This is a genomic window from Novipirellula artificiosorum, from assembly GCF_007860135.1.
Lineage (GTDB): Bacteria > Planctomycetota > Planctomycetia > Pirellulales > Pirellulaceae > Novipirellula_A > Novipirellula_A artificiosorum.
On record NZ_SJPV01000024.1, the window covers coordinates 1 to 55069 of the forward strand.

The 55069-nt window shown below is 54.5% G+C and carries 45 protein-coding genes and 1 pseudogene; 32 read left to right on the forward strand and 14 right to left on the reverse strand.

All coding sequences use genetic code 11. From position 1 onward, the window contains the following. Window positions 1–175 precede the first annotated feature (175 nt). From Poly41_RS31725 to Poly41_RS31735, 3 genes are all read left to right on the forward strand, one after another. Window positions 176–934: a sulfatase-like hydrolase/transferase gene (locus tag Poly41_RS31725; RefSeq protein ID WP_146531395.1), complete on the forward strand. Its 759-nt coding sequence runs from the start codon at window positions 176–178 to the stop codon at window positions 932–934. Further along, a complete protein-coding gene (locus Poly41_RS31730) occupies window positions 888–1268 on the forward strand; it encodes a hypothetical protein (protein ID WP_146531396.1) in 381 nt (126 codons plus the stop codon). The genes Poly41_RS31725 and Poly41_RS31730 overlap by 47 nt, the downstream gene beginning before the upstream one ends. A gap of 215 nt (window positions 1269–1483) precedes the next feature. After that, entirely contained in the window at window positions 1484–3133 is a 1650-nt protein-coding gene (locus Poly41_RS31735; protein WP_146531397.1) for a GH39 family glycosyl hydrolase, read from the forward strand. Window positions 3134–3248: 115 nt separating this feature from the next. Here the strand turns inward: Poly41_RS31735 and Poly41_RS31740 are convergent, their stop codons facing one another. From Poly41_RS31740 to Poly41_RS31750, 3 genes and pseudogenes are all read right to left on the reverse strand, one after another. Further along, on the reverse strand, window positions 3249–3488 hold the full coding sequence (locus Poly41_RS31740) for a hypothetical protein (protein WP_146531398.1): 240 nt from the start codon (window positions 3486–3488) through the stop codon (window positions 3249–3251). A 23-nt stretch (window positions 3489–3511) separates the two neighbouring features. Next, window positions 3512–4471, reverse strand: a pseudogene (locus Poly41_RS31745) (ISAzo13 family transposase); the annotation flags it as partial. After that, window positions 4429–4725 carry a hypothetical protein gene (locus Poly41_RS31750; RefSeq protein WP_197231910.1) on the reverse strand — a complete coding sequence of 99 codons (297 nt, stop codon included), beginning with the start codon at window positions 4723–4725 and terminating at the stop codon, window positions 4429–4431. The pseudogene Poly41_RS31745 and the gene Poly41_RS31750, both read right to left, overlap by 43 nt. A gap of 219 nt (window positions 4726–4944) precedes the next feature. Between Poly41_RS31750 and Poly41_RS31755 the strand changes: the two genes are divergently transcribed. The 5 genes from Poly41_RS31755 (at window position 4945) to Poly41_RS31775 (ending at window position 12001) form a co-directional block, all read left to right on the forward strand. Continuing rightward, the gene (locus Poly41_RS31755) at window positions 4945–7764 is read left to right on the forward strand and encodes a protein kinase domain-containing protein (RefSeq protein ID WP_146531400.1); all 2820 of its coding nucleotides are present in this window, start codon (window positions 4945–4947) and stop codon (window positions 7762–7764) included. Window positions 7765–8144: 380 nt separating this feature from the next. Continuing rightward, a complete protein-coding gene (gene tnpA, locus Poly41_RS31760) occupies window positions 8145–8510 on the forward strand; it encodes an IS66 family insertion sequence element accessory protein TnpA (protein WP_146531401.1) in 366 nt (121 codons plus the stop codon). After that, entirely contained in the window at window positions 8507–8857 is a 351-nt protein-coding gene (gene tnpB / locus Poly41_RS31765) for an IS66 family insertion sequence element accessory protein TnpB (protein ID WP_146531402.1), read from the forward strand. The genes tnpA and tnpB overlap by 4 nt, the downstream gene beginning before the upstream one ends. Window positions 8858–8977: 120 nt before the next feature. Beyond that, the gene (locus tag Poly41_RS31770) at window positions 8978–10780 is read left to right on the forward strand and encodes an IS66 family transposase (protein WP_197231912.1); all 1803 of its coding nucleotides are present in this window, start codon (window positions 8978–8980) and stop codon (window positions 10778–10780) included. 597 nt (window positions 10781–11377) lie between these two features. Next, a complete protein-coding gene (locus Poly41_RS31775; RefSeq protein WP_146531404.1) occupies window positions 11378–12001 on the forward strand; it encodes a BamA/TamA family outer membrane protein in 624 nt (207 codons plus the stop codon). Between the two features lie 338 nt (window positions 12002–12339). Here Poly41_RS31775 and Poly41_RS31780 read toward each other — a convergent pair whose 3' ends face one another. Further along, entirely contained in the window at window positions 12340–13503 is a 1164-nt protein-coding gene (locus Poly41_RS31780; RefSeq protein WP_197231913.1) for a YbaY family lipoprotein, read from the reverse strand. Between the two features lie 108 nt (window positions 13504–13611). Beyond that, the gene (locus tag Poly41_RS31785; RefSeq protein ID WP_197231914.1) at window positions 13612–14637 is read right to left on the reverse strand and encodes a substrate-binding domain-containing protein; all 1026 of its coding nucleotides are present in this window, start codon (window positions 14635–14637) and stop codon (window positions 13612–13614) included. A gap of 242 nt (window positions 14638–14879) precedes the next feature. On the opposite strand from Poly41_RS31785, the gene Poly41_RS35880 reads away from it, so the two are divergent. The 3 genes from Poly41_RS35880 (at window position 14880) to Poly41_RS31795 (ending at window position 16118) form a co-directional block, all read left to right on the forward strand. After that, window positions 14880–15044, forward strand: a complete 165-nt coding sequence (locus Poly41_RS35880) for a putative quorum-sensing-regulated virulence factor (RefSeq protein ID WP_390621514.1) — start codon at window positions 14880–14882, stop codon at window positions 15042–15044. Further along, window positions 15035–15211, forward strand: coding sequence for a hypothetical protein (locus Poly41_RS34595; protein WP_197231915.1), 177 nt, complete (start codon window positions 15035–15037; stop codon window positions 15209–15211). The genes Poly41_RS35880 and Poly41_RS34595 overlap by 10 nt, the downstream gene beginning before the upstream one ends. A 169-nt stretch (window positions 15212–15380) precedes the next feature. Continuing rightward, complete coding sequence (locus Poly41_RS31795; RefSeq protein ID WP_146531408.1) at window positions 15381–16118, forward strand: choice-of-anchor R domain-containing protein; 738 nt, start codon at window positions 15381–15383, stop codon at window positions 16116–16118. Between the two features lie 373 nt (window positions 16119–16491). On the opposite strand, the gene Poly41_RS34600 is transcribed toward Poly41_RS31795, so the two are convergent. The 5 genes from Poly41_RS34600 to Poly41_RS31810 form a co-directional block, all read right to left on the reverse strand. Continuing rightward, a complete protein-coding gene (locus Poly41_RS34600) occupies window positions 16492–16632 on the reverse strand; it encodes a hypothetical protein (protein WP_197231916.1) in 141 nt (46 codons plus the stop codon). 245 nt (window positions 16633–16877) lie between these two features. After that, window positions 16878–17930, reverse strand: coding sequence for a YbaY family lipoprotein (locus Poly41_RS31800; protein WP_197231917.1), 1053 nt, complete (start codon window positions 17928–17930; stop codon window positions 16878–16880). A gap of 101 nt (window positions 17931–18031) precedes the next feature. Further along, on the reverse strand, window positions 18032–19018 hold the full coding sequence (locus tag Poly41_RS34605) for a PstS family phosphate ABC transporter substrate-binding protein (protein WP_197231918.1): 987 nt from the start codon (window positions 19016–19018) through the stop codon (window positions 18032–18034). Between the two features lie 42 nt (window positions 19019–19060). Further along, on the reverse strand, window positions 19061–20335 hold the full coding sequence (locus Poly41_RS31805) for a redoxin domain-containing protein (protein ID WP_146531410.1): 1275 nt from the start codon (window positions 20333–20335) through the stop codon (window positions 19061–19063). Between the two features lie 65 nt (window positions 20336–20400). Next, on the reverse strand, window positions 20401–21969 hold the full coding sequence (locus Poly41_RS31810; RefSeq protein WP_146531411.1) for a DUF4214 domain-containing protein: 1569 nt from the start codon (window positions 21967–21969) through the stop codon (window positions 20401–20403). A gap of 418 nt (window positions 21970–22387) precedes the next feature. On the opposite strand from Poly41_RS31810, the gene Poly41_RS31815 reads away from it, so the two are divergent. The 8 genes from Poly41_RS31815 (at window position 22388) to Poly41_RS31855 (ending at window position 29886) form a co-directional block, all read left to right on the forward strand. Then, a complete protein-coding gene (locus tag Poly41_RS31815) occupies window positions 22388–22888 on the forward strand; it encodes a hypothetical protein (protein ID WP_146531412.1) in 501 nt (166 codons plus the stop codon). Between the two features lie 1024 nt (window positions 22889–23912). Continuing rightward, the gene (locus Poly41_RS31825) at window positions 23913–24767 is read left to right on the forward strand and encodes a bestrophin-like domain (protein ID WP_146531414.1); all 855 of its coding nucleotides are present in this window, start codon (window positions 23913–23915) and stop codon (window positions 24765–24767) included. Next, a complete protein-coding gene (locus Poly41_RS31830; RefSeq protein WP_146531415.1) occupies window positions 24754–25443 on the forward strand; it encodes an AIM24 family protein in 690 nt (229 codons plus the stop codon). The genes Poly41_RS31825 and Poly41_RS31830 overlap by 14 nt, the downstream gene beginning before the upstream one ends. 122 nt (window positions 25444–25565) lie before the next feature. Then, window positions 25566–25778: a lipopolysaccharide assembly protein LapA domain-containing protein gene (locus Poly41_RS31835; RefSeq protein ID WP_146531416.1), complete on the forward strand. Its 213-nt coding sequence runs from the start codon at window positions 25566–25568 to the stop codon at window positions 25776–25778. A 499-nt stretch (window positions 25779–26277) separates the two neighbouring features. Beyond that, complete coding sequence (locus tag Poly41_RS31840) at window positions 26278–26757, forward strand: hypothetical protein (protein ID WP_146531417.1); 480 nt, start codon at window positions 26278–26280, stop codon at window positions 26755–26757. Window positions 26758–26810: 53 nt separating this feature from the next. Next, a complete protein-coding gene (locus tag Poly41_RS31845; RefSeq protein WP_146531418.1) occupies window positions 26811–27065 on the forward strand; it encodes a GlsB/YeaQ/YmgE family stress response membrane protein in 255 nt (84 codons plus the stop codon). A 184-nt stretch (window positions 27066–27249) separates the two neighbouring features. Then, complete coding sequence (locus Poly41_RS31850; RefSeq protein WP_231616119.1) at window positions 27250–29004, forward strand: alpha-amylase family glycosyl hydrolase; 1755 nt, start codon at window positions 27250–27252, stop codon at window positions 29002–29004. A 273-nt stretch (window positions 29005–29277) separates the two neighbouring features. After that, a complete protein-coding gene (locus Poly41_RS31855; RefSeq protein ID WP_146531420.1) occupies window positions 29278–29886 on the forward strand; it encodes a DUF937 domain-containing protein in 609 nt (202 codons plus the stop codon). Window positions 29887–29933: 47 nt separating this feature from the next. Here Poly41_RS31855 and Poly41_RS35885 read toward each other — a convergent pair whose 3' ends face one another. Further along, window positions 29934–30140, reverse strand: coding sequence for an ISAzo13-like element transposase-related protein (locus tag Poly41_RS35885; RefSeq protein ID WP_146531421.1), 207 nt, complete (start codon window positions 30138–30140; stop codon window positions 29934–29936). A gap of 8 nt (window positions 30141–30148) precedes the next feature. Between Poly41_RS35885 and Poly41_RS31865 the strand changes: the two genes are divergently transcribed. From Poly41_RS31865 to Poly41_RS31875, 3 genes are read left to right on the forward strand one after another with little or no spacing between them, the layout of a single operon-like run. Beyond that, entirely contained in the window at window positions 30149–30367 is a 219-nt protein-coding gene (locus tag Poly41_RS31865) for a hypothetical protein (RefSeq protein WP_146531422.1), read from the forward strand. Window positions 30368–30411: 44 nt separating this feature from the next. Then, complete coding sequence (locus Poly41_RS31870) at window positions 30412–31812, forward strand: sulfatase family protein (RefSeq protein ID WP_146531423.1); 1401 nt, start codon at window positions 30412–30414, stop codon at window positions 31810–31812. Beyond that, window positions 31770–32609 carry a polysaccharide lyase gene (locus Poly41_RS31875; protein ID WP_146531424.1) on the forward strand — a complete coding sequence of 280 codons (840 nt, stop codon included), beginning with the start codon at window positions 31770–31772 and terminating at the stop codon, window positions 32607–32609. Before Poly41_RS31870 ends, Poly41_RS31875 begins: the two co-directional genes overlap by 43 nt. Here Poly41_RS31875 and Poly41_RS31880 read toward each other — a convergent pair. Beyond that, window positions 32606–33763 (reverse strand): AraC family transcriptional regulator, encoded by a 1158-nt coding sequence (locus Poly41_RS31880; protein ID WP_146531425.1) that lies wholly within the window; start codon window positions 33761–33763, stop codon window positions 32606–32608. The two genes, Poly41_RS31875 and Poly41_RS31880, sit on opposite strands and share 4 nt — an antisense overlap. A 184-nt stretch (window positions 33764–33947) precedes the next feature. Here Poly41_RS31880 and xylA point away from each other — a divergent pair, with 184 nt between their 5' ends. The 10 genes from xylA (at window position 33948) to Poly41_RS31930 (ending at window position 54171) form a co-directional block, all read left to right on the forward strand. Further along, window positions 33948–35264, forward strand: a complete 1317-nt coding sequence (xylA, locus tag Poly41_RS31885; protein ID WP_146531426.1) for a xylose isomerase — start codon at window positions 33948–33950, stop codon at window positions 35262–35264. Window positions 35265–35398: 134 nt separating this feature from the next. Further along, complete coding sequence (locus Poly41_RS31890; protein WP_231616117.1) at window positions 35399–36784, forward strand: Gfo/Idh/MocA family protein; 1386 nt, start codon at window positions 35399–35401, stop codon at window positions 36782–36784. A gap of 176 nt (window positions 36785–36960) precedes the next feature. After that, a complete protein-coding gene (locus Poly41_RS31895; protein WP_146531427.1) occupies window positions 36961–40866 on the forward strand; it encodes a sulfatase-like hydrolase/transferase in 3906 nt (1301 codons plus the stop codon). A 4-nt stretch (window positions 40867–40870) separates the two neighbouring features. Then, a complete protein-coding gene (locus Poly41_RS31900; protein WP_146531428.1) occupies window positions 40871–44428 on the forward strand; it encodes a family 43 glycosylhydrolase in 3558 nt (1185 codons plus the stop codon). Window positions 44429–44502: 74 nt separating this feature from the next. Continuing rightward, window positions 44503–45855, forward strand: coding sequence for a sulfatase-like hydrolase/transferase (locus tag Poly41_RS31905; protein WP_146531436.1), 1353 nt, complete (start codon window positions 44503–44505; stop codon window positions 45853–45855). 24 nt (window positions 45856–45879) lie between these two features. Next, the gene (locus Poly41_RS31910; protein ID WP_146531429.1) at window positions 45880–47316 is read left to right on the forward strand and encodes an arylsulfatase B; all 1437 of its coding nucleotides are present in this window, start codon (window positions 45880–45882) and stop codon (window positions 47314–47316) included. 88 nt (window positions 47317–47404) lie between these two features. Further along, window positions 47405–48937: an arylsulfatase gene (locus Poly41_RS31915; RefSeq protein WP_146531430.1), complete on the forward strand. Its 1533-nt coding sequence runs from the start codon at window positions 47405–47407 to the stop codon at window positions 48935–48937. Window positions 48938–48961: 24 nt separating this feature from the next. Beyond that, window positions 48962–50365, forward strand: a complete 1404-nt coding sequence (locus Poly41_RS31920; RefSeq protein WP_146531431.1) for a sulfatase — start codon at window positions 48962–48964, stop codon at window positions 50363–50365. Beyond that, window positions 50358–52676, forward strand: a complete 2319-nt coding sequence (locus tag Poly41_RS34610; protein ID WP_197231920.1) for a nucleoside hydrolase-like domain-containing protein — start codon at window positions 50358–50360, stop codon at window positions 52674–52676. Before Poly41_RS31920 ends, Poly41_RS34610 begins: the two co-directional genes overlap by 8 nt. Before the next feature lie 49 nt (window positions 52677–52725). Next, window positions 52726–54171: a sulfatase gene (locus tag Poly41_RS31930; protein ID WP_197231921.1), complete on the forward strand. Its 1446-nt coding sequence runs from the start codon at window positions 52726–52728 to the stop codon at window positions 54169–54171. A gap of 105 nt (window positions 54172–54276) precedes the next feature. Here the strand turns inward: Poly41_RS31930 and Poly41_RS34615 are convergent, their stop codons facing one another. Continuing rightward, window positions 54277–54441: a hypothetical protein gene (locus Poly41_RS34615; protein ID WP_197231922.1), complete on the reverse strand. Its 165-nt coding sequence runs from the start codon at window positions 54439–54441 to the stop codon at window positions 54277–54279. Between the two features lie 77 nt (window positions 54442–54518). Further along, on the reverse strand, window positions 54519–55069 hold a 551-nt coding region (locus Poly41_RS31935; RefSeq protein ID WP_231616118.1), incomplete at its 5' end, for a hypothetical protein.

Here is a 55069-nt window from a genome sequence, read left to right on the forward strand (position 1 = left end):
GCCTTATCGAGTTGATTTTGAAATGTAAATGCCATCCGTGACACCCTGAAAAGCAGGAGAAACTGGTAACCTTTCGCACAGCCTACCAAGTACATCCAATTCCGTCACTTGATGTTCACGCGATGCTAAGCCGACCTCTCTCCCGCCCATGCAGCAGAAATGAGGAAGGACTGAAATGAAACGACGACTTTGTTTACTGCTGCTTCTCTCCGCATCGCCGGCCAAGGCCGATGATCGTCCCAACTTCGTGATCATCATGGTGGATGATATGGGCTATGCCGGCGTCCGTTGTTTTGGAAACCCGTATTTCGAGACGCCTGAAATTGATCGTCTCGCCGCCGAGGGAATGCGGCTGACCGATTTCCACTCCTCGGGCACCGTCTGCTCGCCGACTCGGGCCGGATTGCTGACCGGTCGTTATCAACAGCGAGCCGGGATCGAGGCCGTGATTCATCCGGTTCGCGAGCATCCCGAACACCGCAAAGGGTTGCAGAAGACGGAAGTCACCTTTGCCGAGCTGTTGCAGTCGGCAGACTATGCCACGGCCTTGATCGGAAAATGGCACCAGGGCTACGTGCACAATTCGGAAGATTATCATCCTCAGAATCACGGATTTGATGAGTTCCTCGGCTACCACAGTGGCAACATTGATTTTGTCAGCCACGTGGGCGACCACAACGAACACGATTGGTGGCACGGACGAAAAGAGACCAAGGAGGAAGGATACGTCACGGACCTGATCAACCGGTATGCGCTCGAGTTCATCGAGCGAAACAAGGAAGGACCGTTCTGTCTGTACATTCCGCATCTGGCGATCCACAACCCGGTGCAAGTGCGAGGCGACCCGGTGCGCCGCTCGGAAGAAGACGTTGGAAAAGGCCGATGGAATGATCCGGTTGATCGCAACTGGCGACGATCCGGGCATCCTCATTGATTGGCGAGACCGCCAGCTTCCCGCTGGTCCCTATCGCCTCGTCATGCGTGTTCGCGGCGGTGGCCCTGCCGACGGCGAGTTGATGTACACGGTCAGTCCAGGGGACAACCCACAACGCGGCAAGAAAATTTCATTCGCAATCGAGGGTGACCCGAAAGCATGGCAAGACATCGACCTCCCCATACCAGAACGTAAACGGATGTACCAACTTCGAATCGATCCCCGACAGAAACCAGGTGAATTAATGATCGCCGAAATGAAATTGATCGGAGCAGATGATTCCGTGATCACTTCTTGGCCCATCAGCTTGACCGGTGGAAATCGGAAAAACTGACTCTCTGTTGAATCGAAACACTCCTCTGTTCCCTTCTTTTTCCTTTGAGCTCGACGAACGCATCATGGCGAGCTTCATTTCGATCGAGCATGACTTGATCGTTCGCACAAAAAAACACTGTATCGTTTCTCGGAAAAATAGATTTGATGAGAAACTGGAAAGAATCATGATATTGTCGCACCAATCACCATCGCCGAAAAGGTAACCACAAACTTATGATGAAAGCCACTATTCGTACTCTCGCGATTTCAGCCCTTGTGTTTTCGTTTGGGTCAAGCACGTGCGCGGCAGTTGATGTTTCCGTTGACTTCACCGAACCAGAAGACGCTCGCGAAACCTTGTTCGACATGTGGACGGTTGCCAACCGAATCAGTCCGAAAAACGGAGCCAACGTTCGCACGGGCATGACGGTCAATACCGTACGAATGCTAGGGGGAATTGTCGAATGGGGCAAGAACCGGGAAAAAGCAGAGCGACCAAATCTCGCGTTCGACATCTGTACCTACGACGAAGAAAACCAGCAGTACATTTACCATTTCGACCGATTGGTAAATCGCATCAATCAAATCAGAAAGGGCGGCACCGAGATCTACCAAATCGTGCTCGACCAACCCCCTTGGGCTTTTCAGCGTGGATACACCTTCATCCCGGACGGAGAAAGGGATGGTATTCATTTTCGTGAAAACGAACGTGTGTCGCACTACGGAAATTCGCTGCCGCCTTGCGACAAGAAGGCTTATGCGACTTTCATCAAGGCCTTGATGCAGCACCTGGTCGACGTTTACGGAGAAGACCTTGTCAAGACGTGGCGTTTTCGCGTCGGATCGGAGATCGAGACCCCGGAGCATTGGTACGGCACCGAAGCAGATTTCATCGAACACTTTGCCAATACGGTGACGGCCATCCGGTCTGTCCTGCCCGATGCGATCGTCGGCCTCCACACACGCGCGCCGGATTTCGTCTACAAGAAGAACAATCTGGGGAACTACAAGCGAGAACAGATCAAGTCGTTCGCTCACGGCATCATCGAATACTGCCACGACAACAAAATCCGCTATGACTTTTGGGGCATTTCCGACTATCCGAACATTACCAAAGAAGAGGAACGCGATCCCAAGGCGAAGTACGCGAAACTTTTCGAACCTCTCGTAACGCACCCAAAGTGGTTGCCCGGCACGATCGTCGATGTGGAGGAGTTCAGCGTGATCACGAGCATGAGTCCCCTTATTAGCTCCGACACGGCTCAAGCGGATACGCTTAAGGTTGCATTGACGGACCATTTCTATACCCACGGGGTGCAACAAGTCTTTCAGTGGGGACAACGAGTCGGGAGCGACGAACCATGGCCAACCAAGGTTTTCGAAGGAATGGTTGGGAAGACTCGCTACCAGGCGAAAATCACCAGCGATGCCGCAGATATCGGAGCGATCATCGTCAAGAGCACCTCGGATGAATCCATCGATGCCGTGCTCTACCACTACAACCCGTCGGATCTCGAAGCCAAGGACACCAACAAGATCAAGCTGAGGCTGATGACCGAATTCCCCGCCGGGACTCGCGTCTCTTTCCGTAAGACGCTCGCGGTCAGGGAGCAAAACAAGTTCAACACATTCATGGACCAACCATCCAGCTCGTCTTGGCTCAAGATGAGTTCCAGTAAGTACGGAAATGCCACCGACTCCCTTAATGCAGCCGGCAAAGCCCAATGGGAGAAGTACGAAAACCCTTCGTCCCGCGAGTGGGCTCAAACCGAGTTCACAAAGACTCTTCCCGCTTCCAACGGCGGGCCGGGATCAATCATCGTGATCGAAACCCTGCTTCCGGTATTCTCCTTCGAGAAGATCGAGGTGAGACGAACGAGATGACGCCGGTCAAATTCGGAATCATGGTTTTCATAATGATCGTTGAGTGGATATTGAAAACGCGCGCTGCCTTACAAGAGACGCATCCTTTTCTTGCGAGTGGCAAAGCCTTCATGCATCAGTTTCGGAGGTTCACGTTTCTGCTTTCCGCTTCAACCTCGCCATCCAAACTATGCCAATCTTTCAGGTTCGTTATGGATCGCTGAGTCTGCATGCCTTTGTACATCGAGTGCATCACTTGGCTGTATTCCTTCCAATGGAATTCGGCCTTCTCCATGTGCTTGGACACGCCAGCCCCATCTCCCTCGGCAAGCTTACAGGCGCCGCGTAACTTCTCCGCGTAGTAGAGACTTAGCATCGCGTGAACAATAAGTGCTTACTTCACAGGCTAGTAGTATAGTTCCATTTTGGCAGCGCTTCATCGTAGATGATTCTCAATTCGGATTTCAGTTCATCACTGAGTTTCTGACCGGTTTGGTAGGCTCGACGGATGACATTGACAGTGGATCGAAGTCCCGTTCGCGTGCTCGTTTGACGCATCAGATCGACAACCGTTTCGAGTGAGTCAAACAGACGCCCCGAGCAGGCCCGGCCGACGTGCGAAAAGAAGCGACGCTCGATCGGGTTGTACTTGCTACAGTAACTCGGCAAGTGAGCAACTCGGATCGGGATACCAATCGAATCGCTCAACTCCTGCAGGTAGTACTTGAACAGATAACGGTTCGCGGCATTGCTTCCTCCGCAATCGCATAGCAGCAGGATACTGGTAGCATCGGCATAGCACTGTTTGCCAATGCGATTCCAATACCAACGCAAACTGTCAGCGGCAAACTCACTGGTGTCATGACTCAGGCCGATGTTGATGTGCCCGACATTGCGTCGAATGTCGTAGATCCCGTGCGGGATCACTTTCCCATCGGCCCAACTGGGGAAATCGTGATCGAAGGCTTGTAATGCCGCGGTGCCGTAGAGCCTTCCTTTACGATACAAGCGACCGAGAAACTCCTTGGCTTTGGTGTCAATGGAAAAAACAGGATTGCCGTCACTTTCGTACAAGTCAGCCAACTCGGCGATGCGTTCAAACTGCTCCTCGCGATCGGGCGAGCGTCCTCCGGCGATGTCCTTTCTAATTTGACGCAAACCAAGGCCGATTTCGCGATACCATGCCTTGACCGTGTTGCGATCCACCGGCGTGCCCTGCTGGGTTACCTTGTCAGCCGATTGGCTTGGCGTTTGGCTGGTGAAGACGGCATCAGGATCGTCGGGGTCCCCGGCAGTTTGCAGTTGGAGTGAATCGATCAGATTGCTTTCGAGCTGACTGTCGGAATCGATTCTTTTTTTCGACCGCCGCCTGGGCGACGAACGCGACCGGCAGCGGGGTCGACCGGAAACTGTTCGATTTCGCGAATTCCTCGTTCGATGGTGCTTCTGGAGACACCGAGCAGCTTGGCGACGTAGATGATGCCTCCGTGCCCGAGTCGCTGAGCCTCCAAAGCGGCGAAGCGTCGTTGGTCCTTCTCGGACAAAGTCGCGAAGTAAGCTTGGCTGCGTTGCTCGGCAGCCTTATCGAGTTGATTTTGAAATGTAAATGCCATCCGTGACACCCTGAAAAGCAGGAGAAACTGGTAACCTTTCGCACAGCCTACCAAGTACATCCAATTCCGTCACTTGATGTTCACGCGATGCTAAGCNGCCTTATCGAGTTGATTTTGAAATGTAAATGCCATCCGTGACACCCTGAAAAGCAGGAGAAACTGGTAACCTTTCGCACAGCCTACCAAGTACATCCAATTCCGTCACTTGATGTTCACGCGATGCTTACTGAGCTGCTTGAACTTGAAGTGGATCTTCGGAGGGAATGCGGCGAGGAACCAACGGCGGCACAGTACCTGGAACGGTTTCCTCGCGACGTGGGAATTGTCAAGGACGTGTTTGATCCTTGTCATAATCCTCAGACAACACGATTGCTCTCTTCCAGCATTGAACCAGCCCCAGTGGGTCGAGGTCTTCACGTTCGATGCCCACATTGCCACAATCCGATTGAGATTGTGCCAGATGCTGAACTAGACAGTGTCCAGTGCCCCTCGTGTGGCAGCGATTTCAGTCTCGTCCGTGACGGCTCAGCCACCAAACACGCAGATGCCGTCACCGAATTAGATCATTTCCGATTGGTCGAGAGGCTCGGCATGGGCGCTTTTGGAAGCGTTTGGAAAGCCCATGACAGAAAGCTAGATCGTACCGTTGCGGTCAAGATTCCCCGCCATGGTCAATTTGACGAGGCTCAAGAGAAGGCGTTCTTGCGTGAAGCCCAGAATGCTGCCCAGCTGAGTCATCCCGGAATCGTTCCAGTGTTCGAGGTCGGTCGTGATGGAGACACTCTTTATATCGTTAGTGAGTTTGTTCGGGGGCTGACACTGGCTGATCAGCTAACCGGTCACCAACCTACCGTACGCGAAGCGGCGCAGATATGCATCAAGATATGCGAAGCACTTCAGCACGCGCATGACCGGGGAGTTATTCATCGCGACCTGAAGCCCGGCAACATCATGCTGGATTCAGACGGAACACCCCGGCTGATGGATTTTGGCCTCGCAAGACGCGACGCCAGCGAGATATCGATGACAGTGGACGGCCAAATTCTTGGCACACCCGCCTACATGTCGCCAGAACAGGCTAAGGGCGAGGCGAACAGAGCCGACGCTCGAAGCGACATATACTCTGTTGGGGTAATACTATTCAAGCTATTGACGGGAGAAATCCCGTTTCGTGGTAACACTCGCATGATGCTACACCAGGTAATTCACGATGAAGCACCGAGCCCTAGAAGCCTCGCGCCGAGTATTCCAAGAGACTTGGAAACAATTTGTGCCAAGTGTCTAAAAAAGGAACCGAGTGCGCGATACGCATCAGCGGATGAGTTGGCCTTGGACCTTGGGAGATTCCTACGCAATGAGCCGATCAAGGCAAGACGGGCAAGCGCGATTGAACGATTTTGGAGATGGAGCGGAAAGAACGTAGCACAACTTACTGGATTCTACGTAATTGCGGATTCACTGGTTCATGGGATCGCGCTTGCCGCAAGACTATCGGTCAATGACCGGGGATTTTCCGCTTATACACTCTACATGCTCGCTTACTGCGTCGGCCTAATGGCACTTCCAATGGTCTGTGGCGTCTACATATTTCAAAAGAACAAAATTGCAATACTCCTGACGCTCGCTTGGTACTCTTCCATCGCTTCGTTGTCATTGCTGGTGATGATTCCGTCTGGATCACGCCCTGTTGGTGACAGCATTGCAAATGCGGTGACGTTCTTTGGTCCATTGACCTCGGCTATCGTTGCAATCTTACTTTGTTTCCGGACCCTGGGAGCCAGAGAGACGGACGTGCCAAAAAAAGCGAAGGATTGCAATCGCGTTCAAGAGAGATTCCTTGCAACCGTTGCCATACTTCTGGGAGGCCCGCTATTACTCTATTCGGTTATGGGAATTTGGGTGTTCTTCATCTTGCCCGAACGGATTTTATTGAGGGACCTGGACGAGGCTCGGAACCAGGTTGTCGAAGGCGCAGAGCGAGGCACACCTGTTGGAGTAATCGCTCGCATGCCGAATCAAGCTCAGATTCGATTAACAGGCGACGCTGACGGTCGATTCGAACTAGACCCATACACAGGCGTAATCTCAGTAGGTGACGCGTCGTTGATAGATTTTGAATCAAACGCTCAACATCGGATCACGGTGACTGGTGTTGAAGGCGATAATCGCGTTTCAAGAGATTTTGTCATCGAAGTATTGGACGTCCCGCCCAAATTAACCTTAGAGGCTAAGATTCCGAATGGAGAAGTTCCGAAATTGGCCGCACTTGGTACCTGCGTAGGCATTTCGGTCTCCGGACGCGATCCTAACGGACCGGAAGTGAACTTGAGTCTTATCGATGATGCCGAAGGACGGTTCGGGTTGCATGAAAACACTGGTGAACTATTTGTGGCCGATCCCTCGCTACTTGATCGCGAGGCTAGCCATGTAATTACTGTAGAGGCGCGTGCCGGAGCGGACAGCTCAAGTGCAGTTGCCATACCGATTGGGGTAGTGTCTGACCAATCACATGAACTTGAGATTATATCATTAGAAGATGAATCCGAATCGAAGAGATCAGTCGATCGTCCCAGTAGACTCGCTGATCAAACGCTCTATTCCATTGTTGCCTTTATTGTCTTGATTTCAATTTGCTGCATATCTTATCTCGTTCTATTAATTTGTGGCTTATTGCTTTTGCTCGGAAGGAGTTGGGCCTTCCTGCCGTTGGCATGTGTTTGCATCTTCGAGCTTGTGTTTTTTTTATCAACAATATTCTGGACAACTGCACCGAAAGAAGAGATCTCGCTTGCGGTAGCCAGCAACTTGGGATTTGCTTGTGGGGGCATGTCAATACAACTAGTTACCCTTTTTCCACTTTGGGGCCCATTGGCTTGCTCATGGGCGATTCGTTCTCGTTTGAGGGCAATTCACAACAATATGCCGGTTCCAATCTCGGCTCGACTCGTGGTAGCGTTTGTAGGCGTTTGCGCGATGCTACTTGCCATCCTTGGCCTTCTTTACAGCGCATTCTCGTCGTCCATTATGTTTTTGATTTAGCGATCTGATGATCGCTGCGAGTTCGCTCGCCAGTAAGGGGAGAAGACTCCTTCGCTTAATGAAGTTCTGTCTCAGTTTATTCCGCGGTACGAATCCGTATTCTACGCGTAAAGTGACCGCGAGACGTAAACCGCGTCCTCTCCCTATCTCGATCGCCTCGATTCGATCAATGATTGAGTGGTTTCGGTTCAGGGGTTCTGGCCTGATCGCAGCCAATTTTGCTTGACGCCGACCAACCTCTGAAACAACCGCCCTCCCCGTATGAGACTCTCCTCGAACTTTTTTTAGAGAGTTCGCGCGGTAACCGTACACCAGAACCGTTGTAGGCGCGTGGGTTAGGGTTGTGGGTTTTGTTTCGTATCACCCAACGGAGAAAACCCATGTCCCGATCCGAAACTGTCAAACTTTGGCAGGAACGGTTGCGACGATTTGATCGCTCGCGAATGACCGTCTTGAAGTTCTGTCGAAACGAAGGCGTCTCGCAGCCGTCCTTCTATCGATGGAAGAAAAAGCTGTGTGAACTGCCGAGCGACGCCAAGCCGAAGCCCAAGCCATCCACCACGGGCGTCCAATTCATGCCCCTTCGTCTGGCCACCGAGTCCGCCAATCAAGTCGCCCCAAAAACGGATGAGCAAGCTGGATCCTCTCTTGCCTGCACCACCATCGAACTTCCCGGCGGTGTTCGCATCCGCGTGGAGGTCCCCACGGATCGGCACCCAGGCCAGCGAGTGGAGGCCCGAGCATGATCGGATTGCCAGCCGGTGTGCCCATTTATCTTTGCACCAAGCCGGTCGATTTTCGTAAAGGTTTCGATGGACTCACCGGTATCGTCACCACCGCAATGAACCACAGCGTGACCGACGGTTCGCTGTTCCTGTTTGTCAATCGAAGACGCGATCGCATCAAAGCCCTGTGGTGGGAAACCGGCGGGCTGACACTCTGGTACCGAAGGCTCGAACAGGGCACTGTCGAATTGCCAAAGACCGAAGGCGATACCTCACACATCGTGATCGACAATGTCGAACTGGCCATGTGGATCGCCGGAGTATCACTGAAGTCAGCCAAGAACCGACGCAAGCGAATGGTGGCGTAGCCCGACCGTCGACTCACTCGAATTGGAATGCACGCGGCCCCGCGAAAATCTCATCGCGGGGCCGTTTTTCTTTGCGCTCCCAATGGCGCATTTGTCGGCGAACTCTATAATTTCGCCATCATGGATTCGAAGCCTCTTCCAAACGACCTCGACGCTTGTCATCAGCTGATTGCGAAGCTGCAATCGCAAGTCGGTCAACAAGCCACCGAGCTATCGCTCAAAGACAAGCTGATCGAGGAACAAGCTCACAGCGTCCTAGAGCTCAAAGCCGATCACGACAAGCTCGACGAGAAAGTGATCGAGTTGAATCTCAAACTCGAAAAACTGCTGAAGCAACTCTACGGGCGCAAGAGCGAACGACGCGTCGATGGCGAAGGCCAGTTGTTTTTGAATCTTGGCGAAGAACCCACGCCCGAGGTGATCAGCGCGCTGGAAGAAGCAATCCGCGAGGCCGAGCAAATCGTCGACGACGCCGAAGAGGCGAAGAAGAAACGCAGGAAAAAGCGTCCCGAACAAAGCGACCGCAAATTCCCCGAACACTTGCCGCGATACGAGCGTGTCGTCGACCTGCCCAAGGACCAACGCGAAGGCCTCACGCTGATCGGCTACGACGAAGTCGAGACGCTCGAATGCACCGCCGCGGAACTGAAAGTCAGGGTGACGAAGTACGCCAAATACGCTTACGTGGCCGATAAGACCAAGGGCATCGTCAGCCCTGAGCGGCCTACGGGACTGGTCGAAGGCGACCGCTTTGACGCCTCGATCGGCGTCGAAGTCGTCGCCTGGAAATATTTCTATCACCTGCCGTTTTACCGTCAGCAAGACCTGTTCGCCGGCAGTGGTTGGACGCCCAGTCGCAGCACGCTGCAAAATATCGAAGCGGCGGTCGAGTTCGCCCTGCGTCCGCTTGCCGAATACCTGCGTGACGTTTTGAAACAGGATCGCACGGTCGGCTGTGATGACACCGGCGTGTTGTTGATCACCCCCAAAGCCATGCCGGACTTGTCGGTACACCCTCGCAGAGAGCGGATCGGCGAGGTGCTTGAAAATGCGATTCGCTTGGGCAAGCCAAGCATCAAAGCGAACATGTGGGGCTACTACGCCTCACGACTTCCGCTGGTGGCATTCGACTTCACGGTCAGTCGCCACCGCGACGGGCCGGATGACGTGCTCGGTGATTTCGAAGGCAACTTAATAGGAGACTGCTGGTCAGGTTTTCAAAAGATCAATGTACGAAGTGACTCGCGAATCATCTTCGCGGCGTGCTGGGCGCATGCGCGTCGCAAGATCGACGAATGCCGCAGCGCGTTCCCAGTGCAAGTGGCCAAGCTGGAATCACTGATACGGATGCTTTACGAGGTGGAGGATCAGATCAAGGACCTTGACGATGCAGAGCGTCTTGCGCGACGTCAGAGTTTATCGCGTCATGTCCTTGACCTGATCGCGGAATATCTCGACAGCGAAGCGATGCAGTCACCATCGGTTCTTCCCAAGAGTAATCTCGGTGTGGCGGCGGGATATGTGCGTCGTCACTGGCAAGCGTTGTGCCGGTTCACCGAGGACGCGACGATTCCGATCGACAACAACGACTGCGAACAGCTGATGAAACGAGTTGCCACGGGAAGGAAGAATTGGATGTTCAAAGGCTCGGTGGCTGCAGGTGAGCGAGCGGCGAACTTACTAACGATGATCGGCAGCGCGATACGCAACGACTTGGACGTGCGAGCGTACTTGGACGATGTGTTGCGCAGAACGCTCGGCGGGGAGACGAACTGGTCAGCGATGACTCCACAGGCGTGGAAAGCAGAGCATCCCGAATCGATTCGCGAGTACCGAGCGGACGAGCGTCGCCAAGCCGCCGACCGCAAACGCACCCGCCGAGCCCGCCGCCGCCTGCTGAACAAGTCAACCGGGCGTCGCTAACTGGTTCTGGTGTACGGTTACGTTTCTATCGCGTTTTTCGCGGTATTCTAGCGGTTCTCGCTACTCTCGGATAGTTCTCTGGTTCGAGACGTTACGTTTCGGGGCCGAACCGGAACCGCTGGTTCTCATTCGCGGTGCGAGTGTTTTATCCCAAAACTCTCAGACTCTCTGGTTAACAGCCACAATTAGTTAACAGCCACAATTAGTTAACAGCCACAATTAGTTAACAGCCACAATTAGTTTACAGCCACAATTAGTTTACAGCCCGTTCTCATCCGAGAGAGCAAACGAGACGGCTAGATTAGGTCGATTGCAGGTGCTGGCAGGGATTCGTCCCCCTCCAGCGTTTTTTTTGGTTGGCGATGTTCTTTGCAGCTTCTAACTGGACGTTCTTGGTGCTGCCAGTTTGTTTGTGGGCGCTCACAAATCGGTTTCAATCATGGCACTACGAAAGCTGACGGACCATGCTTTTGGTGGACTATCACTCTGCCCTTTGTCTATTTCGATGAGCGGTACGCCGACTTTCAGAGCAGGAACCTCGACGCAGGTGGGGAGGTCGGACGGACACTCGGCGATTTTGGCGTTGCGTTTGGCGGCATGTTCTATCGAAATACGGAAGTCAATCGAAAAACGGGAGACCCGGTACGGTTCGGCGGCGTCGAAGGAAACTCGGATTCATCGGCGTTTTACCTGGGCGTCAAACACGACTCGCTGGACAATTATTTCTTTCCCAAAAACGGGGTGTTTGCCGAGACGGTCTACACCCAGCTTGAGGACACCGAGTCGCGGGACATGATCCAGGGACGACTGATCGCTGCCAGGACTCGTGGTCGCCACACGTTTCTGTTTCGAGGTGAAATGGTCGTCGACGATCTCGTGGCCGGGAATTGGGATGGTGAAGAAATCACGACCGGTGGATTTCTGCGGCTTTCCGGGTACGCCAGCAATCAGGTGTTTGCGTCGCGACGGGCCCAGGGTGCAATCGTGTGCATGAAACAGCTGCGAACAATGCTCAGCGACCGAGTGAAACTTTATTCGGGAGCAAGTGTGGAAACCGCCTGGTTTGATGGTCCGCTGAGCAACGTGGAAATCGATCGGCCCGTGTTGGCCGGCAGCCTGTTTATGGCCGCCGAGACCCCGTTGGGGCCAGTCTTCGCCGGGGGGGGGGCAACTGACACCGATCAGTTTTCTCCATTCATTGCCATGGGCCAGGTGTTTTGATCGAGCGAGTGCCACAGGGTAGGACAAGACATTGCTTCGCGATTGTCCGGTCAGTATTTGTCGTTTGCCCTCTGCATTCAAAAAACTACGCCGACGTTTCGAGTCGCAGAAATTTCGGATTGAACTAGTTGCCACGTCGGGCTTCGTTACCGATGCACTGGCATGAAGGCGGCCTGTCGCAAGTCAACCCGAGAGGGTCAAAACCGGGTAACTGATCGATTTACCCTTCTTTTGGTGGTTGGTAGACTCTCGGGCCCGTTCAGAAGTCTCGTGCTCGCGCCAATCAGTAACGCGACGAGCAGTCCAGTGAGGTTTATGTCCAAATTCCTCACAAATGACTAGCTACGTCGCGCGACCATTGACATTTGATTAAGCACTTCGGTGCGGGAATAGCGAACTTCGGCGTACCTCGCCATCCATTGCTGTTGCTCATACGCAGTGGGAACGTGGCCGATCACTTCTGAAAAGACTCGTTCAAGCCATGCAACGTTGTTATGGCCACAACGGTCGAAGTACTCTTGTGTCGCCATCAACTCGTTCGGTAACCGGCTCATCCGATACTCGGGATCAGGAACCGAATGCCAAGCTGCGATCTCCATCGGAGTGGGATTGCGACCCAGGTATTTCTGGTAAGCCGAGGTTACCTGTGCGCTGATATTGTCGTAGCCAACATAGCTTGCGGTCACAACACCACCAGCGGGTTGCCCCGAAAACGAAAATGATTTCGGAGTCAATACTAGCTGAGCGGTCGTCGGGTTTCCTTGCGTCAACACATACGTCGGCTGAGCGGTCTCATAGATCGTGTTGTTGTTATACGTAATAAACGCACGCAAGCTGTAGCGATCCGATGCAGCGATGTAATTCGGATCAAAATTGATTGTGAAAGGGATAGAGCCTTGTGAAATCGCGGATGATCGGAACGCCTGTTCCCCGTTTCGAACGACAAAGTGGGGTCGCGTTTCATTGACGAGTTGGATGGTGACGACGGAGTTGGGAGGGACTGAGCCGTTCTGAACAATCAGGTTTCCTGAGAGCCCCCCCTGTTCCGCACTGAGTTGAACCGGAATCGTTCTAAGTTGGCCTGTACGGCGGTATTGCACAAGCAGCCGAACGTTTCCAACCGTATCAGCATGTTGGTTGAGGAGGGGGGCGATGTCAAAAATCTTCGAACCCACAAGGCCAACCTGATCACCATTGACGCAAACGACAAGGTCACCTGCGGTTAGCCCGGAGCGCGCGGCTGCCGAATTCGGCGCGACCGACTCGATGACAACACCAATCTCCGTGTTTTTCCCAGTCACTCCTAGCTGCCATGCCTTGCTAGAATTCGACGCCCCTGACCAACCAAAGTTGTTCCGATCGCTGTTCCATCCGCCGTTCCACCCACCACTCCATCCACTGCTTGCGGCAACGTAGCTGCTGTTGGGGAGCCCCTGGGCAGGTGTGTTCGCGGAAAACATTGGCAGCGCAAGAATGGCAAAAAGACAAGCAAGACGTAGCATTGGATTTGTACCGAGAGATCGCATTATTAGCTTCCTTACGAAAGGACTATTTCCAAATGGGTTTTGGATTTCGTGTGATAAAGAGAGGGCGTCCAACGACCGCCGGAACTAATTGCCTGCTTCGGCCGATGAATTTTCCAGTTTCGCTATTTCAGCAAGCAGAGTCGGAGGGTCAAAGGGAAAGAATCCAGCCAGAATATCTTGGCTTTGGCCTGCTTGATGCAACGCATAGCGAACGAACTCACGAGTCGCTCGCGCCTGATCGCTATCTTGGCCAACATCAAGCACAAGGGTCAGAGGGCGAATCAAGGGATAGCGTCCCATCAGCACTGAATGATCATCGCCTGGAATCGTAGTATCACCGTTGAGTAAACCGACCAAGCGTAAGGAATGACCACCACACCTTAGCCCGCAGATAGCTACTCCATTCTTTGTCGATTCCAGTTCCTTGACGACTTCCACATTGGAATCGAACGCCTCTGCGGGTTCTCGCATCGTCTGCCCCTGGAAAACAAAGTTCTTCAGGAAGGCCTGTGTCCCACTGATCGGCGTCCGAGCGATCACCTCCACAGGTTCTTCACCCATATCGCCTTCGACTCCAACAGCACTCCAAGTCATTGGAGTCGATTTCTGATCTCCATTTGCGATGCAAAACAGCGAAGTAAACTGATCATGCGAAATCGATTGAATCGGATTGCTTTCATTAACAAAAACTCCCAGGCCCTCGCGAGCGACCATAACTGCAATTGGTTGCTTTAAACCGAGTTGCTTCAGTCTTGCCAAATCAGCTTCAACTACCGGACGGGAGAGCATTCCGAGGCTGCTCGGGCTCTTCGCCAAACGATCAAAGACTGTTTCGGAGCCCTCGTCCGAAACAACCACTTTCGCCTTCGGGTGAAATTTGTTGAATCCACTTGCCCATCCATGGGCCAATGCGTCCATACTGGTTGAGCCAAAGACGTCAATCTCAGCGCTGACCTCAGAACCAGGTAAATAAGGGGGGATCGAATTCAAGATTGCCCGTATTTCATGTACTGACAATTGGGACTTTGCATCTTCGGCGTTACCAAGCCCGACATTAAGGATCGAGGCTGTGGTGGTAAGCAAGATCGCAAAATGCGAGAGAATCTTCATGACAAGCTCCATCTATTAGTAAAAGACGCGGCGAGTTCGCCGACCTTCAGAAATTAGCCGACCTTTAGAAACTCGTAAAGAGGGAGAATTCGTAAAGAGAGATTTCCCTGTCTCGTTGATGTCGATCGTCAGCTATTCGACGTTCCAGCGCCGTCCTAATACTGTTGTTGTTGATCGCAGGAACGTCGCTGGGTGTGGGGGCATTCCACTCAAGTATGAATGGCCACGAGATTCGCTGGCGGATGCCATTGGGAAAGTATCAAGGCACCCCAATTCAACAACTACCGCCAAGCTATGCCGACTGGGTCCTCCACCACAGCGGGCGGTGTCTCAACCCTTGGCTGAGAAAAGCTCTCGTGCTCCGGCTCAAGACCGCCGAGGCGGAGTGGCATCATCCATGGAGCTGATGGATTGGGACCTGAGTCCACTCTCCGACAAGATCCTTGAGAATGTCCGCTTCGATATGGCGACGGTCCACGATCCGGAAGAGGTCGACTCGGTGATCGATGCGATCCGGGCGGAGGTGCGCAAGTTCCGCGATCGGAGAGAGGCTTCGGACGAGCTCGTGGAGTGAGCCCTTGCCCCTGCTTAACGGTCGTCGGAAGTCGTTCTAATCTGTGTAAATTGCCTAGTCCGCAACTTCCGACGCTATTGTACGCTTGGTCGCGTCCTCCCAAATCCATGATTACCATTGCCTCTCAGGAGAATCTCGACAATGTCGGTATTCGACCCGCGCTCGTTTGATGTCTTTAAGGGCAACAGATGATGTCTTTAAGGGCAACAGAATCGTTTTCGCCTTCGCCTTGCTCGTGCCACTTGCCGGATCCCGCGCCGAGGCAGGTCTGGTGGTTTCGAATCTTAGTAACACACTTGGGCAAGCGTGGACCATCGGCAGGGACGACGTTGACCTCACGGATTCTCCAGTTGCCAATCGGTTCGCCACCGGCTCAGGACCCGGTTGGCATTTGGATTCGGTGGTGCTTAACCTCGGGTTGTTTGCGGGTAGCCCCACCGGCGACATCGAGATTTATCTTGCCGCGGATAACGGCGGTTTGCCTGGCGGTTTACTGACGGATTTTCCCTCGGCTTCCCCAACCAGTTCCTTAGAGATTACAATGCTGACTCCGCAGACCCCGATAGTGCTGGCCCCGAGTACAGCCTATTGGCTGGTGGCATCGGCTGACGTGGCGGATCAGTACATTTGGAATTTCACGGAGGACTTTAGCCAGACGGGCTTGTCCGGTTGGTTGATCGGGGACACATCCTGGGGCGGGTATCCAGCTGGCAGCTGGACGCCGTTGATACTTCCTCCAGGAGCCACACCAGCACCAACGCTGTTTCAGGTGAATGCCTCGGCGGTTCCGGAACCGTCGACGACGGCGATGTTTGGGATCGGCATGGCGTTGGTCGGGCTCGGCATGTTTCGGCGTAATCGCCGGGGATCACGTGTCCGCGAAATCTGGTCACCTGAACAAGTATAAGCAATAACCTGTCACCTAACGCCCGCCGGGCGCCACAATTAAGATGTCAGCCCAGTCCGGCACGGTGATGTAGGGGCTCAGTGTTTGCGAGTTCGAGTGCAATACGATTCTTGGCATAGATTGCCGTCGGTTCGGTTGAAATCGACACGAAGTCCTCGCACGATTTGTCCGTCTGCGATCCGGTGACGATTGATCTACAATATTCTGGCGAGCTTCATTCTGGCGAGCTTCTGAGCAGCCCGCCGATCGGTCTTCTTCTTGGAAGGCTCTTCTGAATGGATCAACACAGTCTCGCGACATTTCCATTTCCGAAGTTCCTCGATCAGACAGTCATTGAAACTGCATACCTCGAGGATCGCCATAAAATCAGCATTCATTTCGGTGAACTGGCGGAGGAAGCCGTGAACTTTTCGGGGCGAGTACTCGCTTGCCGACGTAACACCGTCTCCCCGTCCTCATTGCGGACACAAACGGTGATTTGCTTAGCATGTTGGTCGATGGCGACGTACAACATCACTGGGTTCTCCTGGTGGTTTGGCGAGGCAAACGGCTACGCCGTGTTTAGGTTTAGTAAACAAAACCAGGAGAACCTATTTTGTTGAGGCCGTCGCCTCTTTCAAAGACTCAACCGCTGCAGGTTGCGCATGTTCGAGCGGAAGTGGCCTAACGTAAACTCGTAGCCGTTAGCTGACGTCATTCCGCGTGCAAACGGACAAATGATGCAGGGAAAAGAGAACGATACCACGCGATCAAGGTCGCTTATCGAGAGCGGTCCGATTGATTGCCCTCTCGAAGCAAATCCAAGGCAAAGGGAAGACGCTGTCCATCCTGATCTCCCAGCCGATCACGCAACCCTTGGTGTTGGGCTGGAGTAGGTACCGAACCTTTCAGTTGTCGATAAGTTTCATCAATGAATCGGTCGGGATCGTTATGATTCCGATCAAAGAACTCGCTGCTACCCAAGATCGACGCCTCGACTTCGTTCAATGACCGACCGCGGGCCAATTCACTCTGCCACACGGAAACTTCTCGCCCCGTGGGAGCGCGTCCCAAGAATCGCTGATACCACTCTTGGATTTGATCGAGGGGCGAACGCTCGGGAAGCGGAGTGGGTGCACCTACCAAAGTCAAATCGGCGCGTATCTTTCCGGCGGAGATGGTCACGGGACGTGGCGAACCGCTGCTGCTGACGATGGAGCCTTGCCGCAGAATCTGCGCGTCGACAGCGTACCGGTGTCGGGGCTTGGTCGTCATTGTGTCAACTTCGATCCGGTAGTTGACCGGCCATCTGACCGGAGAACCAAGATTCTGCAGGCGGATGACGACGTTGTTCCAACCCGGCGATGTCACGTCCAACAGTCTTACAACGAGAGAATGACCACGGGACAAGGGGCGGCGATCCGTCGATCGGACAGAGCCTTCGATGACAGTCAAGGTTGACGAAAAGTTTACGGGGACATTGGTGAGTCGGCTGTTGCGGTGATTCCTAACCAAAAGCGTTACTCGGCGGCCTGCATCCACCCGACGGGAAAGTTCATCGCCCAGGTCATACAGCCGGCCGTTTACCGTACCAACTTGATATCCTGCGACGGTGACGATTGTATCTCGTGCCTCCAATCCGGCCTGCTGGGCTGCCCCTCCCGGCACGACTCGATCGATCAATACGCCGGTCTCCGTGTTTGTCCCATAAATGCCAAGCTTGAATTCGCGGTTCGGAAAACCAGCGGGCGGCACGTAATTCGGCTGAATGCCCGGCACCGTGAGTTGACCACGAGACGCGTCACGGTCTCGTCCACTTTGTGCCCACGTCACCGATTGGCACTCCAAGGCAAGGAAAGTGCAGGCCAAAACCGGTGCCAAGAACCTGCTGGCGCGAGTCGGTCCAAACCACGCTTCGTATGACGGTCGCGACCTCACTTCAACACCTCCCAACCGAGCTTGATTTCTTGACGATGCAACTGCTCTTGAGATAGCGGAAAATAGCCATCCTTGATCAAATCGAGTTGGCCATCCCGACTGAGAACATAGCGGATGAATTGATCGGTAAGACGATCGAAATCTCCGAACTCATCGACTGCAGCGACAACACTGACGGGCCTGACAAGCGGATACCCAGCTTCGATTGCCTCGGGACGAAAAGGATCCAACGTTGTGCCGTCGATCGTCAATGGCAGCACCTTGACATCGGCGGGGCGTCCTCTTGCGACGCTGTGGAAAGCGATTCCTCCAAGATCTTCTCCGACCGCGGCGAGCATTTCTTGGCTGGAACGCGTTGAGATCATCGCAGGTTTTTCCCCAGAGCCACTGGTCAGCAATTCCTCGACAAAAGCATATTTGGGTTGCGAGGGGTCTGGACCGTACAAAGAAATTACGATCGGCTCCGACTTCGGCGAGGCCCCCAATTGCCCCCAGGTGGTCGCCATCTCGTCGCCTTTGCTCAGAATCTTTGGCTGGACGCTGGGAGCCCATTTCAGACTCACCGTTGGGTTGTCCGGATGCACTACCGCTGCCAATATCTCCTGGCCGACGAGGCACGCTCGTGTCTCAATCCCGGTTTCGCTATCGGATTGGCTCTCATCTCGGTTCAATAAATCATGACCGCTTAACCGCACAACTTTCTGCGAAGGAGCCAGTCTACTGACAGGTTCGTTCGTGGTTTGACATTCGATCCTAAACTCGACGTCTGGGTGGAAAGCTTGGAAACCACGCTTCCATAGAACCGCAAGTTGCTGCATCGCTTCGCTGCCAACGATTCGAATCTCGCCCGTGAGCGGACTCTGAGGTACGTATGGCGCAGCTTGTGTTGGCAAGTCGTCATCGTTAGCACTTGCAGGGATATTGTTTAACGCGAACGTCAGAGCAAGTACCCAATACACAACCGTTTTCGCGATAGGACTCATGGCTGACTTGGTTCCTCCGTATCGATAAGTTCCGCCGATCTTCTATTGCTGCTCCTGTTGCTGCTCGGCCGTAACCAATTGTTTTCCAGCAACTAACGCCTCCATGTCAGCTCGGATTAACTTCCGTTCCTCGGGTGAAGTCCCAACGTGTACTGCTTGAACCGTTCCGTTCTTGCCGATCAAGACTGTCACCGGGAGCGAAGTGATGCGATAGGCTGCGGTGGCTTGCTGTTTCGGGTCTAAGACGACAGGGTGCGTGTACTCTTGCTTTTCCACAAAAGTACGCACGGACCCTGCATCCTCGCCAACGTCAATTGCGTAGAAAACGACCCCCTGTTGTTCATATTCCTCCACAAAACGAAGCACAGCAGGCATGCCGTTTGTACTGGGAGCTGCCCAAGAGGCGAAAAAGAACAAGACGACGAAGTGTTGATCGCGGTGCTGACTGAGCTGCCACGATTTCCCGCTGAGCATCTTCAAGTCAATGCGGGGTGCCGGCTGACCAAGCAACTCCGTCGTCCGACCTTCCATCAAATAGTGTTGTATATCGCTAACCTGGGCCGCTTCAGCGGGAATGGAGATGTCAGCGAATTCGTCCGGCAAATCAGCGTGAGGCGTCCAGGTCAAATTGCAGTCAATTTTGACTTCGCGGGGCTGGTCGTCGCCCAAGTCCAGCTTTCTACGTCGCTGCCAGCGGAGCAGCAACGGCTCGCGCTCGGCCGCAATCCACAAATCAACTTGGGAATCGTCGTACCACATGGCCGAGAAGTGATGAGCTCTCTGCCCTCCCAGAAGCTCTTCACCCAGATCTTTGACCTGGGTCACCGAGGTCATGAGGTGCGAGTGCAGGTCAGGACGCACAAGCAAATCGAGCCCGCTGCCTTTCACACTGCTGTAAGTCATCGCGTCATCTAAAATCTCTTTCAGTCCTCCCTCGTGCTTCGAGAAGATGTCGAGTTCCTTCGTGCGATAGAGACGTGTGATCGTCTTGCCATCGCTCACACAATCCAGCCATGCATCGCCAACGGCCTCGGAGCCAACCCTTAAGTGGAACGAGCTGGGATGACGAACCTTGAGCGAACATCGGGAATCGCGGACTTTCCGATTGTCCCTATCCAGAGTCCAGCGGGCCTTGGTTTCCACCTCAAAAGTTGGCATCGCACTCATGTAGGCTTCCATCCGCTGGCTGATCAGATCCAGTTTATGAACGTCGGGATCGACTGAAATCGGTTCGCTACTCGTTTCAGACTGTGCGACCGCAGGACTCCACAAGGCGGCATAGATCAAAACCGCCAGCAATACTCGTTTTACTATCACTTCTGCAAACTCCAACAGAAACAAAGTTGAACTAGTCAGCGCACAGGATATCCGTGCAAATCTGATCAACCTCCAAGAACACGTTTGTCGATCTGGTAGGCAATCTGGCCGATCTGCATCCAGCTAGGCGAGTTGAGCGTCGAATCGTTCGCAACCATTCGGGCGAACGTCTTACTAGCAACATCACGGTACTGCCGAAGGACATCTCTGGAAGCGTACCGAAGCTGCGATCCGAATGCTCCTGAGGCGGCCTTCTGACGAAGGACGAGAACTTCATGACGCAAATCGAGCACTTGGTTGGTCATCGTCGCTACGTCGCGATTTCGCGAGACGAGCGGCCGCAGTGAACCGACGTAGTTGTCGAGAAGAGACAACAAGCGATCGGCGTCACTAACGACTTGCCGATTCTGGGCCGAAGGATAATGACCCGGGCTGACTTGCCCAGGAAGCCGGTCCCAGCTGGGACGGTTAATGATCACAGGATGTCCTGACGTCACGTAAAAATCTCCGCCAGTTCCCGCGGAGACAGTCACTTGTTCGAGTTGATGCTGAACATCCCACCAGCCCTGCCGAAGTCGAGAGTCGGACTGAAGTAATTGTCGACCAATATCGCGGCCCTGCATGTTCATGCTGGTGACGACACGGCTCAAGTCAGATTGTCGAGGTGTTGTTTGCAGCATCGCCGCAAGGCCCTGAGCCTGCACATACAAGCCGTTTAGGTCTCGATTTAGGTTGGCGTAGGCCGGGGATAGATGCTGAAATGCCGACAAGGACGAAGCGAATTCTTTCAACGACACCATTAGCCCGTTGACATTCTGCTGCAACGGCGAAACGGGCGTCGGACGGATCGGCACCGACACATTGGCAGTTTGCAACGCCGTTACGAGTTCCGAGATCTCCCAAAGCAGATTTCTGCACTGATCGGACGCAGAGGGCACTGCACGAAATTGAGACTCAACCTGTTGCAGGGCGCGTTCCAAGTTATCAGCAGCGATCTTGATCTGCTGCCGAGTGCTGTCGCCAGAACTAACGGTATCACGGAATTGGGAAGTGGCAGCTTGCAAGCTCGCTGTCGCCGACAGCAGATTTCTCCCAAACCAAGTGCCTCCGAACTCTCCGGTCGCGATCCTCGTCAACAAGCGAACCTTCGTGAGCAGGGCATCAGCGGAATACACGACATTGCTGGACGGCTTAGACGCCGGCCGGTAAGGCATTGGTGACCCCGGCACTGAACTGATGTTGTTCGCTTGACAAAACTGCTGCACGAACGAGACACGGTCGACTCGACTGGATTGATACTGATTCACCCAAAACCGCAATTCATCCGGCTGAGGATCGCGGTGTAGAAAGAGTTGGTAGAGCCGCCTTATGTAAACCTGCGAATCCCGTTGGCACTGGCTGATGAAGTAGTCGTCCGAACCAACCATGGCGACATAACTCTCCAACGGTCCGGCGTTTCGTGACAAAGTTGAATAATGGTTGATTTCAGCCCCGGTCGGTGAGCGTTGGTGGTGGTCCTCGAATACCGCACGCAAGAACTCACTTAAATCTGACCCATAGATAGGTGCAACCGAAGCCCCATGATTCACGGACATGATCAACAGTGCCAATAGTAGTCGGTGTTGTAAAATCAATATCCTATCCACCTGGTCGGCAAGGTTGCGGCTGAACGTGTTTGACCGTTATGGTCGCGTTTTGATTCCCGATAAGCGACAGTTAGGTTGGTCAGAAGATCGAACAGCAGAAAGAACCTTGAGAGATGTTTGACATGCAGCGAAACTTCGGAAAAACGCTAGCTGAAACCGCCCACGGTAGGATTCTAACGCCATAACTACCGTTGGCAAGCGAAACCAAAGCGACATCGCCGGGTAATGATATTGCTGGGGAATTATGAATGCCACGATCGATGCCCCGCTTCGGCTACTCTATGGCGAATCCCTCCAAGCAATGTCACCTCGCCGCTGGTGATTTTTCCAGAGTTTTATACACCGTTCCCGCACCTGCCTGTTCACAGGATGGCGGAACGCAGACACTTTGCAAAAGGAGCAGCTCATGCCAAAAAAATCAAGACGCACTCCTGGAAAACCTGACTACGTTGTGGAGCTTGAGCGATGCTACGGAATACCGAGTCAAGCGGCATTCGGAAGTTCCGTTTTCTACGATGCGATGGATGTATCGGAAGGCACCCTGGAACAAGCGGCCCTGGCCAAATACAAACATTTCGCAGGTGAACTCTGGGAGCGGTACGGGGAGGACAATTGGATGGCGGAGTGGGGGACAGTGTACAAACGGGCCCCGAATGAAGCAGGTGATATCGTGGCGGAACTTCGCTCGATCTCCGAGCCTGGTGCAAGTTTTTCCGTCTCCCTTCTGATCGAAAACAACGATCACGCGACCGAAGCTCACGCGGCACTAAGCAAGGCCTTTGATGTCGATACGGTCTTGGAACTACAGGTATACAAGATCGGTGACGGCGATGCCATGTCGGGAATCCTAATCGCTTCCAGGCTGGTGCATGAAGGATCCTTGTTTCTCGTGTTGCTGATGGATTGACTGTAATAATCGAGAGACTGAGGGTGCGTTGCTGTGATGGGTGAAGGGTATAGATTGAACCAACAACACCTCATCACGCTCCTTTGCAGCGGAGACCACTGGCGTTGGAATGTCGCGGCAGCCGCAGTCGGGATGTCGGTAATCGTCGGCCCCCCATGCACGGGATCCGGAAGAAGGGGCGACGTTGGGGGAACTTGACGAAACTCTAAACTCTTTTCGTCCCCCTATACTCGCCTTAAATGAGCGGATACGATGAAGCGAGGCAGCTCGCCATCACCCATTAACGGGGTGCTTTGCCAGTACGCGTACCTTGACATTCGTAAATGAAGCCAGAGCAGCAAACAGGGGTGGGGGGACCAGATCAGCCGGACGATCATGTCCCGGACGATCATGTGACCGAGCAGAGCGATCCGAGCATCCCAGACGCCGATCCTCTTCCGTCAAAGCATTCCCCGCAGCGTTTGGGCGACGTGGAAAAGTGTCCCGTTTGCGGGTCACGCGTGGACGGCGAGGCCTATCACTGTCCGACGTGTCGGAACTCGTTCTGTTTTCATTGCCGGGCTAGCGTGTTGCCCAGCGAGGTCCAATACAAGTGCACCAATCAGCCATGCGAGTACTACGGCAAGCTCTTATGTGATGTCTGTGAGGAGCGGGTGGAACGGGAAGAGCCTCCGGCGATCTATTTGGAACCGCAAGAAGGTTATTGGCCGCTCTTGTTGGTAGCACTCATAGTGGCAGCTGGATTTCTATGGGCCTTCTGGACGTCGTTCCGCTGGAGCTCGTTATTCGTCTTGGTCGGCTTCCCTGCAATCGGCATCCTGCTGCATCGATTGGGGCTCAACATATTTGGACGCGAACGACGGGTTGAGCATCGGAGGACATCGCGTTTTTATCAGTGCCGCTGTTGCCAGCAGCAGGTAAAAGAACTTCCAGGGGTCGAATTGAGTCAGAATCGACCGTATGGAGCAGGTTTGTCTTCAGGAGTCGGTTGAATGGGTAGGTTGGTACGGCTGGAGACGCGTCCATGGTAACAACACTCCTCTACGATCTTCCACTCGAAGCGTTGTGCGCACTGGTGGCGATCGTCTTCGTGGGCGTGTATTGGATCGGCACAGTTGCCTTGCGTCCGATTTTTCGATCGCTGGTGCGTTCAAATGGACGCGACAACGAAATCGTCGGCTCCGTGGTGTCATCGTTCGGAGTCCTGTACGGCTTGTTGATGAGCCTGATCACGGTAGCGGCCTACCAAAACATGAACGATGTCAAGTCCAAGGTCGAGGCAGAAGCGGATTCGATGTTGGCGCTATACCGTTACGTTGGCGAATACCCATCGCCGCAAAGCGAAGAAATTCGGTCGGATCTTCGCGACTATTGCCAGCGAATCATCAACGAAGAGTGGCCACTGCTGCGAAAGGGCCAGCACCCGCGTGGTGCCCACGTTTACATGAACCCGATAATCATGCAACTTATTTCTCGTGACGACCACACGGAACGAGGAAAATTCATCCGAGATTTGTCCATCGAGCATTACGAAGAAATGGCCAACCTGGGGCTTGAGCGACGCAACGCAGCCGAGACGGCAATTCCTGCAGTGATGTGGTACGTGGTGTTTGTGGGAACGTTAATCAATTTTGCCCTGATGTGGTCGTTCGACATGCGGTTCCTCACTCAGCTGTTTCTCGGCGGACTGGTGGCCTTCTTTCTGGGTGCTTTAATCCTGCTCATCGCCGTCCTCGAACGCCCTTATCGAAGCCGTGAATTCGGCATCTCACCCAACGCGTTCGAACTGACCTACAACATCATGCTGGAAGAAGCGACGGAACCGATTCCGGTCACATCGACTCTCACCGGGGGGAGCCTTGACGATGGCGAGGTTTGAGGTCAGAGAACTGGAGGGGACGCATTACGTTGAAATCCATCTCGAGAATGAAAGTGTCCGGGTAGAGGCTGGCGCGCTAAATTACATGGTGGGCGACATCCACGTTCATTCCAATGTAATTCCTCCCATAGGCACTGTTCTGAAATCGTGGCTGGCCAACGAATCGATTTATCGTCCCTTGTATGCTGGCAGCGGCGTGATCACGCTGGAGTCTTCCCTAGGAGGCTACCACGTCCTGGAACTGGACGGCGAAACGTGGCTGCTGGAGCGCGGGGCATATTGGGCCTCCGAGGGAACAGTGGAAGTCGGCTTTCACCGGGAACCGGTTTCTCGAAGCGTGCTAGCCGGCGAGGGCGCCGTCTATCTGCTCACCCGGGTGCGGGGCGTTGGAAGAGTCGCATTGACGACCCGGGGACCGGTTTTCGAACACCAACTGCAGGAAGGGGAACGAGTGGTATGCGACGGAAGCCTTGTGATTGCCCGAACTGGGGACGTCCGCTTCCGCGTTCGTCGCGTCACCGACAACTTCATTGGTTTTCTGACTGCCGGGGAAGGCTGGGTTCGTGTCTACGAAGGAACCGGAAGGCTGCTGCTTAATCCAGCTCCATTCTGGCGGTATCGGATCCTCAATCGAAACGATCGAAAAAGTGAGATTGCGGCAAAGACTTTCAACTAATTCGGTTTCCCCGCAATGAACAATTTCGCCGCCAGGTTTTGGTGTGTTTGAACGGCGAGCTAAGATGCTTCGATGCGAGAAGTATTTCAATTGGACACGAACTCTTTTGCGCTACGATTCAAATGATGCATTACTTGACCACATCTTTGTTGGCGATCGCCCTGGTTGCAATTGTCATCTTTGCGACCCAGAATCTGCAGGTCGTCGAAGTCGACTTTCTCTTCTGGTCGTTAAAACTCTCCAAATTCCTGATCATTATCGGCGCGTACGTGATGGGGATGCTCACCGGATGGGGAATGGTGGAGCTAGTTAAACGTCGCTTCAAAGGAGAATGATCAACGACAAACTGTTCCCAGAACGTTCGGGATCCGGCGGTTTTCGCGCGGGTTTCGGCCTTCGCGTGCCCAGAAAACTCGTACCCAGAAAACTCGCACCAATGGCCAATCGCCGGCTCAATACACGGTGCTCAAATTAACTGGAGTTGACGGCATGCTAACCTCTCCTGAAGCTGCAAAGCGGCCAACAAGTATTGTCGTCCCACCTTTCATTTTGGCAAGGTTGTCAGACCGCAACGACGCTCGACGCCTCTCCGTGCGACTGCTTTGGGCTTCGCCGACGCGGCCGATGAATTGAGTTCATTGCCGCTAGCGGGGAGGCAATTGTCGCCCAAAGGAAGGCTTTGAATGGTCTCGATCCCGCGTTAACCTGATGATTGCAAATTCGCACGGCTTGCCGCCCTTCGGCAAGCTGAGCACACATCTTCTATACTACTGTCCGCGAAATCTCTCACACCCCGAACAACAGGAAAGAATCATGACTCAATTCCGGAATTCGATGACAAAGCTCGCATTTGCCACGCTCTTCGCTTCCGTTACGTCCTTCAGCGGTTGCAGCAAGGATGAAGCAGCAACTGAATTGAAGGAAGCCGAGTCTGCGGTCGAAGCGAGCGCGAAGGAGGTCGCCGAGGATGTCGGGGCCGTCGTGGAAGAGGGCGAGAAGATGGCAAGCGAACTGGGCGAGAAGGCTCAGGCTTATCTTGCACCCCTGAAGGACAAGTTAGGCAACCTGGAAGAACTGAAGGAGACTCCCGAGCAGTTGAAGACTGCAGTGGCCGAAATGATTGCGTCTATCGAGCAAAGAGCTGAGGACTTGAAGCTACCGGAATCCGTCAGCACTGCACTTGCGAACGTCAAGGAGAAGCTTATCGCCTTGCGTGACTATTTAGAGGGCGAAGTAGAGCAAGCCAAGGTCGACGAACACATCCAAGAAATCATGGAGTCGGCCAAGTCTGGTCTTGGGCTCTCCCAAGAGTAAGCCCGAAAATCCTTTTGTTACTTGAATCTATTGATTACTGGGAGAGGTGAGCTATGAATCTTACTGGTTTACTCATTGCATTGGTGATTGGCGCTGTCGCAGGGTTCCTGGCAGGCCAGATCGTGAAGGGTCATGGGTTTGGCCTGCTCGGTAACATCATTGTGGGAATCGTTGGTGCACTGGTTTTCGGAGCACTTTTCGGGAACTTCAACTTGCTCAACTCGCCAATGTTGAACGAGATTGCAGGGGGAACGATTGGTGCGGTGATTTTGCTGTTCCTGATCGGCCTGATACGAAAAGTAAGCTGACTGCCAATTGATCATGCGTCACCTCGGTGGCCCGAGAGTCCTCGGTCCTTGCCAGGTCGCGGTAAAGCGATGCCGCGGAACCTGGCAAGTCTCCTGGAATCCGATCGCGGAGTGATCGACTTCACACAAGGTGGGAATTCAATCCATGGCCTCAAGGCAAACGCAAGGAAGACATCACGTCGGAATGGGCTCCATTCTTTGTGAGCACGGCGTGGCATTTCGGGTCTGGGCGCCCAATGCATCCTCAGTTTCTGTGATTGGCAACTTTAACGATTGGTCCACGGAGGCCAATCCGTTGGAATCAGAAGCTGGTGGGTACTGGTATGCCGACGTGCTCAACGCTGAGGTCGGAAATGAATACCGGTACCTCATCGTCAATGGCGAGCAGCGACTCTCTCGTGTCGATCCTTACGCGCGTCAGGTGACCAACTCGATTGGCAACGGCGTCATCCACGATCCAGATTTCGACTGGGACGGAGACGCGTACACGCTTCCGCCCTGGAATGAACTGGTAATCTATGAACTTCACATTGGCACGTTCAACGACGAGCCTGGGGGTACGCCAGGTACGTTCCAAGATGCCATCGCGCGGTTGCCGCATCTCAAGCGTTTGGGAGTGAATGCGGTTCAGGTGATGCCAATCGCAGAGTTCGCGGGTGACTTCTCGTGGGGTTACAACCCTGCCCATTTGTTCGCCGTAGAAAGCAGCTATGGCGGACCGAACGGTTTGAAACAGTTCGTGCGAGCCGCCCATCAGCATGGAATCGGGGTCATTCTGGACGTCGTCTACAACCACTTCGGTCCGAGCGATTTGAACCTGTGGCAATTCGATGGTTGGAGCGAGAACGGTCTGGGTGGCATCTATTTCTACAACGACTGGCGTAGCGAGACTCCGTGGGGCAATACCCGCCCCGACTACGGCCGTGGAGAAGTTCGCCAATACATCCGCGACAACGCGTTGATGTGGCTCGAAGAATACCACGTCGATGGGCTGCGTATGGACATGACCCTGTACATGCGGAATGTGTATCCCGGAGTCGATCTACCCGAGGGATGGAGCTTGGCCCAATGGCTTAACTTGGAAATCAGCGCTCGTTATCCCGGCAGAATCACCATCGCCGAAGACTTGCAGCACAATGAGTGGCTCACCAAAGCGGTGGAATGGGGAGGCGCTGGATATGGAGCCCAGTGGGACTCAAATTTTGTGCATCCGATTCGCGCTGCCGTCATCGCAGCGGACGACCGGTCTCGCTCAATGTTCGCTGTGCGTGACGCCCTAAGTTATTCGTACAACAGCGACCCCTTTCAGCGAGTTGTCTACAGCGAGTCGCACGATGAGGTGGCCAATGGGAAGGCCCGCGTGCCTTCGGAAATCGACCCGACAGACCCGCACGACTATTACGCACAGAAGCGATCCTCATTGGCCGCGGGCTTAGTCTTCACCGCCCCAGGAATCCCTATGCTCTTTGAGGGTCAGGAATTCCTCGAAGGAGGCTGGTTTCGCGACGACGTTCCGATCGATTGGCATCTGAATGTGGAATTCCAGGGCATTGTTCGTCTCTATCGTGACCTGATTGGGCTGCGTTTGAATCGAGGGGGCGACAGCCGTGGACTATGCGGACGAAACATCAACGTCTATCACCTTAATGATCCTCAGAACCTCCTGGCCTTCCATCGCTGGGACAAGGGCGGGCCTGGTGACGATGTGGTCGTATTGGTGAACCTCTCGGCCGCTGCGAAAGAGGAGTATACCGTTGGATTTCCTCGCGAAGGACGATGGCAGTTACGCCTGAACAGCGCCTGGCAGGGGTACAGCACCGCCTTCAGCGATCATCCGAGCAGTGATGTGGAAGCTTTTCCGGGATGGTACGACGGACTTCCGTGTCACGCGTTGGTAAGCATCGCCCCTTACACGTGTTTGATCTACTGTCAGGTGTAGTGGCCGCAATCAATACTGGTGATTCTCGACGGAAAGGTGGGACAATTACCTTTCGTGATGCGAGACGCACTCGAATGGGCTGCACAGCATCACCGGATCCGTCGATCCACGACTGACAGCAGACTGACGGTCGACGGAAATTAGACTTGGGCAATTGTCGCGGGACGAGAGTCTGCTAACGTTTGTTGAGTGACCGAGCCGACTAGGAGATTCCCCCGACTTGGATACCATTGGACGATTTCGATTCCACACATTTTTGAGAGAGAGAAAAACATGGCAACCATAATCGACGCATTTACCGACCAGATCAGTTCTGACGACGTGAGCAGCATCGCCAACCAGCTTGGAGTCAACGACGAAACGACCAAGAAGGCAATCGGAGCGGCGATTCCCGGCCTGATTGCTGCGCTCTCCCAAGCGGCTCAGGATCCACAGAAAAGCGAACGCCTAGCCGAAGCCGTTAACCAGCATGCGGAACATAGCGAGAGTCTCTTTGGACAGCTTGGCAACCTATTCAAGCAGTTTACTCAGTCGGGCGACCAGCAAGCGGGCGGTACGGACCTTGGCCAGCTCATTCCAGACCTTTTAGGAGGCCACGAGCAACGTGTGGAAAAGGGGGTTTCGCAGACTTCCGGATTGAACAGCGAGATGGCGGGTAAGCTCATTAAGTTCCTGGGGCCGATGGTGATCGGAGTGATCGCCAAACAGCTCTCCGGGCAACACGTCGATGCTCCGACAGTGAACGGTCATCTCACTCAAGAGCGTCAGGAACTAGAAGAAAAACACGGAGACCTGCTTGGTGGACTCTTTGACCAGGATGGTGACGGAGACTTTGACATGTCAGATATTGCCAATATTCTAGCCGAGAAAATGACCGGCTAAGAAATGTACGGTTCCTCTCCGTACATAACTAAGGACCGAGCGGAAAATTACTGTCTGTTTTGCAGTGTAGTAACGTAGTTCCACTTTGAGAGGAATTTATCATACTGAATTCTCAGCTGTTGTTTCATTTGCTCGGTCGCATTTCGTTTGGTTTCGTACATTCGGCGGATTACATTGACGGTGGTTTTCAGGCCGGTGCTGGTGCTTGTTCGACGCATCAGGTCGACCACACGTTCGATCGTGTCAAATAGCATCCCACTGCATGCTGCGGCCACCGGAACAACTTTATCTGACGACAGACGACCCGTATGAGATGAAGAACCTTGCCGATGATCCCAAGTTTGCGGAAACGAAATCGCGGCTCAGCGATGCGCTCGACGAGTGGATGGAGTCTCAATCCGATCCCGGCGCTCCCGTCGATACCGTCGAAGCACTGCGGGCATCTCGACGCGGCCAACATTTGCATGGCCTCGCGAAGTAGCCTCACTTCATCCCGACAAAACTTCTCCCAACCGGACCGCCTCGATGACTCGATTGAAATTACTCCATCTACTACTTCTCGCACTCATCGCGGCGATGTTGCCCAGCAAGGCGACCGCGGCGGAACAGCCCAACATCATTCTCGTGTTCATCGACGACATGGGGTGGGGAGACTTTTCGTGCTTCGGCAACGACGATGCTGATACGCCGCACATCGACCGGCTGGCCACCGAAGGCATCCGCTTTGAACAGTTCTACGTCAACTCGCCGATCTGCTCGCCGTCACGCACGGCGATTTCGACCGGCCAATATCCCCAGCGTTGGCGGATCACGTCGTTCTTAAACGATCGCAAAGACAACAACCGACGAGGCATGGCGCAGTGGCTTGATCCAAAAGCACCGATGCTGGCACGATCGCTGCAGCAAGCCGGTTACGCAACGGGACACTTCGGCAAGTGGCACATGGGCGGCCAGCGCGACGTCAACGAAGCCCCCGCGATCACCGAATACGGTTTCGATGAATCATTGACGAACTTTGAAGGCATGGGGCCGAAGTTGTTGCCGCTGACGTTGAAGCCGGGTCAAAAGAAGCCCGGCAAAATTTGGGGCAAGGCTGAAAACTTGGGCGAGGGCTATCGTTGGATGCTTCGCAGCGAGATCACCACCGGGTTTGTTAACGCAGCATTGCCGTTCATCGACACAGCGGCCGATGCTGGCAAACCGTTCTACATCAACCTTTGGCCTGATGATGTTCACGCACCGTTTTGGCCACCGGTGGAAACGTGGGGTGATGGTTCCAAACGCCGCCTTTACTTGTCCGTCTTGGAGTCAATGGACCAACAATTCGGCAAACTCTTTGATCGAATTCGTCACGACGAGGCTCTTCGTGACAACACGTTGATTCTTGTTTGCTCCGACAACGGCCCTGCGCAAGGCGCTGGCGAAGCCGGACCGTTTCGCGGTTTCAAGACCCAGCTTTACGAAGGCGGAATCCGTTCGCCGCTGATCGTTTGGGGGCCAGGAATCGTCAAGAAGCAAAACCACGTCGACAAGCAATCGGTGTTCTCCGCCATCGACCTCGTCCCGACTCTGCTGAAACTGACAAACACTCCGTTTCCCGATGATGCCGCATTTGATGGCGAACCTCTCGTCGACACGTTGCTCGGCGAAGGAGGATCACGTCAGGCACCGATCTTTTTCCGCCGCCCACCGGACCGCGATGCCTTCTACGACGACAAAGACCTGCCAGATTTAGCCGTCCGATCCGGCAAGTGGAAACTACTTTGCGAATACGACGGCAGCGACGTGCAACTGTACGACTTGAGCAGCGACCCATCCGAGTCAACGAACATCGCGAGCCAGCATGCTAAGGTGGTTATCGACTTAACCAAGTCGCTCTTGGAATGGCATCAATCCATGCCACCGGACAACGGCCCTCAACTGTGATCCAGTCAGGCCGTTTTCCCGACTATCGCTACGGCTTTCAGATTGTTTTGATTGCTTGTTTCCTGCTTCTTGATTCTTCATTGGGTTGGTCGCAAACGTGGTCGCTTGATCTGGATGACTGGGACTTGGGCACCGTGCACGACGCCCAAATTCGGACGCTACCAGGATTCCAATGGGCCGATCTCGATGATCGACTCTCGGTTGTCCAAGATCGCAGTCAACAATCTCCGTTCTTCAGAGTGACTTACCCGAAGGGGAAGATCGGATCGGAAAACAGTGGAGCACAGTTTCGCATGACGCTTCCCAAGGGCGAGCGATACGTTTGCGAATATCGAGTTCGATTCGGTCCCGACTTTGATTTCCGCAAAGGCGGGAAGATGCCGGGGTTGGCCGGCGGGCGAGGGAATACCGGGGGCAAGCGGCCCACCGGTGATGGTTGGTCGGCTCGCTACATGTGGCGGGATTCTGGTCGGCTAAGTCTCTATCTCTATCACCTCGATCAACCCGGTCGCTACGGAGAGTACTTTGATACCACCCACCAATTCGAGACCGGCAGATGGTATCGCTTGCGCCAAGAAGTTCGCTTGAATCACCCGGACCGCAGCGACGGGGTGATCACGGTGTGGGTCGATGGCAAAGTAGTACTGCGATTACCGGAATTGCGTCTTCGGGGGGGCGAGAAAGCACCGATCGACAGTTTTTACTTCTCGACCTTCTTTGGCGGCAGCACGTCAAGCTGGGCACCGAGTCGCGATTGTGCAATGGATTTTGGCGGACTGACGATTGTCCGACGTTAAAGCGAACTGCTGGAATCACGAAATTGCGTCGGCGTTATTCCGGTCTCACGCTTGAAAGCTGCCGTCATGTACTCGTCGTACTCAAAGCCGGTGCGGTTAGCGATTTGATGAATGGTGAGATCGGTTTCGGACAGCAAAACCTTGATGCGATTGACCCTCACACGCTGAATTTCTTCGTGAGGCGTTCGTCCGAGCAGCTTCTTGAATCGGTGCTCGAGTGCTCGTCGGGAAAGTTCGATGTTGTGGAGCACGTCGGCAACACGAATATTGGCGGTGGCGTTTCGGCGAATGTATTGCAACGCGTTCGCAATCTCTTTGTCATCAATCGCCAACGTGTCGGTCGATTCGCGGACTTTGACCCCGAGTGGTTGAGTCAACATGGGTTGCTCCGTCGCGACGTGTTCGCCAGACATCATACGGCTCAGCAGAACAGCCGCTTCATATCCCGTGCGTCGTGTGTCCGGCATCACGCTGGAAAGACTCGGTTCGCAAAGCTCGCAGATCAGCCGATCGTCGTCCACGCCGATCACGGCCACTTCGGCGGGAACGGCGATTTCCAAATGGCGACAAGCATCCAAGACTTGTTGAGCCTTGAAATCGTAGCAACCCATGATCGCAACCGGACGCGGAAGCTTCTTCAGCCAACGAACAATTTTGCTCTGTTCGACGTTGATATCGTACGATGCGTCGTAACGTCCGACAGACTCAAACTGATGGACTTCACAACCGGCTGCCTCGGCCAGACGCTGGAAATGGTCGCCCCGTTTTCGCGACCATTCAAACCCGGCGTCACCACAGTAGGCGACCTGCCGAAACCCACGCTCAACGAAATGGTCGACCGCCAACTTTGCGATCGCCCGGTCTTCGGTATCCGCCCATGGAACGCCTTTGATGTACCGGGCGGCACTCAGGTCGACGATCGGCACACGCAACGCTTGAAGCTGACGAGCGATGCCATCGGTTTCAATTCGAGCGATGATGCCGTCGCCCTCCCATTTGCTCAGCCAAGCCGGTGGCGAAGCCCCGCGTTCTTGCTCCGTCAAATGAACGGACCAATTGCCATGTTCTTTCGTGTAGGCAATCACTCCCTCCAGCAGCCCGCGACAGTAGCCGTTGGAGGTTTCGATCAACAGGGCAACTGACTGGCGACGCATTGTGCAACTTTCGGCATGTGAAATATCTATGTCATTATGCGCAATCTCTACTGGGAAGCCAGTCTGGATGCCTCACAATGGCGTCAAATACCTATGCCAGAATCCTGGTTTTCCTCGGGCAGCCGGCCCGAGTTTTTCGCTTCGCACTGAACAGGCTGGCTGCCTGACTAACGCAAATTCGCACATGACTGCTTTTCCTGAAGTCTCCAAGATCAAGTACGAAGGTCCGAAATCGGACAATCCGCTCGCGTTTCGCTGGTACAACCCCGATGAAGTCGTCGCTGGCAAAACGATGAAGGATCAACTTCGGTTTGCCGTCACGTATTGGCACACCTTTCGAGGCACCGGAGCGGACCCGTTCGGTGGCGGAACCATGCTGCGGCCGTGGGATGACGGAACCGAGTCGGTCGAGAATGCGTGCAATCGGGCTCGCGCGGCGTTCGAGTTTTTTGAAAAGCTGGACGCGCCTTTCTATGCGTTTCATGATCGCGACGTGGCTCCCGAGGGAAGCACGCTTGCTGAATCCAATGCCAACCTGGATGCCGTCGCCGCGGTGCTCGCGGAAGAGCAACAACGAACCGGTGTCAAGTTGTTGTGGGGCACGGCCAACATGTTTAGCAATCCTCGGTTCATGCACGGTGCGGCGACGACCTGCAACGTCGAGGTCTATGCCTACGCGGCGGCGCAGGTGAAGAAGGCGATGGAAGTGACCAAAGAACTCGGCGGGGAGAACTATGTTTTCTGGGGCGGACGTGAAGGCTACCAAAACCTCTACAACACCGACATGAAACGCGAACTCGATCACCTGGGTCGGTTCTTTCACATGGCGGTGGACTACGCCAAAGAGATCGGCTTTACCGGCCAGTTCTTAATCGAGCCGAAGCCCAAAGAGCCAACCAAGCATCAATACGACTCCGATGCGGCGGCCTGTCTGAATTTCTTGCGGACGTATGATCTGACCGATCACTTCAAACTCAACATCGAAACCAACCACGCAACTCTGGCTGGTCACGAGATGATGCACGAGCTTGAGTATGCGGGGATGCAAGACGCACTTGGGTCGATCGACGCCAATACAGGCGACTTGCTGCTTGGCTGGGATACGGACCAATTCGCGACCAACTATTACCTGACGACACAAACCATGCTTGTACTTTTGAAGTACGGCCTTGGTTCAGGCGGCGTTAATTTTGACGCCAAGGTACGACGCGAGAGTTTCGAGCCGGTCGATTTGTTTTACGCCCACATCGGCAGCATGGACGCTTTTGCTCGTGGTTTGAAAATTGCCGCGAAGATCATCGAAGACGGGGCGTTGAACAAAATCGTTGACGACCGGTACCGCAGTTGGGACAGCGACCTCGGAAAGAAGATCGAATCGGGCCAGGCCTCGTTTGCGGAACTGGAAACCTTGATGTTCGACAAAGGCGAGGCGTGTGCCAATACGAGTGGTCGTCAGGAATTGCTCGAAAACATCGTCAATCGCTACATCGACATTGCCTAGTCAACATTGCCCAGTCAACATTGCGTAGCGCAGGCGGCCTGCCTGCAACAACGTCGAACTCTATCCGCCCATTCAACCTAATCATCAATCAATCTCCCGCAGGCTGGCCGCCTGGACTACGAAAAGAAATCCCCATGAACCTCGTGACTCGACGAAGCATCTTAAAGGCAACCGCTGCCGCAGTCGCAGCGCCCATGTTCATTCCCGCAACCGCACTGGGCAAAGGCGGCGCGGTCGCTCCCAGTGAACGGATCAATGTTGGTTTGATCGGGCTGGGGGCACGTTGTCGCCGGATTGCCGGTGATACGCTGAAAAATGTTCCCTCGATCAACATCGCCGCTGTCAGCGATTGTCTACCGTCGCGGTTAGACACGTTTACCGCTGCGGTCAACCCCGATGCGACTTGGAAACGTTACACCGAGTTTCGCGAAATGATCGAGAAGGAAAATCTCGATGCGGTGATGATCGAAACGGCCACGCACCAGCGTGCTTGGATCGCGTGCAACGCCATGGCTGCCGGGATGGACGCGTACATCGAGAAGCCGATGTCGCTGACCATTGCCGAAGGTCGCGAGATGGTGCAGTGTGCTCGCAAGCACAATCGCGTCACTCAAATTGGAACACAGCAACGTTCCAACCCCATGACCAACTGGGCCTGCGGCTTGATTCAAGACGGCAAGATCGGAACCGTTCGGCGGGTCAAGACGATGAACTTTGTCGGCCCGGTAGCGATTCCCGGTGGCATGCCGAAACATCCGATGCCCGAAGGTTCCGACGGCACGAAGTGGTGGGACACGTGGACCGGCCAAGCCGAGTTCCACGAGTACAACGCCAATCTATTTTACAACTGGATCAACTACGTCGACTACGACGGCGGTGGGCGCAGCTTTGGCGTCACCGGTTGGGGCGCTCACGCGTATGACCAAATTCAAAACGGGCTCGGCACCAGCGATACTGGTCCGGTTAGCGTCACATTGATGGAACCCGTTCGCACGTTTGACGCCGGGATGAGCGATTTCCATCGCGACACGGACGACGATCCAGCAGCTGCTTTGGCGGATGAGCCAAAAGAAATTTCCGGCCCTGTCGGTCGCTGCATCATGCGTTACGAGAATGGCACGGAGATCGATTTCGGTTTGACGAACGACCAAGGCCCTTCGTTCGGGGCTGTGTTTGAAGGCACCGAAGGTAAGATCGAGATCAACCGCAACAAGGTTGCCTCGAATCCGAAAGAGCTAACCCAGAACGACGAGAACCCCGGTTTGCTGAAGGGCTCGCAAAACAATCCGCATATTCAGAACTTCGCCGATTGCGTCAAGAGTCGCGACAAGGCCAACGCGGATATCGAGATCGGTCAACGCAGCACTACAATTTGCTACCTGCTGAACATCGCTCGCGCGGTCGGGAAGGTCGGCGAAGAGTTAAAGTGGGACCCGAAAACCGAACGCTTCACGAACTGCGACGAAGGCAATGCGATGCTCAGCCGCCAACGTCGTCAGGGTTGGGAACTGCCGTCTTAGCAACGGACGGCAAATAACTGACGTAGCGGGATTCGCCAGAATTCCGATTGGAGGCGTTAGGATCAGAAGTCTGGCGACATCCGCTACGGAAGATCCGACACTTATTGCCCGATTGTTGCTTAGCAAAACGGCTCGCTTGGATCAAACCTTTTCACATCGTTTGGAGACATGACTGCATGAATGATCGTCCGCCAATGACAACGGCGGTACCGCTGTTGCGACGACTCTGTTTGGTTATCGGGTTGCTATTGTCGACCAATGGATTCGGCGACGATGGTGAGACGACCGATTCTGCTGACCAACGCGCGGCGGTGCATCTGCTTTCGGAGGAATGGATGCGTGATCCGTATATCGTGCTGCATCGCGATGGCAACTACTACTTGACCTGCACCCGACTTGGTCACACCACCGGTGGCGTTCAAGGGATTGAGACTTGGAAGAGCACGAACCTGACCGATTGGACTCCGGCGGGAGTTCCGTGGACGTTCGATGATTCGAGTTGGATCAAAGACGTCAAACCACGCCCGCAAGATCGCAAGGATGAGTTTTGGCTGTGGGCTCCTGAACTGCACTTCCTGAATGATCGCTGGGTCGGCGTGCATACGACCAACCGCGGGCGAGCCAATCTGCTGGTTTCAAAATCGCCCAGCATCACGTCCGAATACACCGAGCCGATGGAGAACAGCTTTGGGCATCGGCACGATCCGTTTGTGTTCAACCATGACGACGGATCAAACTGGTTGGTGTGGGCGTGTGCCAAAATTGCCAAGTTGAAGCCCGACTTCAGTGGCTTTGAGGGCAAAGAAATCTCGATTCGTCCGTCGGATCGAAAACTGGGTCATGAGGGTTGTGTGATCCGCAAAATTGGTAGCAAGTATGTGCTGTTTGGCACTGCTTGGAGCACCGACCAAATGCGTCACGGGACTTACAATCTCTACTACTGCACCGCTGACAATCTGACCGGTCCGTATGGCCCACGTCAGTTCGCTGGTCGTTTTTGTGGGCACGGAACGCCCTTTCAAGACAAGTCGGGACGATGGTGGACGACCGCGTTTCTGAACGGCCAGTACGAGACCGATCCGGTCAAGGGCCAAGCATTGATCGACCAGGGGAAAGCGTGGACGCTCAATCCCAAAGGTTTGACGCTGGTGCCCCTGGATGTACGAATTCAGGAAGATAGCGACGTTCGTGTTCGAGCTATTCCAACCGAATACGCAAATCCCGGTCCGGAAGAGGTTCAGCAATTCGACGTCACGCGTCCAACGTTCTCCGTCATTTCGCCGGTATCGGAACCGAGTTTCGAATCAGCCCAAATCGCTTCTGGTCCGAAGTTGCAGACAGGTGACTGGATCGTCAACGATTCGCAAACGGTGACGGGCCAGCACATTCGTCTGCGCGGGAACCTGATTCTCGATCCAGGTGCAGAACTGACGCTGGTCGATTGCACAATCGAATTGATCGGCGACCGCTCGCGGGATCACATTGTCGATTGGCGCGGCGGGAACTTGACGACTCGCAACACGACGATCGGCGGCGGGCTGGTCGATGGACGGGCGATTCATACTGTCTTTCATGTCTACAACGGACGCTGGGATGCGACCGATACCGTGGTCCAGTACGCCTACGGAATCAGTTTCGGAAGAGATGCAAGCGTGCCATCCGTCTTGCGAGCAACACGACTGACCGCAGGTCCGCGTCACGATGCGATTCTGTTAGCCAATCACGGCGATGTGGAACTAACCGATTGCAATTTCCCGATCGCGGTTGGTGTTTTCGCCGACCAGGGCGGCGAGGTCTCGCTTGACCTGCCTGTCGGCAAGCCTGTCAGCATGATGTTTGACAAGACGGTCATCCCAGGATGCACCTACCGCGCCAAGCTGACTCGTCACACCGTCGACGGTCAATGGTTCGTCTTCGTGCGAAGTATCAAGCCCGCCGATGAAGCGCCTCCGTACACCGTCGTGCTCAATGATTGCCCGAAAGTTTTGCCGTCGGTGTTGAGTTGGAATGTGAAGGCCGATTTGCGAATCAGCAAAGACTTGAGTGAACCATTGGTTGTCGGCAACACAACGATCAAGCGAGGCGAACATCCGCCCGGCATCACCATGTGGAGCTTCTACGGCGGCGGAGACCGATACGACCTGACACTGCGCGGTAGCAACGTTCGGATCGCTGAGTTCATGCATCGTGGCGGAAGAGCTCGCATCCTGGGCGATCCCGATGCCGACAACTTGTTCAACCTCGGCTGCACGACGCTGGAAATGTCCAACGACGCGCAGCTCCAGCTCAGCCATGTGCATTTGGGCAGACCGGCGAACTGGAGTCCCTCGCCCGCGATGGCCGAAGTGAACTTGACGGATGACGCTCGACTGACTGGCGAGAACTGCACCGCCAACAATGTCGAGTTCCATGCAAGCGACAATTCGAGTGTCAAGGTTCAGCTTTCAACAACAGACGGTGAGATCAATCAAGTCGAGGAGGGTGGTCAGATTCAACTAATTTCTGCCTCATCTCCGAAGCGACACAATGTATTGATGATCGCGGTCGACGACTTGAAGGCGATCTCGTCAAACCACGTCGCCGGCAAAGACCACTTTCTGCATCATCTGTATCCCGATCAGAGACTTCGCGCCGAAGTCCAGAAGCGGTTGACGCCGAACATCGACCGACTCGCCGCGATGTCGATGGAATTCACGCGAGCGACATGTTCCTCGCCGGTGTGCAATCCTTCCCGAGCCGCCATCATGACGGGAATCCCGGGCACGGTCTCGGGACTGACCGGGAACTATGATTCGGTCTTCTTTCGCGACTGGGAATTTGGCGGCAAGAAACCGCTCGCCGACGCAATCACACTTCCAGAACTCCTCAAGTCCAACGGCTGGTACACGGCCAGCAGCGGCAAGATTTTCCATAGCTCGTCGATGCGAGACGAGTCGGATTTCCCGCGATCTTGGAACGATTGGACTCGCGTGAGCAAGGGAGCCGGCAAGGTCAAACTGACACGTTGGAGTGAGCCGATCAAGAACACTTCTTACGGAAGCCTGCATCAATCCGGACAAGAAGGCGACGATGACGCGACGTTCGATCAGTGTGCGGACTACCGCCGCGCCGACCTGTTTGGCCGATTGCTTGAAAACGGCACCGTGGTGAACCGGGACGATTCGTTTGCGCTGCCGAAGGATTCGCCGTTCTTCTTAGCTTGCGGCATCTTTCGGCCACACGCCCCGTACTTTGTCACCAAAGACTTGATCGACCTATTTCCGATTTCCGAAATGTCGGCGGACCGCGAATTGATGAATCGCCTGATCGCCGACTGCGACGACCTCTGCCCCGCTGGACTGCGAACGACCAGCGTTAAGCGTGACGGTGACAAGTTTGTTTACAACAGCCAGCCATTCGCAATGCGATTGAAAGCTGGCCTTGAACTGCAACCCGGAGACGGAGACCTCGGATCGTGGGCGTCGATGATCCAGCACTACCTTGCCTCGGTGGCATTGGCGGATCGCTGCATCGGTCGTTTGATCGACGGATTAGAAGCCAGCGATCATGACGACAACACCATGGTGATTCTTTGGAGCGATCATGGTTATCACCTTGGCGAAAAGATGCACGAGGCAAAGTACAAATTGTGGGATGACGCGGGTAATGTCATGTTCATGATCCATGACCCACAGAGTCCGAAGAGCCACGGGAAGGTCTATTCCAAACCAGTGAGCTTGTTGGACGTCTATCCAACGGTTGCGTCAGTCGCGGGCATTGAGATGCCCGACGAACGACAGAACGGCGTCGACTTATCGAAAGTCTTGTCGGATCCGACGCAGCAACGCAGCGATCACGTCGTTGGGGCATGGAGCGCGAACAGACCCGAGACGTTGGACATGTTCATCATGAATGACACTTACCGTTTGCTGCGTTTCAAAGATGACCCTAAGCAAATTGAACTTTACAAAATCGATGTTGACCCTAACGAAGAAACCAATTTGGCCGACGATCCTGCGTATGCAACCGTGATTGACGACCTGACAAAACAACTCGATTCCTATCCGAGAACACAATTCAGGCCAAACGTCCAGCCGAAATAAAATTATGTCGATTCCAATCATCACGAATTGCATTGGCTCTTTTCTGGTCTTGCTTAGTCTTTGCGAGTCAGTAGCCGCCGACGAAACTTCTCGCCCAAACTTTCTGTTCATCGCGATTGATGACCTGAATGACTTTGCTGGGTATGCAGCGGAAGAGCCCGGAAACTTCCTGCAGGTGATCTACCCGGATGCTGATGTTCGCGCGGAAGTGTGCAAACGGCTGACGCCCAACCTTGATCGGCTGGCACGAGAAAGTGCTCCATTCATGCGAGCCTATTGCCCAAGTGCGCTTTGCGGTCCTTCGCGAACTTCACTGATGACCGGCGTACCACCGTATCAATCCGGCTACTATCTGCACGATCGCCACTTCCGAACTTATGACTCGCTGAAAGACGCTGTCACGCTGCCGCAACAACTCAAGCAAAGCGGGTACTACACGACCGGCCTCGGCAAGTTGTTCCACAAGTCCACGGGAACCGTCGACGGACCGCTCAAGAATGACTGGTCCGACGCACGTCACTCTTGGTCGCAATGGATCAATCACGTCAGCGGATGCAACGGTGGCAGGCCAAGTATGTATTCGCCACCGAATGGCGGGAATATGGTGTTCGGTCCATCCCGGCTTAAGCTGGAGCAGTCGGGAGACTGGATAACTGCAGACTTTGCCGCTCGCTTAATTGAACATGGAACGGCGGAGATCAAAGGCAATGGTAAACGCGGCAAGGACGGCCCGGATTCCGTGACCTTGCCCGACGACCAACCGTTCTTTCTTGGGTGCGGAATCTTTCGCCCTCATCTACCGTTCCACGCACCGCAGCGATTCTTTGATCTCTTTCCAACGGACCAGATGACAGGGCTGAATCGTCAGTCTCTCGAATCAGTCATCGCCGACTTGGATGATCTGCCCAGCGGTGCGCAGCGTTTCAGTGACTTCACCGGTGGCAAGATGAAAGTGGTGATGGAGCACGCCCGTTCGATCGGTGGCACAAAAGCTGAAATACCGGCATGGCGTGAGATGGTTCAATCGTATCTCGGTTGCGTCGCGTTCGCCGACGCGTGTCTCGGTCGACTACTCGATGGCTATGAGAAATCGCCGCAACATGAAAACACGGTTCTCTTTCTGTGGAGCGATCACGGTTATCACTTGGGTGCGAAGTATCACGTCGCGAAACAGGCGTTGTGGGAGGAAGCCAACCGCGTGCAGTTTATCGTCCATGATCCACGCAAGCCCGGTAGTTGTGACGGAAAACTCCGTCGTCAACTCGTCAGTTTGAACGATCTCTATCCGACGATTTGCGAGTTGGCCGGGACTGATGTCGGTCCACAACTTGCAGTCGGCAAGAGCATCGTGCCGCTGATCGAAGATGTAGACGCGCCGGCGGTACATGAGCATCTGTTGATGACGTACATGAAGGGCAACCACAGCGTCCGCACGGCGACTCACAAGTTGAATCGTTACCGAGACGAGAGTCTTGAGCTGTACAACATGGTGAACGACCCCTCGCAGTTGGACAATCTCGCGGGCGAGCCGGCGTTGAGCGATACCCAAGAGAAGTTGTCGCAAATCGTAGTGCAGGCTACGAGTCTGCCGGAACAACAAGCTGCGAGTCAGGTCAAAGACAAGGGTAACAAGCAAGATCGGCCAGCAGCCCGTGCTACGAACAACCCATTGCAAGTCGACGGGCACGATTTCTTTGGAGCCGATCCCTCGGTCGTCATTGCCGACGATGGACGATTGTTTCTGTTTCCGACGACCGACAATCGCGACTGGAACCAACAGTTTGGTTGGTCGAGCTACTCGACGACCGATCTGGTGAATTGGACCAATCATGGCGTCGTGTTTTCCAACGAAGACTCCGCTTGGGGAACGCTTAAAGCGTGGGCGCCTGACGTTACAAAGAAAGACGGCAAGTACTACTTGTACTATTACTTCAACAACGGCGGTGGCGGCAAAGGTGGCGTCGGAGTCGCCGTTGCTGACCAAGCGGAAGGCCCGTTCAAGGAATTGACGAAGGAGAAGCTTTGCCGCGGACATGACCCGGCAGTCTTCGGCGACGATGATGGGCGGTACTGGCTCTACTTGCAGGACGAAGTCTACGAGCTGGGCGATGACATGGCGTCGCTGAAGTCGGGGCCAACGAACCTCAACCTCGAATATCGCCCGGAGAGGTTTGAAGCCGCTTACGTCTTCAAGCGGGAGGATATTTACTACTTCACGATCGCTCGCGGTTGGAACAACCTGATTTACTACACCGGGAAATCACCAACGGGACCGTTTGAGTTTCGCGGCGAATTCATGAAGCCGTACGGTGGCAACAATCACCATTCGATCGTGAAATACACCGGACGCTGGATGATCTTTTACCACGAGTGGGTGAAGAACGATCCCGTTCACCAACGACAACTTCGCGCTGAGTATTTGAATTTCAATGAAGACGGCACGATTCAAATGGTCGAACCAACGGAAGCCGGCGTTTCGCAGCCAGAACTGAAAAACGTTGGTGTCGATGGTAACCCGAAGCGAAAGCGAGGCCCCGGCCCGCCCGATTCTCTCTCGCTCACGCGTCGGGTTCCCAACAGAAACGCCGACAACCTTGCCGCACATCACCGAGCCTTTCAAATCCTTGATGAGAAGGTTCGTGATCCATTCATCACTCGTGGCCCCGATGGACGGTTCTATTTGACCGGTACGACGGCTGGATCGCACTGGGGTGACAAGGTCGGCATTCGCTTGTGGAAGTCCGAGAACCTGATCGACTGGGAAGACGTTGGTTACGTGTGGGAACTGAACAAGGACGGAAAGCAACAGGGCAGTTGGCATTTCGATCGTCAAGCCAAAGCGAGCGTCAAGAACGGACGAGCCATCTGGGCACCGGAAATCCACTACCTCAATGGAACTTGGTGGATTCCACACAGTGTCAACGTTGCTGGCCACGGTTTGCTGAAGAGCACGTCCGGTAAGCACGAGGGGCCGTACGTTTCTCTACCAGCGATTGCTGACCGTGGCATCGACGCTCATTTGTTTCAAGAAGACGGCAAGACGTATTACTTATGGGGCTACGACAATATCGTTCGGATGAAAGATGACCTGTCGGGGACAGCCGAGGAGCTGAAACGAATCACTCCTTCTGGGAAGCACCCGCTCGGATACGAAGGAATTCTGGTTCAGAAGATCGGCAACAAGTACTTGCTGATCGCGTCGGGACGATATGGCTACGAGCTATCGGACACGTACGACTTATATTACTGCGTCGCTGACTCGCTGCACGGTCCCTACGGTCCGCGACGAATGGCAGTCAAAAACGCTGGCCACGGAAACCTATTCCAAGACGACGATGGTCGCTGGTGGTGTACGGCCTTCGATCACGAATTCGTGCAGAGCAAGAATCGTTGGACACCGTGGATCGTTCCCATTGAGATCGTCGAGACCGACGACGACATCGTCATCGAAGTGAACGATCAGCGATTTCGGCCAACAGCAGAGGATCAGCAACAAGTCGAACAGCTGAATGAAACAGGAATTCCATCCGGACGCGAGGGAAAGAAACCATGGGACCAATAGTAAACGAATGCGGCAAGAGAGTGATGCATCTTTTCTCCGAAGTCTTTCGATTGTTGCTCGTGGCCGCGTTCATAATGACTTTCGCTCAAGAGAGCGATGCAGCAGACCAACCGAACATCGTTTTGGTGTTCATCGATGACATGGGTTGGGGCGACTTTTCGTGCTTCGGTAACGACGACGCCGAAACGCCCAATATCGACCGACTGGCGACCGAAGGTGTTCGATTCGAGCAGTTCTATGTCAACTCGCCGATCTGCTCACCCTCACGAACTGCGATTTCGACTGGCCAGTATCCGCAGCGTTGGCGGATCACGTCTTTCCTGAACAACCGCAAGGACAACCAGCGACGAGGAATGGCGCAGTGGCTTGATCCGAAGGCACCGATGCTGGCTCGATCACTTCACGAGGCAGGCTACACGACCGGGCATTTCGGTAAGTGGCACATGGGCGGCCAACGCGATGTCAATGAGGCACCGGAGATCACCGAGTATGGTTTCGATGAATCGCTCACTAACTTTGAAGGAATGGGACCGAAGCTTCTGCCGCTGACGCTGAAGCCGGGGCAAAAGAAGCCCGGCAAAATTTGGGGTAAGGCCGAAAATTTGGGCGAGGGCTATCGGTGGATGCTTCGCAGCGAGATCACGACAGGTTTCGTGGACGCCGCGATTCCGTTCATCGACAAAGCTGCGAAAGCTAACAAGCCGTTCTACATCAATCTCTGGCCCGATGATGTTCACGCACCATTTTGGCCTCCCGTGGAAACTTGGGGTGATGGCTCAAAACGGCGACTCTACTTGTCGGTGCTGGAGTCAATGGACAAGCAGTTCGGCAAACTGTTTGATCGCATTCGAGACGACGACGCACTTCGTGACAATACGTTGATATTGGTTTGCTCCGACAACGGTCCGGCACAAGGGGCTGGCGAAGCGGGACCGTTTCGCGGCTTCAAAACGCACCTCTACGAGGGTGGCGTCCGTTCGCCGCTCGTGGTTTGGGGGCCGGGAATTGCGAAGAAGCAAAACCATGTGGACAAGCAATCCGTGTTCTCCGCCATCGACCTTGTCCCGACTCTATTGGAACTGACGAACACGCCGTTTCCCAAAGACACAACATTCGATGGTGAGCATCTGGTCAACACGCTGCTTGGCGAAGGTGGCTCACGCGACGCACCCATCTTCTTCCGCCGCCCACCCGATCGAGATTCCTTCTACGGGGTCGAAGACCTTCCTGATCTGGCGGTTCGATCCAGCAAGTGGAACTTGCTTTGCGAGTACGACGGTAGCGACGTCGAGCTGTACGACCTGAGCACTGACCCATCGGAGTCAATGAACCTAGCCGACCAGCATGTGGAAGTTGTAAGCGAACTAACGAAGTCGCTGCTGAGTTGGCATCAGTCCATGCCGCCAGACAATGGTCCCAGCCTTTAGCAAATCCATGCAAGCGAAACCCCAATGAAACTTCAACTCTTCTATTACATCCTCGTTGTCGCGGCACTGATCTGTGTCGTTCCAGCAAATGCCAATGCTGATGCGCCGAACATCGTGCACATCATCGCCGACGATCTGGGATGGAATGATGTTGGCTACCACGGTAGCGAAATCAAAACGCCGCATTTAGATGCATTGGCTTCAGAGTCCGTGATCCTCGATCGGTTCTACGTGACTCCGATTTGTTCGCCGACGCGAGCGGGAGTGCTGACCGGTCGATACCCATTCCGATTCGGAATCTGGGGCAGCGTCTGCAACCCGCTCGCCCGCCATGGATTGCCGCCCACGGAGCAAACAACACCCGAACTGCTGAAGTTAGCCGGATATCAACACCGCGCAGTCTTCGGCAAGTGGCACTTGGGTCTCGCGTCGACCAAGTTCCATCCGTTGCGACATGGTTTCACGGATTTCTACGGCCACTACAACGGTGCGATCGACTACTTCAGCCGAAAGCGATTCGGTCAGTTGGACTGGCATCGCAACTACAAAAGCGTTCATGAGGAAGGATACTCGACCGACTTGCTCGGCGCGGCAGCCGTCAACTTCATTAGCGAGCGCAGTGCAGAGTCGCCTTTCTATCTGCTCGTCACTTTCAACGCACCCCACTCGCCCATTCAAGCCAAGCCGGAAGACTTAAAAGCGTACGGTTTTGATCCAGACGGTGATCGCGCGCCAAATACCGATGCGGGAATCGCCCGGCGCGAGAAGTTTGCGGCTTACGGCGAAGGAGCCAAGGGGAACACCGTACGTCAGACATTCGCCGCCATGACGACGGCGATGGACCGCAACATCGGAACGATTCTCGACGCTCTGGATAAATATGGCTATCGCGATAATACGCTGGTGATCTTCCACAGTGACAACGGTGGTGACCCCAAACATGGCGGCAACAACCAACCGCTGCGAGGCAAGAAGTTCACCACGTGGGAAGGTGGTGTCTGTGTTCCAGCGATAATGCGCTGGCCGAATCAACTGGATGGCGGCACGAAGTTTTCGTCAGTCGCCAGTTACGTCGATCTACTGCCGACGCAACTGGCTGCGGCGGGTCAGCCGATTCCAAACAACCTCGACGGGATCAACCTGTTGCCTTTGCTTCAAAGGAGAACCGACGCACCCGATCGCGCGATCTTGCTCAGCGACAGAGCCGCCGTCACGGATCGCTGGAAGCTCCAAGGCGATGAACTGTTCGATTTATCGAATGACCCGAACGAAACGCAGAACGTATCCGACCAACGGGCGAAACAGTTTCAGAAACTGAAGCGACAAGTGGCCGGTTTCACTTCGATGAAAGGGGAGCGGATTCTTAGCGCTCTCGAAACTCCCACTCCGTGGCCACCCCTTGAATGGACACTGCCTGACGAAAAACCAGCCATTGATGAACAAATACAAACTGACCAATGAAGGTAAAAAAGTGAAACAAGCAGATAGAGCAGGTTGCCAGCCTGTATCGAGCACGATTGCAGTTGTTTGCAGGCTGGTGGCCTGCTCTATGTTGTTGCTGCTTTGTCGCACAGCCGTCGCCGACGATCGACCGAACGTCGTGCTGATCATGGCTGACGATATGGGGTACTCCGACATCGGCTGTTACGGCGGTGAAATTGAAACGCCTAACATCGACGCGCTTGCGAATCGAGGATTGCGGTTCACGCAGTTCTACAACACGGCGCGTTGTTGTCCGACGCGAGCCGCATTTCTGACCGGACTTCATCAGCACATGACGGGCATCGGGGCGATGACCGAGACTCCTAAAGGGCCGCGAGATGATAAGCGGCCTGCCTATCAAGGATTCTTGAATCGCAACTGTGTGACGATGGCCGAAGTACTCGGCGCGAACGGCTACCACACTTACATGGCCGGAAAGTGGCATCTTGGCTACCACGGCAAAGAGAAATGGCCGCGACAACGCGGCTTCGATCGGTTCTATGGTTCAATCGCCGGCGCAACGAGCTACTTCAAACCTCAGCGAGGACGTGGTGTCACGCTCGACAACGAGAATCTCGATCCACCGACCGACCCAGACTACTACACCACGGATGCTTTTACCGACTACGCATTGCGGTTCATCGAAGAACAGAAAGACGACAAACCATTCTTTCTTTATCTCGCTTACACAGCTCCGCATTGGCCGCTGCATGCTCGAGAGGAAGACATTGCCAAATACGTTGGCAAGTACCGAGACATCGGCTGGGATAAACTTCGCCAGCAGCGACTTGCCAAGCAAAAGGAACTTGGCATCGTTGACGAATCCACCCAGCTTTCAATGCGAGACGAAGGTGCTCGACCATGGAGTGATTTGACCGACAAGCAAAAACAGCAGCTCGACTACCGGATGGCGGTCTACGCCGCAATGGTCGATCGCATGGATCAGAACATTGGTCGCGTCGTTGCACTTTTGGAGGAACGCGGAGAGCTGGACAACACGCTCCTGATGTTTCTCTCTGACAACGGAGGTTGTGCGGAACCTTACAAAGACCTCGGCGGCGGCAAGTTTGAAGATATCAACAACCCGAATCAGTCGGGAGCGATCAGTTATGGCCAAGGCTGGGCGAACGCCAGCAATACGCCATTTCGCAAATTCAAGGTGTTCAGCCACGAAGGCGGTATATCAACGCCACTCGTTGTTCATTGGCCCGCTGGCTTGAAAACCAAGGCAGGGACGATCACCTCGCATCCATCCCAGTTGATTGACTTGATGCCAACGGTTTTGGACGTCACCGGTACTCAGTACCCCGCGAGCTTCGCCGATCACGAAATTCATCCGATCGAAGGCAACAGCCTTCAGCCACTGCTTCGCGGGAAGGAGCAGCCGAAGTCTGAATGGATGTTTTGGGAACACAGCGGCCATTCCGCGGTTCGCAACGGCAAATACAAAGCCTTGAAACCTAGGAAAGAAGACTGGCAACTCTACGATTTGTCCACTGATCGCGGCGAAACGAACAATCTCGCCAGCGAAATGCCCGATCGAGTGAAGTCGATGGCAGCACGTTGGGCATCGTGGGCAACCAGTCATCAAGTGAAGTAATCTCCGTCCCGGAAAACACCCCGCATGAAAGCTCTCGCAATACTCAGTTGTGTCATCGTCTGCAATTGTTGCGCAGCCGCCGAACCCCAGCATCAACGCCCCAACATCGTTCTAATCATCACCGATGATCAAAACGACTACTTCGCGGCGGCCAGCGGTGTTGATGCGCAAACACCTTCGATGGATCAACTGACGAAACAATCCATTTCATTCTCACGAGCCTACTGTGCTTCGCCCGTCTGCGGACCGTCACGTGCTGCATTGTTTTCCGGGCTGTTTCCCCATCATACGGGTGCCTATCTCAACGGCTGTGATCCGTGGAGAAAATCGACGCAACTGCAAGCCGCAGAAACATTGCCGGAACTCTTCCAGCGAGGCGGCTACGAGACTTGGGGCATGGGCAAGCTTTACCATGCCAAGCTGCCTGCGGATCGAGAACCCAAACAGTGGAATAATCAGGCGAGAGCGAACGGTGGATTCGCGCCATTTGGAGACAGGGAACATCAGTTATCCGGTAAGTTCTTTTCCGTGCAGGAGTGGGACGGACCCGACGAAGACTTCCCCGATGTGAAAAGTGCGAATGCCGCGATTGAATTTCTGAAGAAGCGGAATTCGGATCAGCCGTTCTTGATGGTTTATGGCCTCTGGCGTCCCCACAATCCTTGGACAGCACCACGACGGTTTTTTGAGCAGTATGCAACGGATCAGGTCGCTTTTCCGCCACCGGGATACTCTCAAACGGACCTCGACGATGTGCCGTCATCGGGGCGCGATCTTGCCGCTATTTACAAGGGACGCTGGGAAGCGCACGGAGACCGTTCCGTCGATGACTGGAAACGCGTTTTCCATGGCTACTTGGCGTGCACATCGTTCGCCGACTGGAATCTTGGCCGTGTCATCCATGCACTCGACCAAACGCCAATGGCCGACAACACCATCGTGATCGTGACTTCCGATAACGGCTATCACGTTGGAGAGAAGCATCATTACGGCAAATCAACGCTGTGGGAAAAGTCAGCAAACGTACCGCTGTTAATCCGGATGCCTAAGGGAAAGAACGCCGGTTCAAAGAGTGATGCCACGGTGGGACTCATTGATCTCTACCCAACGTTGCAAACGATTTGTGGTTTGCCGAAAACGTCCCATCAACTTGACGGGAACGACATTTCGCCACTGCTGGCCGACCCAACTGTAGATTGGCCACATCCCGCCATCACAACCTATGGTGAAGACCGCTTTTCGATGCGAAGCGGACGGTGGCGATACATTCGCTATTCCGATGGAACTGAGGAACTCTACGATCACTCAAGTGATCCACACGAGTTCACCAACCTCGCCGAGAAGCCGAAATTCCAATCTACCAAGGCAAGATTCCGAAAATTGGTTCCAAAGACATTCGCGAAATCGCTCGGAGGCCGAAATGGATAACATGATTTGCAAGACTCGCGATACACGTCATCTCGCCGTATTTCGACGCATTCAATTCCTGACCATCCTGACAGCCAGCGTTTGTTTGCTGGTAGACGCACCTGCCAGAGCTGATGAAATCGCCCTGCGTTCGGGCGACTGGACCGTTCGTGGCGACGAAACGATTCGCGACACTCACATTCGTCTTGATGGCTCACTTATTCTGCCAAACGGTGGCACGTTGACGCTTGAGAATTGCACGCTGGAAATCACCGGCGATTACTCGCGACAGCACAGCGTTGAATGGCGGGGCGGCACGCTGGTCACGAAGAACTGCGAGGTCGGTGGTTTTGTCAACAAAGATGGCACTGCGATCCACACCGTTTTCCATCTCTTCGACGGACTCTGGGAAGCCACCGACACAACGGTCTCCTATTCCTACGGCATCAGCTTTCACTGGGAGACGGGCAAAGGCGTCCTTCGCGGCAAGCGATTGAAAGCCGGTCCGCGTCCCGATGCAATCATCCTTTCGGGCGAAGCCGACGTCGAACTAGTCGACTCGGACTTTCCAATCGGTCTTGGCGTTTATTGCAACGAGGGCGGCGAGACGAAGCTCGATCTGTTGCCGGGCGATTCCATCACGGCGACCTACGACCGCGATAATTTGTTGCCCGGGGTGAATTGGCGTTTAAAGATGGCCAACACGCGCGTCGAGCGATGGTTTCTGTTCCTGCGACGCATCGGTGGCTGGCAGCCTCCTGCGGAAGTCACGTTGGATGCGTCCAAAGACATGATCGTGTCGCTGTTCGTTCATAACCTGAAAGGCGCAACGACGCTGACCAATGATCTGGCCGAGCCGTTGTCGATCGGCAACTTGACGTTGAAACGATCCGGTGACGATCCGGCCGGCATCTCCATGTATGCGATGTACTTTTCCGGCGACGAAACCGACGCGACGATCACCGGTCGGACCCACATCTGTGAATGGATGCAGGGAGCCGGGACGGTTCGCGTACAGGGGATGGAAAAGCAACAAGACCTGACGTTCGGATGCACGACGCTGGAACTTTCTGGCGAGTCAAAACTGATCGCTGATCGCGTTCACTTCGGTCGCCCGATGACTTGGCAACCTGAAAACAGCATCGGCGAAGCGAACGTTAAGGACAACGCCAGCCTGCAAGCCAACGACATTTCAGTTAACAAAATTCGCTTCCGCGCCGAGGACAAGGCCACCATCAAAATCAATGGTGTCGAGAAACTTGGCCAGATGCTGACCAGCGAAGAGGGCGGCGAGATTGAGATCGACGAAGCTCAAGGTGAAGTTGAAGTTGAAAAAACTTCCACCAAGCGATCACGACCCAAGGTTTGGATCATCACCGACATGAGCGACAAGCGACTGCGTGGCAACGAACGCGGAGGCAGCGTCAACGATCCCGACGACATTTCCGCAATGGCAGGTTACCTGTTGATGGCCAACGAGTTCGACACGCTGGGGATCGTCGTCGCCAGCACGCATCGCCGGCAGCACCGCACGTCGCCTGATCAAGCCCAATGGGCCGACGAGTTTTTCGGCGATGCCTACCGTGCCGACGTCGCCGCGCTCAACGAAACGATCGGGGATTACCCGGAGACGATTTCCTTCCAGCAATCTTGCATCAAAGAGACAGCCGAGAAGTTCAAGCCAAATCGCACCTACACTTCGCTCGACGATTACGACACCATCGCAAAACTCCTAGCGACCGCCGCAATGCTGCCGGATGACGAACCGCTCAACGTGCTGTGCTGGGGTTCGCTGACCGAGCCAGCGATTCTGGTCAATCATTGTCTGACGACCGGCAAAGATGACGTTCTCAAGCGGGTACGTTTCATCGCCCATTGGACCAATTCGCCACTGCATCAAGGCTCGAAAGAGCATCCCGAAAACGTCGCCAACTGCCGTGAAGACGCCGAGGCCTGTCGTTACATGAAACAAGTCGCCGCGGCGGGCAAGATCACTTATCACGAATGCGGCGCGATCGGCCAACACGGCATCGTCAGTGGAGGCCCCAAGGGGCGGGATTATTTTGAACAATTCCGTACGAGCCGACTGGGCGAGATCTTTGTCGATGGCAAGTTCGTGTACAACGGCGTTGACCACTCCGACTCGGCCACGTACTGGGCCCTGCTGGGAACCTACGGAGTCGGCTTGAAAGACATTCGACCCGACGGCATGAACACAGCGAAGATCGAAGCGGCGAACGAAAAGAAGTTTCGCGGTCAATCGCAACGCATCCACGACGAGTTGCTTCGACGCTCGACCGTCGTACGAACGGCCGCATTGCAATCCAAATGAATCTGACAACGCAGCACAGGCTGGCAGCCTTGAAAACATGAGCAACACCATGCGCACAATCGTCACTCGATTGGCTTTCATTGTCACTTGCACAGCCGTCTCGGCGGAAGCGAAGCAACCCAACGTCATCGTGTTCCTCGTAGATGACATGGGCTGGATGGACAGTTCGACGTACGGAAGCGAGTTCTACGAAACGCCGAACATGACACGCCTGGCCAAACAAGGCATGACGTTCACCCAGGCCTACGCACAGCCACTCTGCTCGCCGACCCGCGCGGCACTGATGACAGGAAAGTACCCGGCCAGATTCGCGATGCACCAAGCCATCACCGGACAAAGCAAGGCCGAACCAAAACTTCCCGCTCAACCCAGACGGGGCGAGACCGTTCGTTGGCCCGAGAGTAAATCGCACCTGCCCCTGGAAGAGACAACGATCGCCGAAACTCTTCAAGGCGATGGGTACGACACATGGTTTCTTGGGAAATGGCACTTGGGCAATCAACCCAAGTATTGGCCCGAACAACAAGGGTTTGACAAAGTCATTTGTGTCGGAGGTGCCGGACCGAGTGGCGGGTATTTCGCACCGAATCGAATCCCCGCGTTGAAACCAGGCTCCGACGGCGAGTACATCTGCGAGCGACTGACCGACGAAGCTTGCCGGCTGATCGACAATCGAGGCGACGCTCCGTTCTTCATGTACCTATCGCATTTCAACGTCCATTCGCCGTACGAAGCACGGCCGGCAGACGTCGAACGGTTTGCCGCCAAGATTGACAAGAGTCTCACGCACCAGAATCCCGTGATGGCGGCCATGCTATTTGCGATGGACGAAAGCCTGGGCCGGATTCTTGACAAGCTGGAAAACGAAGGACTTGCTGAAGAGACGTGGGTGTTCTTCATGTCCGACAACGGCGGTGTTCATTGGAGCAATATGCGGGGCGAGTACGCGAAACGTTTCCCGGTTCCGGTGACTTCCAACGCACCGCTTCGAGGCGGAAAGGCTTGTTTCTACGAAGGAGGTGTGCGAGTGCCCATGATCGTTCGCAAACCGGGAACGGTCCCCGCCGATTCCAAGTGCGACCAGCCGGTTCATGCGATCGACCTGCTTCCCACTTTGGCAGCGATCGCGGGTGCCGACGAATCGCAGCGTGAAGAGATTGACGGAATCAGTCTCTTGCCGGTCCTGTCTGACGAAACGACTTTGAATCGGGAACGCTTGTTCTGCCATTTCCCCCGATCCAAAACGCTGGCGGGCACCGTTGGCGGATCATTCGTTCGCGAAGGCGATTACAAACTCATCCGACTTTGGTTTGGCGGCGACGATGGTAAGCACGCTTACGAACTGTACGACTTGAGCACTGATATCGGCGAGCAAACGAACTTGGCACCTGCGATGCCAAAGAAAGTCACCGCTCTGAGTCAAACGCTCGATCATTGGTTGGCGGACACCGAGGCACTTGTCCCCCAATGGCATCCGCCATCGGCTGTGAAATGATCGACTGGTGTCATGCAGGCTGACATGAACCTGTATCGGTAAAGAAAAACGGCTGCATTTGAATGACCAATGCAGCCGCGGTGTGGTTTGAATATTTACTGACGACTACTCTTCTTCTTCTTCTTCTTCGTCTTCGTACGTCGGCGGCCAAACATCCAAGATGCCGGTGTAGCTCGGCCAGTTCTCGCCCCAATCGCCTGGATGCACGACAGGGTAGTCGGGCGTGCCGGGGTAGGCTTTGCCAGGGTGACCGGGCGGCAGGTTGATCACTGGCGAGGTGATTTGGCCCTCGTCTACCGCGGGCTGTGTTGTGACGACTCGTCCGACAAGCTGCGCATCGATGCTTTCTATTGCTGATATGACTTCAGTGTGGTCACAGTTTCGCCCACTTCTTTGACATCCACTCCGTAAAAACCGTCGCCGATCAGGTTCGCCGCTTTGACCGGGCCGTCGAATGGATTACGCTCGGCTGGGCGGGTGCGGCATCGGGACGTTCGTTGGAATTGACCTCGAATGGATGTCGTGCAGTGAGGGCAATCAGCTTGAACACCCGGGATTTTCGTCCTGCAGACGCGCGCAGTGTAGGCCGGTTTGGCCATCGGCGCGTGTCGGCGGAAAGAAATTCGTCCGAATTGGTGCGGCAAACCGTTTGCCTGCTCAAAATCACCTTTATGAGTGAGAAGCTGGCATGGAAACTCGGGTGCATTCGGATGCAACATCGCCTCTACAGCAAGAATGACCGTAAATAACGGTGTTCTTGAATCCACTGTATTCGGTAACCTGATTTCACTCTGCAAAATATTGGAACATTCATCGTGTATGCCGGAGCGCAAGAGGTCCTGGAAATAGGGCATTTCCAGCATCGTCTGTACAGTCATCGCGAATATGCCACCCAACA

Bases quoted from the DNA above. Each gene is read 5' to 3' on its own strand.
- Poly41_RS31725 (WP_146531395.1), top strand. From the start codon at position 176: ATGAAACGACGACTTTGTTTACTGCTGCTTCTCTCCGCATCGCCGGCC.
- Poly41_RS31730 (WP_146531396.1), top strand. From the start codon at position 888: ATGATCCGGTTGATCGCAACTGGCGACGATCCGGGCATCCTCATTGAT.
- Poly41_RS31735 (WP_146531397.1), top strand. From the start codon at position 1,484: ATGATGAAAGCCACTATTCGTACTCTCGCGATTTCAGCCCTTGTGTTT.
- Poly41_RS31740 (WP_146531398.1), bottom strand. From the start codon at position 3,488: ATGCTAAGTCTCTACTACGCGGAGAAGTTACGCGGCGCCTGTAAGCTT.
- Poly41_RS31750 (WP_197231910.1), bottom strand. From the start codon at position 4,725: ATGGCATTTACATTTCAAAATCAACTCGATAAGGCTGCCGAGCAACGC.
- Poly41_RS31755 (WP_146531400.1), top strand. From the start codon at position 4,945: ATGCTTACTGAGCTGCTTGAACTTGAAGTGGATCTTCGGAGGGAATGC.
- tnpA (WP_146531401.1), top strand. From the start codon at position 8,145: ATGTCCCGATCCGAAACTGTCAAACTTTGGCAGGAACGGTTGCGACGA.
- tnpB (WP_146531402.1), top strand. From the start codon at position 8,507: ATGATCGGATTGCCAGCCGGTGTGCCCATTTATCTTTGCACCAAGCCG.
- Poly41_RS31770 (WP_197231912.1), top strand. From the start codon at position 8,978: ATGGATTCGAAGCCTCTTCCAAACGACCTCGACGCTTGTCATCAGCTG.
- Poly41_RS31775 (WP_146531404.1), top strand. From the start codon at position 11,378: ATGTTCTATCGAAATACGGAAGTCAATCGAAAAACGGGAGACCCGGTA.
- Poly41_RS31780 (WP_197231913.1), bottom strand. From the start codon at position 13,503: ATGCTACGTCTTGCTTGTCTTTTTGCCATTCTTGCGCTGCCAATGTTT.
- Poly41_RS31785 (WP_197231914.1), bottom strand. From the start codon at position 14,637: ATGAAGATTCTCTCGCATTTTGCGATCTTGCTTACCACCACAGCCTCG.
- Poly41_RS35880 (WP_390621514.1), top strand. From the start codon at position 14,880: ATGCCATTGGGAAAGTATCAAGGCACCCCAATTCAACAACTACCGCCA.
- Poly41_RS34595 (WP_197231915.1), top strand. From the start codon at position 15,035: ATGGAGCTGATGGATTGGGACCTGAGTCCACTCTCCGACAAGATCCTT.
- Poly41_RS31795 (WP_146531408.1), top strand. From the start codon at position 15,381: ATGTCTTTAAGGGCAACAGATGATGTCTTTAAGGGCAACAGAATCGTT.
- Poly41_RS34600 (WP_197231916.1), bottom strand. From the start codon at position 16,632: ATGTTGTACGTCGCCATCGACCAACATGCTAAGCAAATCACCGTTTGT.
- Poly41_RS34605 (WP_197231918.1), bottom strand. From the start codon at position 19,018: ATGAGTCCTATCGCGAAAACGGTTGTGTATTGGGTACTTGCTCTGACG.
- Poly41_RS31815 (WP_146531412.1), top strand. From the start codon at position 22,388: ATGCCAAAAAAATCAAGACGCACTCCTGGAAAACCTGACTACGTTGTG.
- Poly41_RS31825 (WP_146531414.1), top strand. From the start codon at position 23,913: ATGGTAACAACACTCCTCTACGATCTTCCACTCGAAGCGTTGTGCGCA.
- Poly41_RS31830 (WP_146531415.1), top strand. From the start codon at position 24,754: ATGGCGAGGTTTGAGGTCAGAGAACTGGAGGGGACGCATTACGTTGAA.
- Poly41_RS31835 (WP_146531416.1), top strand. From the start codon at position 25,566: ATGATGCATTACTTGACCACATCTTTGTTGGCGATCGCCCTGGTTGCA.
- Poly41_RS31840 (WP_146531417.1), top strand. From the start codon at position 26,278: ATGACAAAGCTCGCATTTGCCACGCTCTTCGCTTCCGTTACGTCCTTC.
- Poly41_RS31845 (WP_146531418.1), top strand. From the start codon at position 26,811: ATGAATCTTACTGGTTTACTCATTGCATTGGTGATTGGCGCTGTCGCA.
- Poly41_RS31850 (WP_231616119.1), top strand. From the start codon at position 27,250: ATGGGCTCCATTCTTTGTGAGCACGGCGTGGCATTTCGGGTCTGGGCG.
- Poly41_RS31855 (WP_146531420.1), top strand. From the start codon at position 29,278: ATGGCAACCATAATCGACGCATTTACCGACCAGATCAGTTCTGACGAC.
- Poly41_RS35885 (WP_146531421.1), bottom strand. From the start codon at position 30,140: ATGCTATTTGACACGATCGAACGTGTGGTCGACCTGATGCGTCGAACA.
- Poly41_RS31865 (WP_146531422.1), top strand. From the start codon at position 30,149: ATGCTGCGGCCACCGGAACAACTTTATCTGACGACAGACGACCCGTAT.
- Poly41_RS31870 (WP_146531423.1), top strand. From the start codon at position 30,412: ATGACTCGATTGAAATTACTCCATCTACTACTTCTCGCACTCATCGCG.
- Poly41_RS31875 (WP_146531424.1), top strand. From the start codon at position 31,770: ATGGCATCAATCCATGCCACCGGACAACGGCCCTCAACTGTGATCCAG.
- Poly41_RS31880 (WP_146531425.1), bottom strand. From the start codon at position 33,763: ATGCGTCGCCAGTCAGTTGCCCTGTTGATCGAAACCTCCAACGGCTAC.
- xylA (WP_146531426.1), top strand. From the start codon at position 33,948: ATGACTGCTTTTCCTGAAGTCTCCAAGATCAAGTACGAAGGTCCGAAA.
- Poly41_RS31890 (WP_231616117.1), top strand. From the start codon at position 35,399: ATGAACCTCGTGACTCGACGAAGCATCTTAAAGGCAACCGCTGCCGCA.
- Poly41_RS31895 (WP_146531427.1), top strand. From the start codon at position 36,961: ATGAATGATCGTCCGCCAATGACAACGGCGGTACCGCTGTTGCGACGA.
- Poly41_RS31900 (WP_146531428.1), top strand. From the start codon at position 40,871: ATGTCGATTCCAATCATCACGAATTGCATTGGCTCTTTTCTGGTCTTG.
- Poly41_RS31905 (WP_146531436.1), top strand. From the start codon at position 44,503: ATGACTTTCGCTCAAGAGAGCGATGCAGCAGACCAACCGAACATCGTT.
- Poly41_RS31910 (WP_146531429.1), top strand. From the start codon at position 45,880: ATGAAACTTCAACTCTTCTATTACATCCTCGTTGTCGCGGCACTGATC.
- Poly41_RS31915 (WP_146531430.1), top strand. From the start codon at position 47,405: ATGTTGTTGCTGCTTTGTCGCACAGCCGTCGCCGACGATCGACCGAAC.
- Poly41_RS31920 (WP_146531431.1), top strand. From the start codon at position 48,962: ATGAAAGCTCTCGCAATACTCAGTTGTGTCATCGTCTGCAATTGTTGC.
- Poly41_RS34610 (WP_197231920.1), top strand. From the start codon at position 50,358: ATGGATAACATGATTTGCAAGACTCGCGATACACGTCATCTCGCCGTA.
- Poly41_RS31930 (WP_197231921.1), top strand. From the start codon at position 52,726: ATGCGCACAATCGTCACTCGATTGGCTTTCATTGTCACTTGCACAGCC.